General features: G+C 62.8%; 34 protein-coding genes (1 of these 34 only partly in view). 9 read left to right on the top strand and 25 right to left on the bottom strand.

The window, feature by feature from the left end; genetic code table 11:
- On the top strand, nucleotides 1–608 hold the final stretch of the coding sequence (locus KZX66_RS20480) for an undecaprenyl-phosphate glucose phosphotransferase (RefSeq protein WP_248082746.1). Its footprint begins 784 nt before the window's first position; 608 of the gene's 1,392 nt are visible here — the last part of the coding sequence; the start codon falls outside the window, past its left edge; its stop codon occupies nucleotides 606–608.
- Nucleotides 609–669: 61 nt separating this feature from the next.
- Here the strand turns inward: KZX66_RS20480 and KZX66_RS20485 are convergent, their stop codons facing one another.
- The 18 genes from KZX66_RS20485 to KZX66_RS20570 all read right to left on the bottom strand — a co-directional run bounded on the left by KZX66_RS20485 (nucleotide 670) and on the right by KZX66_RS20570 (nucleotide 19,881).
- Complete coding sequence (locus tag KZX66_RS20485) at nucleotides 670–2,745, bottom strand: YjbH domain-containing protein (protein ID WP_248082748.1); 2,076 nt, start codon at nucleotides 2,743–2,745, stop codon at nucleotides 670–672.
- Complete coding sequence (locus KZX66_RS20490) at nucleotides 2,742–3,509, bottom strand: capsule biosynthesis GfcC family protein (RefSeq protein WP_248082750.1); 768 nt, start codon at nucleotides 3,507–3,509, stop codon at nucleotides 2,742–2,744. Before KZX66_RS20490 ends, KZX66_RS20485 begins: the two co-directional genes overlap by 4 nt.
- A complete protein-coding gene (locus tag KZX66_RS20495) occupies nucleotides 3,506–4,159 on the bottom strand; it encodes a YjbF family lipoprotein (protein ID WP_348983828.1) in 654 nt (217 codons plus the stop codon). The genes KZX66_RS20490 and KZX66_RS20495 overlap by 4 nt, the downstream gene beginning before the upstream one ends.
- A 12-nt stretch (nucleotides 4,160–4,171) precedes the next feature.
- The gene (locus KZX66_RS20500) at nucleotides 4,172–5,284 is read right to left on the bottom strand and encodes a polysaccharide biosynthesis/export family protein (protein ID WP_248082752.1); all 1,113 of its coding nucleotides are present in this window, start codon (nucleotides 5,282–5,284) and stop codon (nucleotides 4,172–4,174) included.
- A gap of 86 nt (nucleotides 5,285–5,370) precedes the next feature.
- Nucleotides 5,371–5,610 carry a hypothetical protein gene (locus KZX66_RS20505; RefSeq protein WP_248082754.1) on the bottom strand — a complete coding sequence of 80 codons (240 nt, stop codon included), beginning with the start codon at nucleotides 5,608–5,610 and terminating at the stop codon, nucleotides 5,371–5,373.
- Nucleotides 5,611–5,790: 180 nt separating this feature from the next.
- The gene (locus KZX66_RS20510) at nucleotides 5,791–7,200 is read right to left on the bottom strand and encodes a mannose-1-phosphate guanylyltransferase/mannose-6-phosphate isomerase (RefSeq protein WP_248082756.1); all 1,410 of its coding nucleotides are present in this window, start codon (nucleotides 7,198–7,200) and stop codon (nucleotides 5,791–5,793) included.
- Between the two features lie 23 nt (nucleotides 7,201–7,223).
- A complete protein-coding gene (locus KZX66_RS20515) occupies nucleotides 7,224–7,682 on the bottom strand; it encodes a GDP-mannose mannosyl hydrolase (RefSeq protein ID WP_248082758.1) in 459 nt (152 codons plus the stop codon).
- 5 nt (nucleotides 7,683–7,687) lie between these two features.
- Nucleotides 7,688–8,896, bottom strand: a complete 1,209-nt coding sequence (locus KZX66_RS20520; RefSeq protein WP_248082767.1) for a glycosyltransferase WbuB — start codon at nucleotides 8,894–8,896, stop codon at nucleotides 7,688–7,690.
- A complete protein-coding gene (locus KZX66_RS20525; protein ID WP_248082769.1) occupies nucleotides 8,896–9,873 on the bottom strand; it encodes a GDP-L-fucose synthase in 978 nt (325 codons plus the stop codon). The genes KZX66_RS20520 and KZX66_RS20525 overlap by 1 nt, the downstream gene beginning before the upstream one ends.
- Before the next feature lie 2 nt (nucleotides 9,874–9,875).
- Complete coding sequence (gene gmd / locus KZX66_RS20530) at nucleotides 9,876–10,997, bottom strand: GDP-mannose 4,6-dehydratase (RefSeq protein WP_248082771.1); 1,122 nt, start codon at nucleotides 10,995–10,997, stop codon at nucleotides 9,876–9,878.
- A gap of 69 nt (nucleotides 10,998–11,066) precedes the next feature.
- Nucleotides 11,067–12,002 carry a glycosyltransferase family 2 protein gene (locus KZX66_RS20535; protein WP_248082773.1) on the bottom strand — a complete coding sequence of 312 codons (936 nt, stop codon included), beginning with the start codon at nucleotides 12,000–12,002 and terminating at the stop codon, nucleotides 11,067–11,069.
- A 1-nt stretch (nucleotide 12,003) separates the two neighbouring features.
- Nucleotides 12,004–12,963 carry a nitroreductase family protein gene (locus tag KZX66_RS20540; RefSeq protein ID WP_248082775.1) on the bottom strand — a complete coding sequence of 320 codons (960 nt, stop codon included), beginning with the start codon at nucleotides 12,961–12,963 and terminating at the stop codon, nucleotides 12,004–12,006.
- A gap of 14 nt (nucleotides 12,964–12,977) precedes the next feature.
- The gene (locus KZX66_RS20545) at nucleotides 12,978–13,529 is read right to left on the bottom strand and encodes a putative colanic acid biosynthesis acetyltransferase (protein ID WP_248082777.1); all 552 of its coding nucleotides are present in this window, start codon (nucleotides 13,527–13,529) and stop codon (nucleotides 12,978–12,980) included.
- Nucleotides 13,526–14,689 carry a polysaccharide pyruvyl transferase family protein gene (locus tag KZX66_RS20550; RefSeq protein WP_248082779.1) on the bottom strand — a complete coding sequence of 388 codons (1,164 nt, stop codon included), beginning with the start codon at nucleotides 14,687–14,689 and terminating at the stop codon, nucleotides 13,526–13,528. The genes KZX66_RS20545 and KZX66_RS20550 overlap by 4 nt, the downstream gene beginning before the upstream one ends.
- Nucleotides 14,686–15,864, bottom strand: coding sequence for an O-antigen ligase family protein (locus tag KZX66_RS20555; RefSeq protein WP_248082781.1), 1,179 nt, complete (start codon nucleotides 15,862–15,864; stop codon nucleotides 14,686–14,688). Before KZX66_RS20555 ends, KZX66_RS20550 begins: the two co-directional genes overlap by 4 nt.
- Nucleotides 15,861–17,156, bottom strand: coding sequence for a hypothetical protein (locus KZX66_RS20560; protein ID WP_248082783.1), 1,296 nt, complete (start codon nucleotides 17,154–17,156; stop codon nucleotides 15,861–15,863). Before KZX66_RS20560 ends, KZX66_RS20555 begins: the two co-directional genes overlap by 4 nt.
- A 23-nt stretch (nucleotides 17,157–17,179) precedes the next feature.
- The gene (locus KZX66_RS20565) at nucleotides 17,180–19,399 is read right to left on the bottom strand and encodes a polysaccharide biosynthesis tyrosine autokinase (RefSeq protein WP_248082785.1); all 2,220 of its coding nucleotides are present in this window, start codon (nucleotides 19,397–19,399) and stop codon (nucleotides 17,180–17,182) included.
- Nucleotides 19,400–19,440: 41 nt separating this feature from the next.
- Nucleotides 19,441–19,881: a low molecular weight protein-tyrosine-phosphatase gene (locus tag KZX66_RS20570; RefSeq protein WP_248082787.1), complete on the bottom strand. Its 441-nt coding sequence runs from the start codon at nucleotides 19,879–19,881 to the stop codon at nucleotides 19,441–19,443.
- 230 nt (nucleotides 19,882–20,111) lie between these two features.
- On the opposite strand from KZX66_RS20570, the gene KZX66_RS20575 reads away from it, so the two are divergent.
- The gene (locus tag KZX66_RS20575; RefSeq protein ID WP_248082794.1) at nucleotides 20,112–20,420 is read left to right on the top strand and encodes a phosphomannomutase; all 309 of its coding nucleotides are present in this window, start codon (nucleotides 20,112–20,114) and stop codon (nucleotides 20,418–20,420) included.
- Nucleotides 20,421–20,425: 5 nt separating this feature from the next.
- On the opposite strand, the gene KZX66_RS20580 is transcribed toward KZX66_RS20575, so the two are convergent.
- The 6 genes from KZX66_RS20580 to KZX66_RS20605 all read right to left on the bottom strand — a co-directional run bounded on the left by KZX66_RS20580 (nucleotide 20,426) and on the right by KZX66_RS20605 (nucleotide 25,818).
- Entirely contained in the window at nucleotides 20,426–21,127 is a 702-nt protein-coding gene (locus KZX66_RS20580) for a hypothetical protein (RefSeq protein ID WP_248082796.1), read from the bottom strand.
- Between the two features lie 47 nt (nucleotides 21,128–21,174).
- Entirely contained in the window at nucleotides 21,175–22,056 is an 882-nt protein-coding gene (locus KZX66_RS20585) for a LysR family transcriptional regulator (protein WP_248082798.1), read from the bottom strand.
- A 121-nt stretch (nucleotides 22,057–22,177) separates the two neighbouring features.
- A complete protein-coding gene (gene ycaC / locus KZX66_RS20590) occupies nucleotides 22,178–22,795 on the bottom strand; it encodes an isochorismate family cysteine hydrolase YcaC (protein WP_248082800.1) in 618 nt (205 codons plus the stop codon).
- Between the two features lie 21 nt (nucleotides 22,796–22,816).
- Nucleotides 22,817–24,655 (bottom strand): amidohydrolase, encoded by a 1,839-nt coding sequence (locus KZX66_RS20595; protein WP_248082801.1) that lies wholly within the window; start codon nucleotides 24,653–24,655, stop codon nucleotides 22,817–22,819.
- On the bottom strand, nucleotides 24,652–25,242 hold the full coding sequence (locus KZX66_RS20600; protein ID WP_248082802.1) for an antibiotic biosynthesis monooxygenase: 591 nt from the start codon (nucleotides 25,240–25,242) through the stop codon (nucleotides 24,652–24,654). Before KZX66_RS20600 ends, KZX66_RS20595 begins: the two co-directional genes overlap by 4 nt.
- Before the next feature lie 105 nt (nucleotides 25,243–25,347).
- Complete coding sequence (locus KZX66_RS20605; RefSeq protein ID WP_248082803.1) at nucleotides 25,348–25,818, bottom strand: Lrp/AsnC family transcriptional regulator; 471 nt, start codon at nucleotides 25,816–25,818, stop codon at nucleotides 25,348–25,350.
- A gap of 123 nt (nucleotides 25,819–25,941) precedes the next feature.
- Here KZX66_RS20605 and KZX66_RS20610 point away from each other — a divergent pair, with 123 nt between their 5' ends.
- Entirely contained in the window at nucleotides 25,942–27,186 is a 1,245-nt protein-coding gene (locus KZX66_RS20610) for a methionine gamma-lyase (protein ID WP_248082804.1), read from the top strand.
- A gap of 34 nt (nucleotides 27,187–27,220) precedes the next feature.
- Here KZX66_RS20610 and KZX66_RS20615 read toward each other — a convergent pair whose 3' ends face one another.
- Entirely contained in the window at nucleotides 27,221–28,843 is a 1,623-nt protein-coding gene (locus KZX66_RS20615; protein WP_248082805.1) for a PvdJ/PvdD/PvdP-like protein, read from the bottom strand.
- 142 nt (nucleotides 28,844–28,985) lie between these two features.
- Between KZX66_RS20615 and pvdM the strand changes: the two genes are divergently transcribed.
- From pvdM to KZX66_RS20645, 6 genes are all read left to right on the top strand, one after another.
- A complete protein-coding gene (gene pvdM, locus KZX66_RS20620) occupies nucleotides 28,986–30,335 on the top strand; it encodes a dipeptidase (RefSeq protein ID WP_248082813.1) in 1,350 nt (449 codons plus the stop codon).
- A gap of 18 nt (nucleotides 30,336–30,353) precedes the next feature.
- On the top strand, nucleotides 30,354–31,622 hold the full coding sequence (locus tag KZX66_RS20625; protein WP_248082815.1) for an aminotransferase class V-fold PLP-dependent enzyme: 1,269 nt from the start codon (nucleotides 30,354–30,356) through the stop codon (nucleotides 31,620–31,622).
- 32 nt (nucleotides 31,623–31,654) lie between these two features.
- On the top strand, nucleotides 31,655–32,533 hold the full coding sequence (locus KZX66_RS20630) for a formylglycine-generating enzyme family protein (protein ID WP_248082817.1): 879 nt from the start codon (nucleotides 31,655–31,657) through the stop codon (nucleotides 32,531–32,533).
- 178 nt (nucleotides 32,534–32,711) lie between these two features.
- Complete coding sequence (locus tag KZX66_RS20635; protein WP_248082819.1) at nucleotides 32,712–34,367, top strand: cyclic peptide export ABC transporter; 1,656 nt, start codon at nucleotides 32,712–32,714, stop codon at nucleotides 34,365–34,367.
- Nucleotides 34,368–34,413: 46 nt separating this feature from the next.
- Nucleotides 34,414–37,800 carry an amino acid adenylation domain-containing protein gene (locus tag KZX66_RS20640; RefSeq protein ID WP_248082828.1) on the top strand — a complete coding sequence of 1,129 codons (3,387 nt, stop codon included), beginning with the start codon at nucleotides 34,414–34,416 and terminating at the stop codon, nucleotides 37,798–37,800.
- Nucleotides 37,801–37,811: 11 nt separating this feature from the next.
- Nucleotides 37,812–46,517 (top strand): non-ribosomal peptide synthetase, encoded by an 8,706-nt coding sequence (locus KZX66_RS20645; RefSeq protein WP_248082830.1) that lies wholly within the window; start codon nucleotides 37,812–37,814, stop codon nucleotides 46,515–46,517.
- Nucleotides 46,518–46,867 lie beyond the last annotated feature (350 nt).

Here is a 46,867-nt window from a genome sequence, read left to right on the forward strand (position 1 = left end):
AAAGCCCGCTGACCAGCCGCCCCACCGCCGCCTTGAGCAAGGCGTTGCTGGACAAAAGCCTGGCATTGCTGGCGATCATCGTGTTGAGCCCGTTGTTGCTGTTGTGCGCCGTGCTGATCAAGCTGACGTCTCCCGGCCCGGTGATCTTCAAGCAGGACCGCCACGGCTGGAACGGCGAGGTGATCAAGGTCTGGAAATTCCGCTCGATGCGCGTGCATGACGACCATGAGGTGCGCCAGGCCAGCCGCAATGATTCACGCATCACCCCGGTGGGCCGGTTTCTGCGACGCACCTCCATCGATGAGTTGCCCCAGTTGTTCAATGTGTTGCAAGGGCACATGGCCCTTGTGGGCCCGCGGCCTCACGCCATTGCACACAACGACTACTACACGGGGAAAATCCGCGCCTACATGGCCCGCCACCGGATCAAACCCGGCATCACCGGCCTGGCCCAGGTCAATGGCTGCCGGGGCGAGACCGAGACACTGGAGAAGATGCAGCAGCGCGTCGACATTGACCTGCGTTACATCAACACCTGGTCGCTGTGGCTGGACATCAAGATCCTGCTGAAGACGCCGTTCACGCTGCTTTCCAAAGATATCTACTGAGCCCATCTCCACGCAGACCCAATGTGGGAGCCGGCTGCCCTGCCCCACATTGGCCATCGTGTTACTGCGTGATCTTGTCGAAGTTCTTGTAGAACAGATCACTGTCACGCCCGTCGGTCATCGCATGCAGTGAATAGGCGCGATTCAACCGCGCACCCCCGTCGCGGGTCAGCGGCGCCCAGACCAGGTTGGCGCGGCGCATCGTCGACAGGCTCATCAACTCATCGAACGGAATGGACAGGTACAAGCCTTTGTCGAAGCTGCCTTCGCCATACTGTTCAGCAGATGCGCTGGTGCGGGTGATCCAGGCTCCCACGCGCACGCCGTTGCTGAATTCGCGCGACAGGTCCAGGGTCGCGCCCCAGTCCCTGGCCAGGTAGCGGCCGACACTCAAGGCGCCCTGCAGGTTGAACGGCAAGTCGGTATAGCCGGTGATATGCCCGGTGACGGTGCGGTAATCGCGCAAGCTGAAATCCTGCTCGAAACCACGCTGGCGTACGTAGTTCAGGTCGGCACCCAATGCCCAGCGCTGGCCCATCGGGCGGTACAGCACTTCACTGCCGACACCGGCGTACATCGACTCAAGCAACCCACCGTAAACCATGCCGTACAGGTCCTGGTCCAGCTGTACCGCGTGGTTGAGCTGGAAGGTCGGCAGGGTCACATCGGAGGCAGTCATGTACTGGCGCAGGTCAGTGCGCACGCGCGGCAGGCCGCTCGGCGCGTCGTAGGTAAAACCGTCGTAGTTATTGAGCAGGTTGATGCTGAGCAGGCCGCTCCACCAAGTGTTGCGGGTGAAGCGGTATTCGGCGTCAAGGTCGGCGGAAATCTGGTACAGCAAACCATCCGGGCCGCCGACGTTCTGCTTGTAGCCCAGGCCCACGCCATAGCTGAAGGGCTTGGGTGGCGCGCTATAAAGCAGCGTTTGCGAGCGATCGCTGGCGCGGTTGACCTCGACCTGGCGGTGCAGGTCCTGCAGGTCTTCACGGTGGTTCACCACCTCACGGAACGTCTGGCGCGGCACGCTGGTTTCTTCGATCGGCATGGCGTAGCGCTCGCTGACCAAGGTGAACCAATCGATCTGATCGTTCACGCTGCCGTCGAGGATCCGACTGGCGCGCCCCACTGCCTTGGCACCGTAGAAGTAGCGCTGCTGTTCGCCATACACCAGCAGCTCGGGCCCGCGCCGGGCAATGCGCTGCACGTTGTAGCCGGCGTTGTCGTGCAATTGCTTGGACACGGCGGCCCAGTCCACCTGGTCCAGCGGTGTCTGCGGCGCCTCTGCCGGCAGTTTGGGCACCGGCGGGTCGTAGCTCTTTACCGGGGCTTTGCGGCTGACGAAATTGGTATGCAGGGTGATGCCGAACATCGCGGTGTTACCACGCTCCCAGGCCGCGCTCACGTCCACCGAATCCGCGATTTTGTAGACCAGGCCCAGGTTGATCGGCGAATCCTGGCGCTGATTGTTAGCGCGCGGTTCGTGCCGGTAGTCATTGCCCTCGTATTCCAGCTTGAGGCTCAACGGCGCCCACGGCGTCTGGTAGGCGATGCCGCCGAACAGCGCTGGCCTGCCGCGAAAATAGCCATTGGAAAAGTCCCCGGAACCCTCGGCGGTGGGGCGCTCATTGAAGCGGTTATCCACGGCCCCCAGCGGGTTGCCGAGGTCGCCACGGCTGCCGAGGTAACCCCAGGCAATACCGGCGCTGAAATCCACATCGCCATAACGCTTGTTGGCCACCAGGTACTCGCTGGAAAACAGCCCGGTGCCGCCCAGGTCCATAAACCCCAGCGCCACGACGGGCAGCCAGTGGCTTTCCGGATACAGGCGGACTTTGGCGTCGACGGCCTTGTCCTTGTAGCTCTGGCCACCGCTGAACGACTCGGCGCCATAGGGGCGGTTGGTGATCGCGGTGTAGCGAAAGGTGCCCTCGAGCCAGTCCAGCGGTTGTGCGGAAAAACTGTAACGGCTGTAAGGCTCGGTGCGGTTGGCATTCACGCTGAATTCACCGGCCGGCGCCATGCGGGCAGTGGGGGTTTGCAGCAGCCCCACGCCGCCAAAATCACTCTGGGTATAACGCGGTTCGCCATGCGCGACGCCACAGGGCACCAGCAGCACAGCCGCAAGACATAATTTCAAGGCGTGACCTCGGCCTGGGGTTGGGTGGCCAGAAACTCGGCCAGTTGCTGATTCAGTTCCGGGGTGGGTGGGTCCAGATCGTCGTTGCGGATCGGCACCAGCAAGGTGCTGCCAGGCGCGGGCGGCGCGCCGTCTTCGCGGTTCCACGCGGCGATGCCCAGGCGCGTGACGGCGCCGTCGGGCTGGATCAGCCACAGGTAATCGACATCCGCCTGGGCCGATGGCGGGCAGGCGTCGAGGTAAGCACGTGCCGGCTGCAGCGGCGTGAATGGCAGGCTGCACGGTGCGGCCACCGCGCCCAGCACCTGTACGCGCGCGGGCCTGGGCGGGTAGACCAGGCGGTCGCCGTCATCGACCAACGGGTTGGGCGCGAACCCCACCTCCACCGCCACCGGGTCGAGCATCGCCACCTGACGGCCGGTGACCGGCAAGACCAGCACCTGCTGATAAAGCCTGGCCGCCGCTCGTGCACGCGCCTCGCGCCCCGCCGCCAAAGCAGCCTGGTGCAGCGCGTCCAGGTCAAATAACACACCGGCCTTGAGCCGGGTCTGCTGCATCAGCAACCCTTGGCGCAGCCAGGCCGCGCCCAGCCAATAGCCTTGGGCGTCCGGTTGCGCGGCGGTGATAACGTCAAGCAGGCGCGCTCCGCTGTGCAACGGGACCGGCCCTGGGTTGCGCACTTCGCCACTGACCGTCATCGCGGCCTGGCACACACTGGCGCAGCCGCAAAACAGCAGCAGCGCGCCGACTCGTCGAACACTCATGGCGCGTCCTTGCGGGTCGGTTGCAGTTGGGTGATGGTCAGCGTCAGGCGGGGCGTCAGGTGTTGCTCGCTTTGCACGATAAACCCGTCGTTGGGGTCGACCCAGTAACGGTTACGCGCCCGAAAGTCGCCCACTTCGATGTCTTCGTCGACCCGCAGCAAGGCATAGGCTTTGTCGAGAATCTCGACGGTCTCGATGCCCTTGCGCGTTATGCGGCTGGTGACGTCGATGCCCAGCTGATAACCGCCCACCAGGTCGATCTGGCGGGTGCTGCGATAACCCTGCGGCAGCCGGTGCAAGCCTTGCTGAAACGGCGACTGGCCTTGCCAACGGGTGCCATCAAGGTCAGCGCCCAAGCCCACCGTGCGCACCACCAGACCGTTGCGCAACAACAGCACCTGCTTGCCGGAGGCCACCCAGAATTGCAGGTCGCCACGTTGGCGAATCAGCGCCATCACCCCTTCGCTGGACACGGTGGTGACTTTGATCTGGGGGAACGGCACCGCGTCCACCTGGGCCCTGGTCAACGCCAGCGGCGCCGGTCCGACCACGGCCGCTTTGAAGGTGTCCAGGGAGGCCTGCATCAATGGGTTACAGCCGGCCAGCAGGCACGCGACGCCCACGCCGGCGGCGATCTTAAGAGTGTTCACGCAGGTTCCACCCTATCGGCTGCTGGCTTCGCTCAGGTTGTTCTGGGTGGACGCACCGATGCCAATGATCGACGCAGAGGGCATCAACTGGCTGATCACACGGTTCCAGCGCGTGATATTGGCGGGTCCGACAAACACCACATCCTGAGGCTGTACATCAAACCGTGTGGCCAGGGCCATGGCCGACGGCGAGGTGGCTTGCAGCTGGAACACTTTGGCCGGTTCCACCGCGATGTTCTGCGCACCGCGAATCACGTAAATGGCGTCGGCGTTGGAGGTGTTCTGGTTCACGCCGCCGACCGAGCCCAGTACATCGGACAGGTTCATGCTGCGCGTCTTGAAGCTCAGGGCGCGGGGCTGCATGACTTCCCCCATCACATAGATGCGCTTGCGGTCGTTGTAGGCCAGGTACAACTGGTCACCGTCCTTGAGGTACACCTCGTTCAAACGCGATGCGTCCAGGTTGAGGGTGTCCAGATCAAGGGTGTAGCGCTTGCCGTCACGGGTGAGCGTCAGGTTCGACAGGTCGGCATTGATTGGGTCGATACCGGCCACACCCAAGGCCTCGCTGACGTTCATGGCGATGGTGGTGATCGGTACGGGACCGGCCTTGACCACCGCGCCGCTGATCACCACTTTCTGGCTGGCAAAGCGCAACACACTGACATCCACCTGAGGGTTGTCGATGTACTGGCGCAGCTTGTCGGTGATCTCGCTGCGCAGCGCTTCAATGGAGCGGCCCTTGGCGACCAATTCGCCCACATAGGGGTAAAACAGATTGCCCTCGGGGCTGACCAAACGGCCGTTGGCATCGATCTGTTGTTGTGGCCCCGACGGCGCGGTCAGCTCAGGGTGATCCCATACAGTGATATACAACGCGTCATTGGGACCGATCAGATAAGGCCCCGGCTTATAATTCAACAAGGGCGCCGCAATGGAATAAGGCACTTGCGTCGCAGCGTCCATGGCCAATAACTTGGGAGTGATCGGAATTAACTCCACACGACTGTCTTGCGCCCCACCCTCCTCGGTCAAGGCCGCCGTGTTCATATATTGGCCCGGCGCAAACATACAACCTTGCACTAAGGCGGCGACCACCACGGCCATAGAAAACATACGCTTCATCGTGTGAGCACACTCGCAATAGACGACAAGAAAAAAAGACCACTTGGGCGGGGTTGCCAGGTGGTCTGAAAGCGGAAGATTTACGGCTAGTTGCTGGTACTCGTGGTCCCGGTTGTGCCGGTGGTACCTGTGGTATTGCCGCCATTGGAGCTGCCGCCGCTGCTCGACGCCGCGGCAGCGCCGGCGATGAGGGCACTGGCGACCAGCAGGGTTTCGCCTACCGTCACAGACCCGACCACCGCAGTGCCCAGCCCCAGCGGTAACTCGGCCGCGTGCGCAGACGTACTCAAGACACTGAATACAATAATAGCCAGTGGTGTTCTCATCTCAGACTCCTTATTGCCAATGAGTGGGCAAACCGATAGTGCCATCCCACTAAACAACGCACCAGACGGATAACAATTAACCTGCTTAGTTGAAAATAACGTTTTGCCGACAAAGCCCCCGGCCGGCCATGCGTTGCTCCCATAACCGTTATTTAAAACGTTATTAATTGTCGGGAAACTTCAGGCCCGACCATACTTATCCTCGAAGCGCACGATATCGTCTTCGCCCAGATAAGAGCCCGACTGCACTTCGATTAACTCCAACGCAATCACTCCCGGATTTTCCAGGGCGTGCACCTGGCCGATGGGGATATAGGTCGACTGGTTTTCCGCCACCAGGTAGGTCTGTTCGCCATTGGTGACTTTGGCGGTGCCGCTGACCACGATCCAGTGCTCGGCGCGGTGGTGATGCATCTGCACCGAGAGTTTGGCCCCCGGCTTCACCGTGATGCGCTTGACCTGGTAACGCAGGCCGTTGTCCACCGAGTCATACATGCCCCAGGGCCGGTACACCTCACGGTGGTTGAGGTGCTCATGCCGCCCCGCCTGTTTGAGCTGATCGACAATGCCCTTGACCTGCTGCACCTGATCCTTGTGGGCCACCAGCACCGCGTCTTTGGTTTCGACAATGATCAGGTCGTGTACCCCCACTGTGGCCACCAGGCGGCTGTCGGCATGCACGTAGGTATCGCGGGTGTCCAGGGCCAGGCCATCGCCGCGGATGACATTGCCGCTGGCGTCTTTCTCGCTGGCCTCCCACAGCGCCGACCAGGAGCCGATATCACTCCAACCGGCGTCCAGCGGCACCATCACCGCATCGGTGGTTTTTTCCATCACGGCATAGTCGATGGAGTCGTCCGGGCAGGCGGCAAAGGTGGCGGCGTGCACGCGGATAAACGGCTGATCACTGCTGCCACCCTCCAGCGCCACGCGACAGGCTTCAAGAATCGTCGGTTGAAAGCGCTCCAGCTCGGCCAGGTAACGGCTGGCGCGGAACATGAACATGCCGCTGTTCCAGTAATAGGCGCCGCTGGCCACATACGCGGCAGCCGTTGCCGCATCGGGCTTCTCCACAAATCGCTTGACCCGGTAACCGCCCTCGCCCACCGCCAACCCTTGTTCGATATAACCGTAACCGGTGTGGGCACTGGTGGGGGTGATGCCAAAGGTCACCAGCTTGCCCTGCCGGGCGTGGGGCAAGGCGACTTCCAGGCTGGCATGAAATGCCGGGATGTCCTCGATCAGGTGGTCCGCCGCCAGCACCAGCAGGATCGGGTCCTGATGGTCGGCCACCGCCTTGCACGCCGCCAGCGCGATGGCCGGCGCGGTGTTGCGTCCTGTCGGTTCGAGCAGGATGCTCGCCTGTTCCATGCCCAGTTGGCGCAATTGCTCGGCCACCAGGAAGCGGTGTTGCTCGTTGCAGATCAATAACGGCAACGCGACATTTGCACCGCTCAGCCGGGTGATGGTCTGCTGCAGCATCGACAGGTGCGCATCGGTCAGGCGCAGGAACTGCTTGGGGTTCAGTTGCCGCGACAGCGGCCACAGGCGCGATCCCGAACCGCCTGCCATGATCACGGGTAATAACATGAGAGCATCCTTGGAAGAGCGATTCAGAAATAGGCGCGGGTGTTTTCATGCACCCGCGGGCTGATGCGCAGTTCATCCTGGGGCCACCAGCGATACTGCTGATGTTGTTCGGTCGGCGGTTGCAGCGGCAGGTCGTCGGCCAGCTCCAGGCAATAGCCAAGCACCACGTAGTGGGTGTCCGGCCCGGCCCCGGCGTTGGCAAACACGCTGTCGTCGTAGAAGTGCTCATACACCCCCAGCAGCCGCGCCTGGTCGCGTTCGAAGGCACGCCCCAATTCGTCGCGGGTGATACGTCGGAAGGCCGCGTCGAGGCTTTCGTTTTTCTGGATGCGCCCGCCGGGCACAAACCAGAAACCATACGCCGGTCGGTTGACCCGCAAGCCGAGCAACGTCTCGCCACGGCCGTTGCGCACCACCAGGTCGATCGCCACCAGGGGCGTCGACGCCACGACGGTCTTGAAAGTCGGTAAATCAAGCCACATAGCGGTCAAACCTGTGCCATGAAACGTTGCAGAATGCGCTCCTTGTCAAGGAACTCCCTGGCGTAGTTCAACGCCACCTCGTTGCGCGCGGGCAACGCCAGTACCCGCTCGATCCCGGCGTTGAGTGCCGTGACGGACTCCGGTTCAACCAACACCGCAATCCCCGGATGCTCGCTGCACAGGCGGCCGAGCGTGGTGTCGGGGTCGGCGGTGATAATGGCGTGGCCGCCCACCGCCAGGATGTTGGTCAGCTTGGAAGGCAACACCGAATCCGCCACCCCGCGTTTCTGGATCACCAAGTGCCCATCCACCGAGGCCAGCAGTGCCGGCAAATCTTCATAGGCCTGCAACGGCGCAAACAACACATTGCGCAGGCCGTCGCGGTTTACCCGTTCGAGCAAACGCGCCTTGCCGGTGCCCTGGCCAACGATCAAAAACACCAATTCCAGGCGATGGAGGTGGGCCTTGGCGGCATCGAGAATCAGCTCCAGGCCCTGCTTCTCGCCGATGTTGCCCGCGTACAACAACACCCGCGTGCCGGGCGCCACCCCCAGGCGCTGCAACAGCGCAAGGTTGCGCGGCACCTGGCGAAAGCGCGCGGTCTCCGACCAATTGGGGAAGAACAGCAAGCGCTTGCTGTGCACGCCTTTGTCACGTGCTTTGTCGAGCATGCCGCTGGAGATCGTCGAGACCCGGTCAAAGCGGCGCAACAGCCAACGTTCGAGCGCCAACGCCAGACGCCGCAGCCGCGAACCAGCGCCGATGCCCAGACCGAACATAGCGTCCACTTCATAGTCCTGGATATGCAGCACCGACCGCGCCCCACACAACCTGGCCAGCAACAGCGCCTGCGGCGCACAAAACAGCGTGGGCACCACCAGGATCACAAGATCCGGCTTCCAGCGCATTTGCCCGAGCACCGCCAGCAATGAGCTGGCAGCAAAGCTTGAGAGGTGCAGCACCCGGGTCAGCGCCGAGGGTTGGCGCGGCACATACAGCGGGCAACGGATCACCGTCACGCCGTCATCCTGTTCGGTGCGATAGCGCCACGCTGAATACCCCTCGCCCACCTGCCAGTGCGGGTAATACGGCGGCGCCGTTACCACCCGCACCGCATGCCCCTGGCGCGCCAGCCAGCGCGCCTGCTCACCGCTGTACTTGCCGATGCCGGTCAGCTCCGGGCTGTAATTGATGCCGTAGAGAAGGATCTTCATCACTGGCCCCGAGGCTGTTCGAGGGCCGCGAGGTAGGCGTTATAGGCATCGCGCAAGCCTTCTTCCAGGGGCACGTAGGCTTCCCAGCCCAGGGCATTGATGCGGCTCACATCAAGCAATTTACGCGGTGCGCCGTCGGGCTTGTCGCCATCAAAGCGCAAGCGCCCCTTGAAGCCCGTAACCCGCACCAACGCCTGGGCCAGCTCGGCAATGGTGCAATCCACACCGGTGCCGACGTTCAGGTGCGAGCACATCGGCTGGGTCTGTTCGCGGTAGCGCTGCGGACTCAGTTCCATCACGTGGACGCTGGCGGCCGCCATGTCGTCCACGTGCAGGAATTCACGCCGAGGCTTGCCGCTGCCCCAGATCACCACCTCGTCATCGCCCCGCCGCGTGGCCTCATGAAAGCGGCGCAGTAACGCTGCGATCACATGGCTGTTCTGCGGGTGATAGTTATCGCCGGGGCCGTACAGGTTGGTGGGCATGACGCTGCGATAATCGCGGCCGTGCTGGCGGTTGTAGCTTTCGCACAACTTGATCCCGGCGATCTTGGCCACGGCGTAGGGTTCGTTGGTGGGCTCCAACGCTCCATCGAGCAACACCGCTTCGATCATCGGTTGCGGTGCATGCACCGGGTAGATGCACGACGAGCCCAGGAACAACAGCTTTTCCACGCCGTGGCTGTGGGCCGCATGGATCACGTTGGCCTGGATCATCAGGTTCTGGTAAATGAAATCCGCCGGGTAGGTGGCATTGGCGTGAATACCGCCGACCTTGGCGGCGGCCAGGTACACCTGGTCGATACGGTGCCTGGCGAAGTACGCCTGCACCGCCGCGGGATCCAGCAGGTCCAGCTCATCGCGCCCCGCCGTGAGGACCTGCGTATAGCCCAGGGCCCACAAACGCCGCACGATGGCCGAACCGACCATGCCGCGATGGCCGGCAACAAATATCTGCGCATCTAAATCACGGGCCATGCTCAGTTCTCCACGGCAATGGGGGCATCGTGGCCATGCAGGCGCAACAAGGCATGACGCTGAGCGATCTTCAAGTCTTCGCGGACCATCTCCGCACACATCTGCTGGGCGCTGATTTCGGGCACCCAACCGAGCACGCGCTTGGCCTTGGACGGGTCGCCCAACAGCGTCTCCACCTCCGCCGGGCGGAAATACCGAGGATCTACGCGCACAATCACGTCGCCCACCAGAATGCCCGGCGCCAGGTCGCCGTCGATGTGCTCGACCACCGCCACCTCCTCCACGCCTTCACCGACAAAGCGCAAACGCACACCCAGTTCCGCCGCCGACCAACGAATGAACTCGCGCACCGAATACTGCACGCCGGTGGCGATCACGAAGTCCTCTGGGGTGTCCTGTTGCAGCATCATCCACTGCATGCGCACGTAGTCCTTGGCATGGCCCCAGTCGCGCAGTGCGTCCATGTTGCCCATGTACAGGCATTGCTCCAGGCCCATGGCGATGTTGCTCAGGGCGCGGGTGATCTTGCGGGTCACAAAGGTTTCACCGCGACGCGGTGATTCGTGGTTGAACAGGATGCCGTTGCACGCGTACATCCCATAGGCTTCACGGAAGTTCACGGTGATCCAATAGGCGTACAGCTTGGCCACCGCGTAGGGCGAGCGCGGATAGAACGGCGTGGTTTCCTTCTGCGGGGTTTCCTGCACCAGCCCATACAACTCGGACGTGGACGCCTGGTAGAAGCGCGTCTTCTTTTCCAGGCCCAGCAGGCGAATGGCCTCAAGGATGCGCAAGGCACCCAGGGCATCCACATCGGCGGTGTATTCCGGCGAATCAAAACTCACGGCAACGTGGGATTGGGCGCCGAGGTTGTAGATTTCGTCGGGTTGGATCTGCTGGATGATGCGCGTCAGGTTCGACGAATCCGCCAGGTCGCCGTAGTGCAGGATCAGGTGTTTATGCGGGGCCTGGGGGTCCTGGTAAATGTGGTCGATGCGTTGGGTATTGAACGACGACGAACGTCGCTTGAGGCCGTGTACGGTGTAGCCTTTTTCCAGCAATAGCTCCGCCAGATAAGAGCCATCCTGACCGGTGATACCGGTGATCAGCGCAACTTTGTTCATGTCAGTCTCCCAATTTTCAGGCGAGCGAAAGCCGACACCCACACTGGGGTGTTTGTTGAAAACGCTCGGTTACTTCGTGGTGGGCAGGTTCAAGTTATGTCCGGTCAACTTTGAAAGTTCCCGGACAATGGCTTCCTTATCGTTTAAATGCGCAATGGCGGTTTCCAGCTCCAGCACCTTGGCGCCCACCAGAAAGCGGTACCAATAGCCCTGCAACAGGTGGTACACCAGACCGCTGCGGCCATCGAGAAACCCCAGCTGGACGATGTAGCGCCACAAAAAATACGCGGTGGAACTCAGGGTGAACGGCACGCGGTTATACAGGCGGTTCTTCACCAGACGCTTGGCCCTGGCCTGGAACGAACTCTGCCCGGCGTGCAAGTCGTCGCGTATCGCAAACAACCCCAAGCGCGCGTTCAATATTTCAATGGCTTCACGGGTGGCATAGCCGTTGTGCTTGTGGGTGAAAAAGGTCAAGTCATGCAGGTTGTGGTCGGCAAACCCGCCTTCCAGCGTGATGGTGCGCCCCTCGGCCACCGAGATGTGCTCGTCCATCCAGCGGTCCTCGATACGGCCCTGTCCGGTGCGCCACAGCCGCAGCATTTTTAACGGGTAGCGGCCGCCATGACGCACCCAGCGCCCCATGAAAATATGCTTGCGCTTGAAGTTGATACCGGTGATATCCCTGGCCAGGGTGGGCAGCCGGGTATTGATGGCGGCGGCCAGGTCGGCCTCGATGATTTCATCGGCGTCCAGGCGCATGGTCCAGTTGCCGGTGATCGGCAAATGATCCAACGCCCATTGGAACTGCTTGGCCTGGTTAACGAACGCGTGCTGCACCACCCAGGCGCCGTGGCGCCGGGCGATGTCGCAGGTGTCGTCGCTGGAGAACGAATCGACTACCAGCACCTCGTCGCTGAAGGCTCGCGCCGACTCGATAGCACGGGCGATGTGCAGGCTTTCGTTGTAGGTGAGGATGATCACGGTGATGGTTTCGCGTTTCATCTCAAACACCATGCAATTGCAGGACTTCGGCGGTCAGCCTGCGCGGTGAACGCGCCGCGCGAAAGTGGCTTTCCAGGGGCACCCCCGCGGCAATCATCATGATCAGCCGCTCGCTGGCCGGGATAGCGCCGAGGCTGCGGATTTTCTTTTCCACCGTATTGAGGATCGCCAGGTTCAGTGGGCACGCACCCAGACCATTGGCATGGCAGGCCAGCAACAGGCCCATGGAAAACAAGGCGCCGTCCACGTAAAGCTGGTTGCGCTGCCCGGCGCCGCCCCACGCAGTGACTTCCGAGGTCACCACAAACAGGTTGTCCACCGACTGCGCAAAGCCCCGCGAACCGCCTTGCAGCTCAAGCAACTGCGCGATCACGGCGCGGTCCTGATACACATGCACCCGCGACGATTGGCGGTTGCACTGGGACGGTGACGACTGCGCCAGTTCCACCAGCGAGGTGAGCACGTCGCGGTCGATCGTGCCGGCCTGGAACATGCGGCAACTGGAGCGCGATTGCAGGAACGCCTTGGCGTCCAGCCCGCCGTTGCCCAACCATGGCGCGGCACGCTTGATACCGCCGGTGCCCGCCGTCCCGTCGCGCTTGAGGTGCTCCACGTAGGCATCCAGGTAGAACACAAAGTCATCGCTCACGCCCAGGGTGCGGTGCAGGTCGAGGTAGCCCTGGAACGCGCCGAGGGCCATCTCCAGCGGCAACGCCGAATAGCTGCGGTCGTACTCGTTGAGCATGTGGATGATGCCGTTGATCTTGTCCTTGCCGAACAGCGGTTTGGGTTCTTTGAGGGACAGGCCTTTTTCCACGGTGTGGGTTTCGATGAGGATCTTGTAGAACAGCTTCTTGTTGCGGCTTTCCAACGGCGAATAGCCGTTATGGCGAATAAACGTGAGCATGTCGCGAAAAAACTCGCTGACGAACAACATCAACTTCCATGCCTTATCCATCATGCGTTTCACCTTTTTCATAGTGCGATGTCTCTCGGTTTGAGGGGGCGGCACGGCGCACCGACGCAAATCATCCAGGCCGGTAGGTCGGCCGTGACCACCGACCGCGCGCCCACCACACAGCCTTCTTCCAGCACACAGCCTGGGTGAATGAACGCTTCGGCGGCGACCCATACGTGGTCCTTGATCACGATCTCTCGCGTCACCAGTGGCCGCAGCAGGCTGCGAGTGTCATGGGTGCCGGTGCAAAGGAAACTGCGTTGGCTGATGGTAACTTTGGAGCCCAGGGTGATCCGCGCCATGGCGTATACATCGACCCCTTCGGCGATGGCGGTGTAATCCCCGATCTCCAGGTTCCACGGCGCCCAGATGCTGCACGTGGGCGCAATCCGGCAGCCCACGCCGACCTTGGCGCCAAAGCAGCGCAGCAGCAGACGCCGCCAGCCATGCAGCGTCCAGCGCGGTGTGGGGCGAAACAGCAGGCGGTAGACGAGGCCCCACACCAGACGCCGGGCCTTGTCGCTGCGGGGCAAGGTATCGACGTACTTGAGTTGCGCAAACTCGCTCATGGCTCGATCGCCGCCAGTTGTTCCAACAGGTAGCGTTCGCCCACCTGTTGCAAGGCCTGGCGCCGGGCGCGCACGGCGACCCAATCGATAGGCACCGCGATCAGGCGTTGCACCTGGCCTGCGTCGTCCGCCGGCAGGAAGCGTTGAGACAACTGCAGTTTCTCCAGCAAGTTGCGCACCCGCGCATTCAGCGACGCCTTGGTGCCCGGCAGGCCCACGGCGATAAATGGCTTCTCGAAAATGATTGCAAATACCGTGGCATGGAAGGAATTGGTCACCACGTAGGCGCTTTCCTTGAGTAACTTGAGCCAGTCCTGGGGGCCCACCTGCACGGTCTCACCGATCTGCCGCCAGCGCCGGTGCGCGTTGTACGGCGAGACAATCGGCCCGGCCACATGGCTGGACAACGCCTGCGCCACTTCTCGCACGCCCACACCGGTACGCAGCGCATAGCAGAACACATGACCGCTGCGGGTCTGGGTGGCGGTGGCCAGCAGCGCCGAATAATCGCGGTGCAACAGCGTCGGGTCGGGCACACACTCGGCGGCCAACCCGGCGACCTGCTGCACGATGGCCACCCCGCTCTCCTCGCGCACGCTGATCGCCGACAGTTGCTTGAGCAGGCCCTCTGCTTTGGCGTGGTATTCGGGCTCCAGGTATTCCTTGCCGAAACTGGCCGCGTAGGAGATACGGCGAGTCGCTTTATCACAGTCAAACGCCAGAAAGTACGCGGGGTCCAGGCCGGTCTGGCCCGAGGGGTTCCAGATCTGGTCGCTGCCCGCCACCAGCAGTTGCTGGCCGGCAACCGCGCGGTTGAGTTGCTCGACGGTAGCGTAGCGCGGCGTCTGGATATTCAGAAAGCGCGCCTTGAACGCCTGGAACTGTCGCGACTGCGCATTGGGCCCAAGCACCTGGGTTTTCAGCGCTAGGGCCTTGAGGTACAGCGCCTTGAGGTTGGCCTTGAACTGGCGCGGATTAAACACCTGACGCAGCTCGCTACCATCCTCCACATAGGTTGGGTGGTAGTTGATCAGGCTCACCTGCAAACCCTGCTGCTGCAGCCAACGCTGCAACGCATAGGCTTGCAGCACGGCACCGAAGTTCTCGCTGAAATGGTACGTCAGTATCCCGGCTCTGACGGGGTGTGAAGATGCGTTCATGAACCAGCCTGCCTCAATAAGAAATGGGGAGTGGGTAAGGTCTGGCGAACCGGCGCTGCCTGATTAAGCAGGCCGATGATCATTGACCACACCAGCAAATAACTGCCATCGAAGGTGGTGAAGAATTGGTAACTGGTCTTGAACGAAAAAATCAGCAGAATCGCCACCACCGCCAGCGACACGGGGGTGCGCGGCAAAGCGCTGAACAGCAGGCCAAACAGCACTACACCGACCACCCCCAGTTTGGCGGTCACGCCCCAGTAACCGTTCTCGATGTCGAACTTGGAATTCTCGAACCAGCGCTCGTCATTGGTCGGCACGCCGGGGGTCAATTGCTTGGCCAAGCCATTGCCGAGGAACACCGTGGCCGGGCTGTCGAGGAACGACTCCCTGGCATGGGCGATCTCGAAGGCACGGGTCACGTCTTCGCCCTTTTCCTCGAACAGGTAGGTGGCAAAGCGCGAAACCGCCAGGGGGCTGGCATAGAACGTCAGCGTGCCGAGCGCGCCGATGGCAACCACCAGCACCGCCAGGGATTTGAGTTTGCGCTGGGTGATCGCCGACAACAGGATCATCACCGCCATGGCCGCCAGAATAGTCTTGGAACCAGCCGCCAGCAGCGTGACCGCGAGAATCAGCATCAAACCGATCCTGCGTTGGCAGCAGGCATAGAAAAACAACAGGACCGCCGAACTGGTGGGGAACAGCATGATGCGTCCCACCTCGTCGCTGGACTTGGAGGCGGCGTTGGTCAAGTCGATGCCCACCCCGTACAAGCTGACCTGCAACAACTGGCCGAGGGCAAAGAGGTAAATGATCCGCTCGATGATCTGCCGATAGCGCAGGCTATGGGCGCGGGCGATTTTCGCCACATTGGCCTGCACATAGGCGTAGCCGGCCAACAGCAGCACAAAATAGAAAAACGGAATACCGGAGCGTAGAAATTGATACAGGGATATTTTCGCACCGCTGCTCACCAGCACCTGCAATACGCTGGAGGCCACCACCAACGCCAGCAAGGGTAACGCGCGCGTAACCCCACGGCCCGCGTACACCACGAACGGCAGCAACAGCAGCAGGGCCAATGGCTGCGACAGGTTGTTGCTCAGCGCCAATGGCAAGGCAAAAAAGCTCAGTGGCAAGTAAAGAGTCAGCCGCGCTTGGGACAGCATCATGGGTGCACCTCAGTGCCGCGCATCAGCCGCAGGTAAACCAGCACCACCAACTCCGGCAACGCCAGTAACAATGAGGCGCCCAGCACCGGATCAATGCGCTCCTTGCCCGCCAGCCACAGCAGCAACGCGGCCAGGCTGCTCAAGGCATAGATCACCGAGGTGCGGGTGTGGCGGTTGGTGGAAATCAGCACAGCCGCGAGGATGAACCACGCCACGTTGAGGATGGTGTGAGCACCGATCAGCGCCAGCGACACGCGGTCGACCTGCACCAGGCCGTGGCTCCACAGCGTAATTATCTGCGGTCCGGCCGCGATACCTGCGGCATACACCAGCACGCACAGGCCCAGCACCTTCGAGCTGGCGCGCTGGGTAAAGCGTCGCGCCTCGTCGAACTGCCCACGCCCGGCCAGCCGCGAAATCTCCGGCGTGAGTGCGTTGCTGCAGGTGATACCCAACTGAATGATCAGGCGCATCAGGGTACGCGCCATGGTGTAGCCCACCACCACCGCAGGGCCAGCGATCTGGTTGAGCACTTGCAGCCCGCCCTGCAGAGTGATGGCCTGTGCCAGGGGGATCGCCGCACTGCCCACCGCCGGTTTCCAGATGCCGCGAAACTCCGCCCATGACGCCGACGCCAAACCCAGCAACGGCCAGGGCGAAATGCGCCGAACAAACACAGTGACCAGCAGCAGAAACAGCATTTGACTGTAGAACATGCCCTGGGCCAATTGCAGTTCGGAGCCGCCAAGCAGCAGCACGCCGATGGACAGCACAATGTCCAGGGTTCTGCGGTTGGCCATTATAAAAACGCCGCCGACGGTCCTGTCGATGGTGCGAAACCATGCCTCGATCGGCCCGCCCAGCAGGCGTGTACACAGGTAGCCGGACATAAACAGCACGACCAGGCTGGCGTGTTCCGGCGCCAGGGTCTTGAGCCCCAGCAGCGCCACCCAGTCGAGCCACTGGCCGAGGGTCAGGGCAAACAGTACGACCAATGCGACCACCGCCAGGGTGAACGCCAATGCGGTCTGCACACTGCGCCGCGCACCGGGCACATCACCCTGGCTGGCGCGCAGCGTGGCGTTGGTGGCTGACGCCTGGGCCACCCCCAGGTCAAGCAGGCTGAGCATCGACGGAATCCCGGTCAGCACCAGCCAATCGGCATAGCGCCCGGTGCCCCAGGCGTGCAGGAAAAACGGCACCAGCACCAGTTGCGCCGCCAGCGTCACCAATTGGGTGTAGCCGTAGCTGAGCACGTTGAGGCGAAAACGCCGCGACAAGGAACGGGGCATCTCAAGCACCTTGTTCACCCTCATCAAGCCTTGTCGGACTGGTAGGCGTAGCTGTAATAGCCGTAGTCGCCATAGCCGTAGCTGGCGGAACGGCGCTTTTCCACGCCATTGAAGATTGCGCCCTTGAGTTCGATACCGTTCTGATGGAAGCGGCGCAGGGTCAGCTCGATTTCCTTCGCCGAGTTCACCCCGAACCGCGTCACCAACAGACTGGTCCCGGCCTGGCGCCCGATAATCGCGGCGTCGGTCACCGCCAGCAATGGCGGCGTGTCGATGATTACCAAGTCGTAATGCTCGCTGACCTGCGCCAGCAATGCGGCAAAATTGGGGTGCATCAGCAGTTCCGACGGGTTGGGCGGAATCTGCCCGCGACCGATAAAATCGAAACGCTCCACAGTGGTCGGGTGAATCGCCTCGTGCACATCACAGCGCTTGACCAGCAGGTCCGACAACCCCACCTCCACCGCTTGGCCAAGCATTTTGTGCAAGTAGCCTTTGCGCATGTCGGCATCGATCAACAGCACCCGCTGGCCCGACTGCGCAACGATGGCGGCAAGGTTGGCCGAAACAAAGGTCTTGCCCACTTCGGGGCTGGGGCCGGTGATCATCAAACGGTTGTTTTTGGCCTCGAGCATGGCGAAGTGCAAGCTGGTGCGCAGGCTGCGCATGGCCTCCATCACCAAGTCATGGGGGTGGTTGACCGCCAGCAACCTCGCAGCGCCAGAGCGGTGTTTGAGGGCATTGGCCTCCTCCGCCTTTTGCAGCAGGCTGAAGGGAATCGACGCGTATACCGGCAGCCCGAGTTTCTCGATATCGTCCGGGCTTTCCATGCCCCGATTGAGCAGGCTGCGCACCAGCACCAGGCCCACCGAAAGCATGCCGCCCAGCAGCATCGCCAGCAGCACCACAATCGCTTTGCGCGGCGCCACCGGTTTGCTGAGATTGGCGTCGGCGCTGTCGATCAGGCGCACGTTGCCCACAGTGCCCGCGCGCATCACGTCCAGCTCCTGGGAGCGGTTGAGTAACTGCGTATAGATCTCGGTGCCCACCTGCACGTCGCGGGTCAGGCTGAGCAATTCCTGTTGAGTACTGGGCAAACCTTCGACCCGCCGGGTCATTTGCGCCTGCTTGGCGTTGAGCTCAGCGAGCTTGGCGAGCAGGGCGCGGTACGCCGGGTGCTGGGGGGTGAACTTACGGTCCATCTCGGCCTGTTGCAGCTTGAGTTCGGAGATGCCTGTGTCCAGGGCCACCACCTGGTCGAGCACTGCTTTGGCCTCCAGGCTGATGTCAATGGATTTGCTGCGGGTCTGAAAGCGGTTCAAGGCGTTTTCGGCCTTCTCCAGGTCGCGGCGCACCTGGGGCAACTGGTCATTAAGGAACGACAGGCTCTGCGCCGCCTCGGCCGAAGTGCGGTCGACGTTCTGCTTCACGTAGAGGTTGGAAATCTCATTGAGCGTGCGAATGGCCAGAGCCGGGCGCGTGCTCTCCAGAGACAGGCTGATGATTCCGGACTCCTTGCCGCGCTCAATCACGGTCAGCAGGTCCTGATAATCAGCCACCGCATCCAGGCGCGGCTTGCGCACAATCTTGAAATGCGCACCGGGGTTGGCCCGCAGTTCTTTGATCAGCACCTCCACGCCGGCGCCAGAAAACACCTCGCCGACACTACCCGCGGCGATCTCCCGGCCGTCCTCATCAAACAAGCGGTAGGTCTGTGCCTCACCGGCCACCAGCATCAGGTCTGTTCCGAGCAGCGCGGCCGGCAGGTTCAATGTACTCAGTGCCAGACGCTCGCCCCCCGCCGACCAGCGGCTGAAGCCGAACAACGGCGGCGCGATACCGCCATCGTGTTCCGGCACATAACGCCGCGCCAGGAAGCCACCGATCAGCGGAAAGCGCTGGGGGGTGATAGTTAGATCCAGTGCCAGTGTGTCAACGGTCTTGCCGATAATCGTGCGCGACTTGATCAACTCGATCTCGGTCACCGCCGGCGACTCCTTGCCGAGCAGGCTGCTGACGTCGGAGAAGCCGAGCATGTCGTTCTTCTTCGGCTCCACCTGGATCAACGCGTTCGCCTGATACACCGGTGCCGCCAGGATCGCGTAAGCCGCGCCAATCACCATACAGGTGCCTGTAACCCCGGCGATCAGCCATTTGTGATCGATCAGGGTACCGAGCATGCCGAGCACGTCGATCTCGTCACGGTGGGGACTGTCCGGAGCAGCGTTCTGGGGTGAATACATAAATCGCGTCTTCGTCCTTGCAATCGTTTAAAGAGGGAACTTCAGCGCGCCAGACGCTGGGCCCAGGCCTGCACCGCCTGTTCGATCAACGCATAGGTCTGCACAAAGGCCGGCTTGCCCTGGCGATAGGGGTCGGTGATTTCGCGGTCGTGCTGCCACTTACCCAGCAGGAACACCTTGCCCCGTGCCTCGGGGGCGAGGTCGAGCACGCCGTCGATATGCCGCTGCTCCATCACCAGGATCAGGTCGGCTTCGCTCACTGCCTCGGCGCTGAGTTGCCGTGCCCTGTGCCCCTGGGGCACATGCCCGTGCTCGTGCAGCACCTGCCCGGCCGTGGATTCCAGCGGCTGATCACGCAAGGCCGCCAAACCCGCCGAACGCACAGCGATCCCGGAGGACGCCAGCGCGGCACGCAATAACTGTTCTGCCATAGGGCTGCGGCAGATATTGCCAATGCACACAATCAATATGTTTTTGAACAAGGCAACCTCCCACGCACCGCACACTTATTCTTCGGCAAAAGGGATGACCTTATTTAAATACCAACAACTAACGACGGGACAATTATGCTCACAGCCCTTAAACATCGACCATCTATCGCGCAAGACAAAAAATAACAACCCGTGCAGTACCCGACTAAAAATAACATTCGAGTACTTTTCCCCCTTCGCATAATAAAGTGCCGCCTGAGTGCAATAACAAGGGAACGGCCATGAACACGTCAAAGTTATTGGTAGAGCGTATTGGCCTCTTTCCTTCTTCGGGAAATATTCATGTCGAGGTGAGCAACTCGAGCCGTGTCGTGGAGCACATGCAGGTGCTGTACGCCGACAATTCCCTGGACAGCAATGAGAGCGGCGCCGGCCTGTCGATGGTCTTTGCCGACTGGCGTTTCAAGCTGCAGGTCAGTGATGCGCTGTCGGTGTGCCTGTGCGTGGAGAGCCGTGGCGACAGCCAGTTCATGCAGGTCAAGACCGCCGAGTTGCTGGCCAATATTGGTCGAACGCAGGGGCGGTCATGAGCGTGTCAGGGGGTTGCGGCGCTGCCATGGGAGGTTTCCAGGCGCCAGGCAGGTGCCTGATGGGCCGTCTCGGCGCCTGAAAGGCCCACGGCAACGCGGTTGAGCAACAGCTCGGCGTTGTATTTGGGCACCAGCGCACAGACCAGCAAAAATACCAGCCCAGCGCCCATGAACGCGGGAGACACCTTGATGTTCGCCGCGTCGATGCGCCACAGAAAGGCAAGCGCTGCCACCGTCCCCAGTGCGGCACCGGCCAGGGCTTCATTCAGCGGATGTATATAAGGCGCGACACAATAAGCGCTGAACCCGACGCTGATCAGCGACCCCACTGACGCCGCCGGCCAGCGCCACGCTAAATTGAACTGGCGCACTGCCAGACTGCTGGCCACCGTCACCATTAAACAGGTGTTCATGGCATGCCCGCTTATGACCGCAATATCTGCGTATTGAAACGACACACCCCAGCCTTTGAACAGCAACTTGCTGGCCGCCACTATCGAATACGTAACCCCGATCGTGATAACCCAGGCTCGAAGTGCCCACGGCGTGGAATACCATAACCAGACAGCAATCATCACGGCGGCCGGAATCATCACGGTAATACCGCCATATTGCGCAAGTTCTGCCCGCATGAATGCCCAACCTTCGAGGTGCTGTTTTCGGCGCTCATCAGACCTCAGCCCCGCGCAGAAAACAACGTTATCCAAGGTCAGCTTTGACAGCCACGACGCTGGAAAGGCAACCGTCAGGCCAGTCAGCAGCCGCTAGCCAGGCGTTCGCGCAAAAACTCCACCAAGGCCTGCACCGGCCGTGAACTTTGCCGATGCTGGGGGTACACCGCCGACAGGGTCAGCGCCTCTGGCGCGAAATCATCGAGCAGCGTGACCAGGCGACCGTCCTTCAGCGCGTCGCCCACGATGAAGGTCGGCAGGTAGGTGACCCCCAGGCCGGCAATGGCGGTGTCGCGCAGCAGCTCGCCGTTGTTGACGCGCATACGGCCGCTGACGTTCAACGCTTGCAACTTGCCCTTGAAACGCCATTGCACCTGGCGCCCATGCCCGTAAGGCAGGCAGTCGTGTTCGGCGAGGTCTTCGGGTTTGAGCGGCGTGCCTCGCGCGGCCAGGTAGTCGGGGCTGGCGCAATACACACGTTCGACGCTGGCGATGCGTCGGGCAATGAGGGTGGAGTCTTCCAGAGTGCCGATGCGCAGCACCAGGTCGTAGCCCTCGCCGATCAGATCCACCGGACGGTCGCTGAGGTCGACTTCCACCGACACCTGGGGATGGCGCTGCAGGAACAGCGGCAACAGGCACCCCAGGTGCGCCATGGCGAACGACAACGGCGCGCTGAGGCGGATGGTGCCGCGCGGTTCGCTGTTTTGGCCGGCGATGCCCTGTTCCACTTGCTCGACTTCACCGAGCAGGCGCAAGGCGGACTCGTAATAACTCTGCCCCAGGGGGGTGACGTCCAGGCGCCGCGTGGAGCGGTTGAGCAGGCGCACGCCGAGGCGGTCTTCCAGTTGGATCAGGCGGCGGCTGACGAATTGCTTGGACAGGCCCAGTTGCTCGGCGGCGGCGGTGAAGCTGCCGGACTCCATGACCTGGCAGAACAGGCGCATGTCTTCGAAGGGGTTCATTGTCGCTTCTCGGTGGACGATAGCGTGTTTTATAACCGGACGGTCGCAACACCACAAATCTAAAATGTGGGAAGGAGCTTGCCCCCCTCCCACACAGGGTTACCTGCAGGTTGAGAGCAGGTTATTTGGCGGTGAACGCCGAGTAGCTGTTCATCAGGTTGCGGTAGTTGGGAATGCGCGGCGACAGCAGGTTGGCCAGGCCTTCCATATCATTGCGCCAGTCGACCTGCAGCTCGCAGGCCACCGAGAACCAGTTCACCAGTTGCGCGCCGGCGGCGGTCATGCGTGCCCAGGCGGCCTGTTGCACGGTTTCGTTGAAGGTGCCCGAGGCGTCGGTGACCACGAACACTTCAAAGCCTTCGCTGAGGGCGCACAGGGTCGGGAACGCGACGCACACGTCCGTCACCACACCGGCAATGATGATCTGCTTGCGGCCGGTCGCCTTGACGGCCTTGACGAAGTCTTCGTTGTCCCACGCGTTGATCTGGCCTGGGCGCGGGATGTACGGCGCGTCCGGGAACAGCTCTTTGAGCTCGGGTACCAGTGGGCCGTTAGGGCCGCTTTCAAAGCTGGTGGTGAGGATGGTCGGCAGGTTGAAGAACTTGGCCACGTCGGCCAGAGCCAGCACGTTGTTCTTGAACTCGTTAGGCGAGAAATCCTGCACCAGAGAGATCAGGCCAGTCTGGTGATCGACCAACAGGACGACCGCATCGTCTTTGTTCAAGCGTTTGTACGTCATGGGTTAACTCCTTTGGGGGTTTTAAAAGGCAAAGCACGAGCAGCCGAACGCGCCCCAGAAACCCTGGAAGTCGCTGACCGGCACGCTGCAAAGGCGCGCTTTCTCATGGCTATGGGAATGCACGCCACAGGGGCCGCTGCAGTGGTGAACCTGAGCCTGCATCGGCGAGCTCGGACGCCAGTGGCCCGGCACCTTGACCACCGGTGACCAGTCCGGCAAAACCGGCACCCGCGGTGGCGCGTAATCGTCGAAGTCGCCGGCGCCGTACACCACCTTGCCGCCGACCACGGTCAGCACCGACTCGATCCACTTGATGGCCTCTTCATCGACGCTGAAAAAATCCGCCGACAGCGCGGCGAGGTCAGCCAATTGGCCGACCTTGATCTGGCCCTTCTTGCCCTGCTCCGACGAGAACCACGCGCTGCCGTGGGTGAACAACTCCAGCGCGGTGAGGCGCGGCAACCCTTCGGCAAGCAGCTCCAGACCGCCGACGGTGCGGCCGCTGACCATCCAGTACAACGAGGTCCACGGGTTGTAGCTCGACACCCGCGTGGCGTCGGTGCCCGCCCCCACCGGCACGCCTTCGGCGAGCATGCGCTTGATCGGTGGCGTGGCTTCGGCGGCCTTGGCGCCGTAACGCTCGACAAAGTACTCGCCCTGGAACGCCATGCGATCCTGGATCGCGATACCGCCGCCCAGGGCACGCACGCGCTCGATGTTGTGCGGCGTGATCGTCTCGGCGTGGTCGAAGAACCACGGCAGGCCGTTGAACGGAATGTCGCGGTTGACCTTTTCGAACACGTCGAGCATGCGCGAAATGGATTCGTTGTACGTGGCGTGCAGGCGGAACGGCCAGCGCTGCTCCACCAGGTGGCGCACCACCGGTTCCAGCTCCTGCTCCATGGTCAACGGCAGGTCCGGACGCGGCTCCAGGAAGTCTTCGAAATCCGCCGCCGAGAACACCAGCATCTCGCCGGCGCCGTTGTGACGCAGGTAGTCATCGCCCTGATGCAGGGTGACGCTGCCGGTCCAGTTTTTGAAGTCGCTGAGTTCTTCCTTGGGCTTTTGGGTGAACAGGTTGTAGGCGATACGCACCGTCAACTGTTCGTCCCTGGCCAGTTGCTCGATCACCGCGTAGTCATCGGGGTAATTCTGGAAACCACCGCCGGCGTCGATGGCGCTGGTCAGGCCCAGGCGATTGAGTTCGCGCATGAACTGACGGGTCGAGTTGACCTGGTACTCCAACGGCAGTTTCGGGCCCTTGGCCAGGGTCGAATACAGAATCATCGCGTTGGGCCGCGCCACCAGCATGCCGGTGGGGTTGCCGTGACTGTCGCGCACAATCTCGCCGCCCGGCGGATTCGGCGTGTCCTTGGTGTAACCGGCCACGCGCAGGGCGGCCCGGTTGAGCAAGGCGCGGTCATACAGGTGCAGCACGAACACCGGCGTGTCCGGGGCGGCCTGATTGAGTTCCTCCAGGGTCGGCATGCGCTTTTCGGCGAACTGGAATTCGTTCCAGCCGCCGACCACGCGTACCCATTGCGGCGTGGGCGTGCGGTCGGCCTGGTCCTTGAGCATGCGCAGCGCATCGGCCAGAGATGGCACGCCTTCCCAGCGCAGTTCAAGGTTGTAGTTCAGCCCGCCACGGATCAGGTGCAGGTGCGAGTCGTTGAGGCCGGGGATCACCGTGCGCCCCTTCAGGTCGATGACCTGAGTGCCACTGCCCTTCAGGGCCATGGCTTGTGCGTCGGTGCCGACCGCAACGAAACGGCCCTGGTGGATGGCCACAGCGGTGGCGCGCGGGTTTTCACGGTCCACGGTGTGGAATTGGCCATTGAACAGAATCAGATCAGCGTTCATAGGGTTTCCTTTACAGAGGCTTCAAGCCAGGGAGCGAACAGGCGGGTGGCGGCCGGCATCAGCAGGTAAACCACCAACAGGACGATGGTCAGGGTGACCAGAAAGGTCGCGACCACGTAGTTGGACAGGAAGGGATGCAAGCGCAGGACCGGGCCCCACACGATGGGCACCAACAGGGTCAGCGGCAGGATGACGAACAAGGTCACCACCGCTTGCTTCCAGCGCGGTGGCTTGGCGCTGGTCTCCAGCGCCGGGCTGAACCAGAACTCGTTGACCGCGCCGATTTCGGTGTTGTCGCCATCGGACAGCATGGGTGCCGCTTCTGCGATCAGGCTTTTACGCTCGGGGGAATCGAGCCAGGTTTCCAAGTCGTCGGTGGAGCGGTAGCGCAGCACGCAAGTGAACAGCGCCAGGGAGTTCTGTTGACTGCGCACCACGTCCACACCCAGATGACCGGGGCGCTCGCCGGCGATGCGTACGATGCGCCGCAGCCAGGCTTCGTAATCGGCTTCCAGGCCTGGTTTGATCAGGTGTTTGACCACCAGGGTAACGACTTCGTCAGGCCCTGTTTTTGCTGCTGGGTCCATGGGGTGCCCCCTCTGCCTTGATGTGTCAGCGATGAGGGGAGTGTGGCGGGGATGGCACCGGGAAAATTGGATGTACGTGCTGTCTGGCTAAGCGCCGTGACACCCTCAAGCAGGCAGCGCAAGCACCCGCAACGGCCTCATCGATTTATAGGAAAAACTCGAATAAATCTCTTTGACACAAGGCAACGTCTGCAACACCTCCCGCGCAAACTCGCCAAACGATTCCAGGTCTTTGGCCACCACTTCCAGCAAAAAATCGTAGCGCCCCGACACGTTGTGGCAGGCCACGATTTCCGGAATTTCCAACAAGCGCTGCTCAAACGCGCGGGCGATGTCCTGGGTGTGGCTCTCCATCATGATGCTGACAAACGCCGTGACCCCATAGCCAAGCGCCTTGGGCGACAGGATCGCCTGGTAGCCGCTGATCACGCCGCTCTCCTCCAGGTGGCGCACCCGGCGCCAGCACGGTGAAGTGGTCAGGGAGACTCGCTCGGCCAGTTCGGCCACGGTTAAACGGGCGTTGCTTTGCAGGGCGTTCAGTAACGCCTTGTCGGTACGATCCAGGATGATGGGCATGGTTTGCCTCTGTTCATTGTTATTCGGGTGTTTTCATCCCAGGACGTGGGATTTAGCGGCAACATTTGCACGAATCAGCCACGGTTATGAGCATAGCATTGTAGGAAATAAGGAGCGCCCGACATGAACACTAAACACCCTGCGTTCGGCTTTTCCACCCGTGCCATTCACCACGGTTACGACCCCCAGGACCACCACGGTGCGCTGGTGCCGCCAATCTATCTCTCGGCCACCTTTGCCTTCCCCACCGCCGAATATGGCGCCGCGTGTTTTGCCGGCGACGCCGACGGGCATTTTTATACGCGCATTTCCAACCCGACCCTGGCGCTGCTGGAAACCCGTATGGCCAGCCTGGAAAACGGTGAGGCGGCCGTGGCCTTCAGCTCCGGCATGGGTGCGATTGCCGCGACGCTCTGGACCCTGCTGCGCCCAGGCGATGAAGTGATCGTCAGCCGGACGCTCTACGGCTGTACCTTCGCCTTGCTGCACCATGGCATCGGCGAGTTCGGCGTCAAGGTGCGCCACGTTGATCTCAGCGACCTCGCCGCCGTGCAGGCCGCGCTCAGCCCCGCCACGCGCATGATCTACTGCGAAACCCCGGCCAACCCCACCCTGCAACTGGTGGATATCGCCGCCGTGGCCGCCCTCGCCCACCAACAGCCGAATGTGACGGTGGTGGTCGACAACACCTATTGCACGCCCTATCTGCAACGCCCCTTGGAACTCGGCGCCGATGTGGTGGTGCACTCGGCCACCAAATACCTCAGCGGTCATGGCGATATCACCGCCGGCGTCGCGGTCAGCAACGCAGCGCTGGCGCGGCGCATTCGTTTGCAAGGCCTCAAGGACCTGACCGGCGCGGTGATGTCGCCCCAGGATGCTGCGCTGCTGATGCGCGGCCTCAAGACCCTGGCCCTGCGCATGGACCGCCATTGCAGCAATGCCCAGGCGGTGGCTGAAGCCTTGCAAGCGCACCCGGCCGTCGCGTGGGTGACCTACCCTGGCCTGCGCAGTTTCCCCCAGTACGAACTGGCGGCCCGCCAGATGAGCCAGGCCGGCGGCATGCTCGCCTTCGAGCTCAAGGGCGGGGTCGACGCCGGGCGACGCTTCATGAATGCCCTTAAGCTGTTCACCCGCGCGGTCAGCCTGGGCGACGCCGAGTCACTGGCCCAGCACCCCGCGAGTATGACCCACTCCACTTACACCCCGGAAGAACGCGCACACCACGGCATCAGCGAAGGGTTGGTGCGGCTGTCGGTCGGCCTTGAAGACGTGGCCGACCTGCTGGCGGATGTGCAGCAGGCGCTGGCCACATGCACCCAGGCTCAGCCGAAAGTGAGGGTGAGGACGGCGCATGCGCTGAGGTGATGCGAAGGCCGCGCGAGCGGCGGCCTGACCGTGATCAGGCCTTCTTCACCTTCAAATGCCGCGCATACCAGGGCCGCTTCGGCACGCGCCTGAACAAGCCTTGCAGCGCGTCGTCATCGGCGCCAAAGGTGATGCGCAAGGCGAGTTTCATGGTCTCCGGGTCCATTTCCATGGATTTCCCCATCTGCAGCCCCGGCGTGGTGCTGCAGCCGTGGGTGTCCGGACCCAGCCACGGGTCACCGATTTCCACCCAGCGCCCCGGCGCGAACCAGGCCACACCGTTGATTTCCCGCCGCGTCACTTCGCCGGGGTGGAAGCGTTCGTGGGCGCGGAACCAGTCTTCGATGCGGTCGTCGATCCAGCCGTGGAAGTGCCAGAACACCGGGTTGACGTGGGACGAAAACGGGTCGCCAAGGAAGTCGTTCTCGGCGGCATACCAACGCGCGGCGAAGTCGGCCGGATCACGCGCCATGGGCACCGGCGCGCCGTTGGAAGGGTCGCGCGGCACCGAGGCCCAGCGCATGTGCAGCCAGTCGTGCAGCCCCAGTTCCATCTGCGACCCCAACTGGCCCAAGGTGAACTGGGCCAGGTAGCGCGGGTCGCGGTATTGGGATTCCCACACCTGGAAATTGCTGTGGTAGGTCTCGGCCGCCTTGATATCGCTGACCCACTGGGTGTACTCGCTGTCGTCCGGGGCAGACCAGGTGGGGGGCAAGGCAAAGCCGTCGTGGTTGTCGAAGTAGCGCACAAAACCCAGGCGGTCGCGCTCCAGTGCCGGTTGCGGCGTGGGGAACGCCGGCCATGACGGCAAGTCCTGCATCGCACGGGCGGCGCCGAGCATGTGGCGGTGCATAAAAAAGAAGTCGATACCCGAGCCGTTACGGTCCTTGCGCTTACCGCGCGCGTCACGCTCCTGCCCGCGCGGCCCGGGTTGCCAGCCGATACCACGCAGAGCGTCGCGTTTTTCCTCGGACAGCTTGTGCCACTGGTCACGGGTGGCGTGCCACAGCTGGTGAAACAAGCGGTGCTCCGGGGCGATCAGCCAGGCCAGCAGGGTCGGGTTGAGGCCAATGCGCTGGCGTGCTTCGGGAAACAGCTGTTTGTGGGCGATAAAACGGTTATCGCGCTCAGTCATCGCCAGGGGCCGATCCAGGTCGACGATCTGTCCGCTGAGGGTGCCGCTGCCGGCGTTGCCAAAGTCGGCCCAGACCTCATCAAGGGTCATCTTGAACTCATAGGCAGGCACGCCATCAACCGAATCGCGATCGATCAGCCGCCAATACAGCAAAGCCCCCTCGCCCGTCAGCAGGTCACCGAGCACGCGGTAGCGCGGCTCACCCTCGGCACGCAGGTTGGCGGCGGTGTCCAGGTAGCCCCGCAGGCCACGGCCTCGGGGGGCAATATCGAGCATCAGCTCCAGGCCTTGCACCGGCAGGCCCTTGAGGCCGGCGTCGCGACCTTCCAGGCGCAGGCTCCAGACACCACGCAGGGTGTTGGCCAGGTGCTGACCGGCAGTGTCGGCCAGCTCCACCGTGGCTTCGCCGGGGGTGATCGGAAACTCTTCACGCGTCAACTCGCGATGGGCATAGAAAGCAGCCGGCACCGCAGCGCCGGTCAGCGCCAGGCCTGCGATGAACCCACGTCGAGAGATGGTCATTGTCTACCTTAGGAAACGGTTTTATCAGAGCTAGAACGTTTGCAGGCCGGGGAAATTTAGCGGGCTGGCGCCAGGGTCTAAATTTCGCCGCCCATCACTCGTTCTTCCCTGATAGCGAAGGCCTCAACTGACTGAGATGGCAATGACAAAACCACGTTCGAAAAAGGCGCTGTACATCGGCCTGCCGCTGGCACTGGCCATCGCTGCCGGGGCTGGTTTCCTGGCCTGGGATTATCTGTTCAAAGGCAATGCCGGCTACCCGCTGGCGGTGATCAAACAGGCCAACGAACTGCAGGACCGCTTGCTGTCGTTCGACAGCCATATCACCGTGCCCCTGGACTTCGGCACCGCCGGCAAGGAAGCCGACAAGGACGGCAGCGATCAATTCGACCTGGCCAAAGCAGCGCGTGGCCGATTGTCGGGTGCCGCGCTGACGATTTTCGGCTGGCCCGAAATCTGGAGCGGGCCCAACGCGCCGCACAGACCCACCGAAGGCTTTGTCGAGGAAGCGCGCCACGAGCAGGAAGTGCGCTACAAGATCATCTCCGGCATGGTGCGCGATTTCCCCAATCAAGTGGGCATCGCCTATACACCGGATGACTTTCGGCGCCTGCACGGCGAAGGCAAGTTTGCGATTTTTATCAGCATGCTCAATGCCTACCCACTGGGCGACGACCTGAACCAGTTGGACCTGTGGGCCGCGCGCGGCATGCGCATGTTCGGCTTCAGCTACATCGGCAATAACACCTGGTCCGACTCGTCGCGCCCGCTGCCGTTTTTCAATGACTCCCCGGATGCCCTCGACGGGCTGTCAGCGATCGGCAAGCAAGCCGTGCACCGCCTCAATGACCTCGGGGTGATCATCGATGTCTCACAGATGTCGACGAAGGCATTGGAGCAGGTTGCACAATTGAGCCGCACACCAATGGTCGCCTCGCATTCGGCGCCGCGCGCAGCGGTGGATATCCCGCGCAACCTCAGCGACAAGGAACTGCAACTGATCAAAAACAGTGGCGGCGTGGTGCAGGTGGTGGCCTTCCCGGCGTATCTACGGCCCTTGAGCCAGCCGACCCAGAACAAGCTCAACGCCCTGCGCGCGCGCTTCGACCTGCCACCCCTGCCGAACCTGGCGATGGCGTTGATGCCGGGCGATGCGATCATCGCGGCTTGGCCCGAGCAAAAGTTCGGCCAGTACGCCGGCGAGCTGTACGGCATCCTTGATAAAGAACCCAAGGCCACCCTCAAGGACCTGGGTGACGCCATCGACTACACCGTGCGCAAGATCGGCATCGACCACGTCGGCATCGCCTCGGACTTCAATGACGGCGGCGGCATCGACGGCTGGAACAACGTCGGTGAAATACGCAACGTCACCGCCGAACTGATCCAGCGCGGCTATTCCGAGGCAGACATCGCCAAACTGTGGGGAGGCAACTTCCTGCGGGTATGGGAGCAGGTCCAACAATCCGCCAAGCCCTTGGCCAACCGCTAATCACCGGTGAAGCAAGCCATGACCGACCGCCGTACATTTCTCAAGCAGGCCGGGGTATTTGCCGCGAGCCTGCCCCTGGGCGCTGCCGCCTTTGCCCAGGCGCCGACTGCGCCATCGCAGGCGCCATGGACACGCTTCAAATCGCTGTTCAACCAAGACCCCGACTACCTGCATTTTTCCAACTTCCTGGTCACGTCCCACCCCAAACCGGTGCGTGAAGCCATCGAGCGCTATCGGCTGCAAATCGACCGCAACCCTGGGCTGGCGATGGACTGGGACCTGGAGGAAACCTGGAAACGCGAAGGCCAGGTGCGCGAATGGGCCGGGCGCTACCTCAAGGCCCAACCCGCGCAGATCGCCCTCACCGGCAGCACCTCCGAAGGCCTGGCGATGATCTACGGCGGGATCCAGGTGCGCCCGGACCAGGAAATTCTGACTACCATCCACGAGCACTACGCCACCCAATACAGCCTGGATTTTCGCGTGCGCAAAGAAGGCACCCAGGTGCGCAAGATAACGCTGTTCGAGGATGCCAACCGGGTCTCCGTCGACGAAGTGCTCGGCAACATCCAACGCAATATCCGCCCCAACACCCGCGTACTGGGCATGACCTGGGTGCAGTCCGGCAGCGGCGTCAAGCTGCCGATAGGCGAGATCGGCAGATTGGTGGATGAGCACAACCGTCAGCGTGACGACAAAGACCGCATCCTCTATGTGGTCGATGGCGTGCACGGCTTCGGCGTGGAAAACCTCGACTTCCCGGACATGCACTGCGACTACTTTATCGCCGGCACCCACAAGTGGATGTTCGGCCCGCGCGGCACCGGCATCGTCTGCGCGCGCTCGGCGCAGAACAATGACGTGACGCCCCTGGTGCCGACCTTCTCCGAAGACACCAACTTCGCCACCACCATGACGCCGGGCGGCTACCACGCCTTCGAGCACCGCTGGGCGGCGGATGAAGCCTTCAAACTGCACCTGCAGTTGGGCAAGGCGCAGGTGCAGGCGCGCATTCATCAGCTCAACAGCGAGCTGAAACAGCAGCTGCTGGACCACCCCAAGGTCGAGATGGTGACCCCCGCGAGCCCTGACCTGTCGGCCGGTTTTACCTTCTTCCGGATCAAGGGCCAGGACTGCGACCGGTTCGCCGCAGCCATGATGAAAAACCGCGTGGTGATCGACGCGGTCGACCGTGACGCCGGCCCGGTGATCCGTACCGCCCCCGGCCTGCTCAACAACAGCGGCGAAATCCAACGCTTTATGACCTTGCTCAGCAAACAGGTCTGACGCGCCCTTTTTCCTTTGATCGAGAGACCTGCATGAACACTGTCACTCACCTGAAACTCCTGACAGCCCTGCTTCTGACCCTCCTGTGCGGCGCGCTGTTGCCCGGCCTGGCCCACGCGGCGGCGCCCGAGCCCGGCAAGGTGTTCAAGGACTGCAAGGACTGTCCGGAAATGGTCGTGCTGCCCGCCGGCACCTTCACCATGGGCACGCCGGAGGATGAAGTCGGCCGCGAGCCCGACGAGGGCCCGATGCACCCGGTGACCTTCGCCAAACCGTTCGCCATGAGCCGCTTTCACATAACGGCCGGCGAGTGGGACAGCTACCTGCGCCAGAGCGGCGTGAAGATCGCCGATGGCGATGAGCGCCCCGGCCGCGAGTGTATCGCCAGCAAGCCGCGCTACCCTCAAGCCCCCCGCCAGCCGGCGGTGTGCATGAGCATCGAGGATGCCGAAAAGTACGTCGCCTGGCTGTCGAAAAAGACCGGCCAGAAGTACCACCTGGTCAGTGAGGCCCAGCGCGAATACGCGGCCCGCGCCGGTTCGACCGGCCCGTTCCCCTTCCCGTTCGATGAGGGCAGCCAGTACAGCATCGCCAAACATGCCAACACCTACGGCCCGACCGATGGCTACAGCTACAGCTCACCCGCCGGCAGCTACCCGCCCAACGCCTTCGGCATGTACGACATGCACGGCAACGTCTATGAGTTCGTCGCCGACTGCGAGCACAAGAACTATGTCGGCGCACCCGCCGATGGCAGCGCCTGGATTGCCGACGGCGACTGCAAAGCCCGGCAGATTCGCGGCAACGACTGGGGCGAGGCGCCGGTGTTCTCGCGTTCAGGCAACCGCAACACCATCTGGGTAGAAACCCGCGGCGACTGGATCGGCTTTCGCGTCGTACGCGACCTCTGACCCCACCCACCCTCGACGGCCGCGCCGTCGGGGGTCTGTCTGGCCCCTCCCCTCCCGGCTCCCGTCCTTCCCCGCGCATCGCACACTCACCGCTAAATTCAGGGGCTGCCCTTTCGTTCCATAAAGGTTCGATACCACGGACCCACCGCAAAACCCCAAACGCCGAGGAACGTTTTACATGACTGCCAAACCACGCAGCGCCTTTCGAGAAGTGCTCAGTTTGCTCAAGCCTTATTGGGTGACGCTGAGCATCTCCATTGCCCTCGGCATTCTGGGCGGTTTGTGCGTGACCGCGCTGCTGGCCACGATCAACACCACCCTGCACACCGAGGGTGGACTCAACTCCAGCATGGTGCTGGCATTCGCCGGTTTCTGCGTACTGGGCCTGGTCAGCTCGATCGTGTCCGATATCGGTACCAACTATGTCGGCCAACACGTGATCGCCCGCCTGCGCAAGGACCTGGGCGCCAAGGTGCTGTGCGCGCCGGTTGAACAGATCGAACGCTATCGGGCCCACCGTTTGATTCCGGTATTGACCCACGACGTCAACACCATCAGCGACTTCGCCTTCGACTTCGCGCCGCTGGCGATCTCGTTCACCGTGACCCTCGGCTGCCTGGGTTACCTGGCGATGCTGTCATGGGAAATGTTCCTGCTGACCACCCTCGCGATCATCATCGGCAGCGCCGTGCAGTACCTGGCGCGGCAAATGGGGATCAAGGGGTTCTTCGCGGCCCGCGAAGCCGAAGACGAACTGCAGAAGCACTACAGCGCACTGAACGCCGGCGCCAAAGAGCTGCGCATTCATCGTCCGCGACGCTTTCGCATGTTCAGCCACCGCATCGAAGGCACAGCGAACAAGATCCGAGACACCCATATCCGCTCGATCAATATTTTCGTGGTCGCCAAGACCTTGGGCTCGATGCTGTTCTTCGTGGTGATCGGCCTGGCGCTGGCCCTGCAATCGTTCTGGCCAAGCGTCGATCAGAAAGTCATGAGTGGCTTCGTGCTGGTGCTGCTGTACATGAAAGGGCCGCTGGAACACCTGATCGGCACCTTGCCGATCGTCAGTCGCGCGCAGATCGCTTTCCGACGCATTGCCGAGCTGTCGGAGCAGTTTTCCTCACCGGAACCGCATCTGCTGATCGTTGACCAGCCCCATGTGAAACAAAGCGTGCACAGCCTTGAACTGCGCGATGTCAGCTACGCCTTCCCGGCTGTCGAGGGTTTCGAACCGTTCAAGCTCGGCCCGCTGAACTTGACGATCGAGCAAGGCGAAATCCTGTTTATCGTCGGGGAAAACGGCTGCGGCAAGACCACCATGATCAAACTGCTGCTGGGCCTCTACACGCCCCAGCATGGGCAGATCATGCTCAACGGCAAGGCCGTCGATGCCCACAGCCGTGACGATTATCGCCAACTGTTCACCACCATCTTTTCCGACTACTACCTGTTCGACGAACTGGTGCAGGGCGAGCACGGCAAACAGCTGCCGGCCGATGTCGACCAGTACCTGGAGCGCCTGGAAATCGCGCACAAGGTCAGCGTACGCGACGGCGCCTTTACCACCACAGACCTGTCGACCGGCCAGCGCAAGCGCCTGGCATTGCTCAATGCCTGGCTGGAAGAGCGCCCGGTGCTGGTGTTCGACGAATGGGCGGCCGATCAGGACCCGACCTTCCGCCGGATTTTCTACACCGAGCTGCTGCCCGACCTCAAGCGCCTGGGCAAGACCATCATCGTCATCAGCCATGACGACCGTTACTTCGATGTCGCCGACCAATTGGTCCGCCTGGAACGCGGCAAAGTGATCCAGGCCAACAGCCTGGCCTGAGCCCTGCGCACCGCCATCGACCCTGACTTAACGCCCGAGACCTGCAATGACTGCCACTGACGATATTCAAGACGACGAACTGCTGGCCCTTCTGCTGGGCGACGAGGCCACCGCGCCGCGCATCAGCCCACGCGACTCGACACGCCCGGCGCCGTTGTCCTATGCGCAGCAACGCCTATGGATCGAGCAGCAATACGACGCCGGCAGCAGCGCCTATAACCTGCCTCGCGCGTTTCGGCTCAAGGGGCAACTGCACGCCGAGGCCCTGGAAAGCGCCCTCGCGCAGGTGATCGAGCGCCACCAGATCCTGCGCAGCCGCTTTGTCGAGATCAATGGTCAGCCGTTCCAGGAAGTCGATCCGCAGGCCTGCTTCCGCCTGGATCGCCAGGACCTGCGCGCCTACCCGGCCGCCGAGCGCCAGGCCCTGCTCGATCAACGGATCCAGGCGCAGAACACGCAGCCCTTCGACCTGACCCGAGGGCCTCTGTTGCGCGCGCAGTTGCTGCAGTTGGACGAGCAGGAACACGCGCTGCTGATCACCATGCACCACATCGTTTCCGATGCGTGGTCCAACGCGATCCTGGTCCAGGACCTGTGCGAGGCGTACCGCATCAGCACCGGCACCCGCGAGCACCACCCGTTGCCCGCGCTGGCAGTGCAATACGCCGATTATGCGCAGTGGCAGCGCGACACCCAGGCCAGCGGAAAAGGCCTGGAACACGGTATCGCCTACTGGCGCAGCTATTTGGACAATGACTTTGCGGTGCTCGAACTGCCCACCGACCGGCCACGCCTGAAGACCACCGGCCAACCCGCCGCCCACTGTCATATCCAACTGCCGGCTGCGCTGAAACAGCAGGTCGACGCGCTGTGCGCACGCGAAGGCATCACGCCGTTCGTGGTGTTCCTGGCGGCCTGGCAGATCCTGCTCAGCCGCTACAGCGGCCAGCAGGATTTCTGTGTCGGCGTGCCCAACGCGACGCGCCACCTGGAAGAGACCCAGGCGCTGGTGGGGTGTTTTGTCAGCACCCAGGTTTACCGCGCGCGCCTCGACGCACGCATGAGTGCGGTCGAGTTGCTGCGCCGCCTGCGCAAGGAGTCACAGGCGGCCTTGCAGCATGCCGATGTGCCCTTCGAACTGCTGCTGGATAACCTGTCGTTTGAGCGCAGTGCCGAACATGCGCCTATTTTCCAGACGCTGTTCAACTGGAGGGTCGAGGACAACACCGCGACATTATTCCAGTTGGGCGACCTTGAACTGGCGTTTATCGACAGCGACTTGCCCCAAGCCAAGTTCGACCTGTCGATCGATGCCGGCAGCGGCCCGGCGGGCTACTACGCCAGCCTTGAATACAACGCCGAGCTGTTCGACGCCAGCACCGTGCAACGCATGGCCGGGCATTGGCAGAACCTGATTAAAGCCATCAGCGCGCAGCCGGAACAGGCGCTGGGCGACCTGGCGTTGCTCGACCCGGTGGAGCGTCGGCTGATCCTGGAGGACTGGAACCCACCAGCACTGGCGATCAACAGTCTCCCCGTGCCTCAGCGCATCAGCGCACAGGCGGCCTTGACGCCGGACGCGATCGCGCTGCTGCTGGGCGATGCGCGCCTGAGCTACGCCGAGCTTGAGCAACAGGCCAATCGTCTGGCTCACCGCTTGATCGCCATGGGAGTTGGGCCGGATGTGCGCGTCGGCGTGGCTTTTGAGCGCTCGATGGAAATGGTCATCGGCTTACTGGCGATCCTCAAGGCCGGTGGCGCCTATGTGCCGCTGGACCCGGAGTATCCGCAAGACCGTCTGCGCCACATGATGCAGGACAGCGGGATTGCCCTGGTGCTCACCCAGGCGGCGATCGGCTCGGGCCTGAGCATTCCGGAGGGCATCGCGGTGATGAACCTCAACCTGAATGCCGCCGACCTTGCCAGCTACGCCGGCGACGCCCCGCTCACCCAGGTCAGCCCACTGAACCTGGCTTACGTCATCTACACCTCCGGCTCCACCGGCATGCCCAAGGGCGTGGACATCAGCCATGAGGCGCTCACCGGCCATACCGATGTCGCCATCGGCTACTTCCAATTGAGCGCACAGGATCGCGTGCTGCTGTTTTCGTCGCTGAACTTCGATGGGTTTATCGAGCAGCTGTTTCCCGCGTTGTGTGTCGGTGCGGGCGTGATCATTCGCGGCAATGAGGTCTGGGACAGCGAGAGCTTTTACCGCGAAGTCATCGACAATGGCATGACCGTGGCGGACCTGAGCACCGCGTACTGGTTCCTGATTGCCCAGGAATTCGCGCGCAAGGGCCCCCGCGATTACGGCCGGTTACGCCAGGTCAGCGCCACCGGCGAGGCGATGCCACCGGAAGGCGTCAAGTTGTGGGCCCAGGCCGGGCTCGGGCATGTGCGCCTGCTCAATACCTATGGCCCGACCGAAACCACCGTGACCGCCAGTTTCCTCGACTGCGCCGAGTACGTGTGCGGGGCGCGGCCACTGCCGGCACTGATGCCGATCGGCACGCCCTTGGGTGGCCGCACCCTGTACGTGCTGGATGGCAACCTGGAGCCGGTGCCGGCGGGGGTGGTCGGCGAACTGTACATTGGCGGCCCGTTGCTCGCTCGCGCCTATCACAACCGTGCGGCGCTGACCGCCGAGCGCTTCGTGGTGGATGCCCTGGGCCTGCAACCGGGCGGGCGCCTGTACCGCACGGGCGATCTGGTGCACTACCGTGCCGACGGGGTAATCGAGTACATCGGGCGCGCCGACCATCAGGTCAAGATCCGCGGTTTCCGTATCGAGCTCGGTGAGATCGAGGCACGCCTGCTGCACTGCGCCGAGGTCCGTGAGGCGCTGGTGGTGACCCTGGACGGCGCTAACGGCAAGCAACTGGCGGCGTATCTGGCGCCTGCCGACCCGACGCTGGCCGACGCCGACCTGGACACCCAGAAAGCCCGCCTGGCGGACGTACGGGCCCAGCTCAAAGCCAGCCTGCCGGACTACATGCAGCCGACGTTCTGGGTACTGCTGGCTCAGTTGCCGCTGACCCCCAACGGCAAGCTCGACCGTAACGCCCTGCCCGCGCCAGACCCTTCACTGGCCCACAGCGACTACGTACCACCGCAAACCGCACTGCAAACCCGTCTCGCGCTGATCTGGCAGGAGGTGTTGAAAGTCGAGCAGGTTGGCCTGCACGACAATTTCTTCGAGCTGGGTGGCCACTCCCTGCTGGCCACGCAAGTGGTGGTGCGGGTCCGTGAGCAGTTGGGTGTGGAGCTGCCGATCCGCGAGCTGTTTGGTGCCGAGCATCTGCTTGAGCTGGCCGAAAAAGTCGAGGCGTTGCAAACCGCTGCCAACCCCCTGCAGGACGAGCTGGCCAGGACCCTGGCGCTGCTCAAGAGCCTGTCCAGTGACGACATTGAAGATCTGATTTCCCAATAAGGAATTTTCGCGTGCAAGAGTTACTAGCGTCCGTCGGTTCGCTGTCTTCCAAAGAGCGCAAGGCGCTGGCGACACTGCTCAAGCGCCAGGGCATCAACCTGTACAACGTTGCCCCGATCTTCAAGCGACACAGCGAGGAGCCGGCGGTGTTGTCCTACGCCCAACAGCGCCTGTGGTTCTTCTGGCAACTGGACCCCGACAACACCGCGTTCAACATTCCGGCAGCTCTGCAATTGCAGGGCCCGTTGGATATCGACGCCTTGCGCCACAGCTTCGAGGCGCTGATCAGCCGCCATGAAAGCCTGCGCACCACGTTCACCCAGGACCAGGAGCAGGCCGTGCAGGTCATCCACCCTGCTGCGGCGTTCAACCTGCAGATGGAGCACGCCGAGGGCGTGGCGCTTGAGGACCAGCCGCTGCGGATCGAGGCGTTCGTCGAACGCGTGGCCAGCCAGCCGTTCGACCTGGAGCGCGGGCCATTGCTGCGGGTCAGCCTGTTGCAACTGGCCGAGGATAACCATGTGCTGGTTGTCGCCATGCACCATATCGTTTCGGATGGCTGGTCAGTGCCGATCATGATTGAGGAACTGATCGCCCTGTATCAGGCGCACAGGCAGGGTGCGGTGGCGCAGTTGCCGGCGCTGGCCGTGCAATATGCCGACTACGCCGCCTGGCAGCGCCAATGGATGGAGGCCGGCGAGCGGGAACGGCAACTGACGTACTGGCAGGCGCAACTGGGCGGCGAGCAGCCAGTGTTGCAACTCCCGGCCGACCGACCGCGCCCGGCGGTGCAGGACCAGGCCGGAGCCGATCATGAAATCCCCATTGATGCAGCCTTGGCCCACCGCCTCAAGCAACTGGCAATACGCGAAAACTGCACGCTGTTCATGGTGCTGCTGGCCTCGTTCCAAGCCTTGCTACATCGATACAGCGGCCAGGAACAGATTCGCGTCGGGGTGCCCGTGGCGAACCGAACGCGGGCCGAGGCCGAACGGCTGATCGGGTTTTTCGTCAACACCCAGGTGCTCCAGGCACAGCTGCACAGCCGGATGCCGTTCAATGAGTTGCTGGCGCAGGTCAAGGCCAATGCGTTGGGCGCCCAGGCCCATCAGGATTTGCCCTTCGAGCAATTGGTGGAGGCGCTGCAACCGGAGCGCAGCCTGAGCCACAGCCCGTTGTTTCAGGTGATGCTCAACCACCAATACGAAGAGGCCGGCGTGGCCCCGGCGATCGAAGGGTTGCAGGTCAAGAACCTGAGCTGGAAACGCCAGACCGCCCAGTACGAACTGACCCTCAATACCCTGGAGCAGCCCCAGGGCTTGAGTGCCACCCTGAGTTACGCCACGGCCCTGTTCGATGCAGGTACGGTCGAGCGTATCAGCGGTCACTGGCTCAACCTGCTGCAGGCGGTGTGCCGTGACCCGGCCCAATCCATCGGCGAGCTGCCGCTGCTCAGCGCCGACGAACAGCGCACCTTGCTTGAGGACTTCAACCGGAGCCATTACACCGGCGGCCATGGCGATTGTGTCCAGCAAAGCATTGAAGCCAGGGCGCAGCACACCCCCGATGCAACGGCGCTGCTGTTCGGCACGCAGTCCATGAGCTTCGCCGAACTCAACCGCCGGGCTAACCGCCTGGCGCACAAATTGGTGGAACTGGGCGTCAAGCCAGAACTGCTGGTGGGCATCGCCCTTGAACGCTCGATGGACATGGTGGTGGGCCTGCTGGCGATTCTCAAGGCCGGTGGCGCCTACGTGCCGATGGACCCGGAGTACCCGCGCGAGCGCCTGGCGTTCATGATCGAAGACAGCGCCATTACGCTGCTGCTGACCCAACAGCATCTGCTCGACGTGCTGCCGATTCCCGACACGGTCACCTGCCTGGTCATCGACCAGGACAGTGCTCGGCTGCAGGCCTACAGCGAAGACAACCTGCCATGCCGGCTCGAACCCGAGCACCTGGCCTACATGATCTACACCTCGGGTTCCACCGGCCGGCCAAAGGCGGTCTGTGTGGCCCACGGCCCGCTGAGCATGCACTGCCAGGCCATCGGCCAGTTATATGGCATGACGGCCCAGGATTGTGAACTGCACTTCATGTCGTTCGCCTTCGATGGCGCCCATGAACGCTGGCTGACCACACTGACACACGGCGGCCGCTTGCTGATCCGCGACAACAGCCTGTGGTCGGTGGAGCAGACCTACGCCGCGCTGCACCAGTATCAGGTGAGTGTCGTGGCCTTCCCACCGGTGTACCTGCAACAACTGGCCGAGTACGCGGAACACTTCCCCGAACCGCCGCCGGTGCGCATCTACTGCTTTGGCGGCGATGCGGTGCCCAACGCGAGCTTCGAGCTGGTCAAGCGCGTGCTGCGCCCGCAATTCATCATCAATGGCTACGGCCCCACCGAAACCGTCGTGACCCCGCTGATCTGGAAAGCCGGTCGCGAGGAGAGCTGCCAGGCCGCCTACGCTCCCATCGGCAAAATTGTCGGCGCGCGCACCGCCTATGTGCTCGACAGCGACCTCAACCCCGTGCCGTTGGGCAGTGCCGGCGAGCTGTACCTGGGCGGCGAAGGGCTCGCCCGTGGTTACTATCAGCGCCCGGACATCACCGCCGAACGCTTTGTGGCGGACCCGTTCAGTCACGGTGGGCGTCTGTACCGCTCAGGCGACCTGGTGCGTCTGCGCGCCGACGGCGTTACCGAGTACCTGGGGCGCGTCGACCATCAAGTGAAGATCCGCGGCTACCGCATTGAACTGGGCGAAATCGAGGCACGCCTGCAAGACCATCCGGCCGTGGGTGAAGCCGTGGTGCTGGCGATGGACGGCCCCACCGGCCGGCAACTGGTGGGTTATATCCTGCCGCTGGACCCACGCCTGAGCCACGCCGGCGACAACGAGCAGGAACTGCTGCGCACCGCGATCAAGGACCACCTCAAGACCAGCCTGCCGGACTACATGCTGCCCAGACACCTGGTGCTGCTGGACAGCCTGCCGCTGACACCCAATGGCAAACTCGACCGCAAGGCCCTGCCCGCCCCGGATTTGAGCGTCACCCAGCACACCTATGTGGCGCCGCAGACCGACACCCAACAGCGTTTGGCCGCTATCTGGCAAGACGTGCTCAAGGTCGAGCAAGTCGGCCTCACCGATAACTTTTTTGAACTGGGCGGCGACTCGATTGTGTCGATCCAGGTGGTCAGCCGTGCCCGTCAGGCAGGCATTCGCCTGACGCCCAAGGACGTGTTCCAGCACCAGACGATTCTCGGGCTGGCCGGCGTGGCGCAGGCCATCGACACGCAGGCGCAGGACCAAGGACCGGTGCAAGGCGCCTCGCCGCTGACGCCGGTGCAGCATGTGTTTTTTGCCGAGACGGTGCCCGAGCGCCAGCACTGGAATCAATCGATCCTGCTCATGCCATCCCAACCGGTCAACGCCGAGGCGTTGAGCCAGGCGCTGGAACAGTTGCTGCGCCACCACGATGCACTGCGCCTGGGCTTCACTGTGCAGGACGGCCAATGGCATGCCGCACACCGCCCGCTCGACAGCACCGGGCACGCGCTGCTCTGGCACCGCCAGGCCGCCGACAGCCAGGCGTTACTCGCAGCCTGCAACGCGGCGCAACGCAGCCTGAACCTGGAACAAGGCCCGCTGCTGCGTGCGCTGCTGGTGGACCTGCAAGACGGCACTCAGCGCCTGTTGCTCACCGCGCATCACCTGGTGGTCGATGGCGTGTCCTGGCGCATCCTGCTGGAAGACCTGCAAACCAGCTACAGCGCCTTGTTGCAAGGCCAGGCGCCTCGGCTGCCGGACAAGACCAGTGCCTTCAAGGCCTGGGCCGAGCAATTGCAAGCATATGCCCGCGGTACCGCGTTGCAGGAGCAGATGCAGTACTGGCAACGCCAATTGCAGGGCGTCAGTGATGATCTGCCAGGCGCCCGCCGCACCGCCAGCCTGGCCGGCAGCCAGGGGCAATTCGTCAGTACCTGCCTCGACCCACAGCTGACCCGACAGTTGTTGCAGGAAGCGCCGGCGACGTATCGCACCCAGGTCAACGACCTGCTGATGACCGCCCTGGCGCGGGTGATCTGCCGCTGGACCCACGCCCCGTCGGCCCTGATCCAATTGGAAGGGCATGGCCGCGAAGACTTGTTCGACGCACTGGACCTGACCCGCACCGTGGGCTGGTTCACCAGCGTGTTCCCGGTCAAGCTCACCCCAGGCCAGCACCTGCCGGACTCCATCAAGGCGATCAAGGAGCAACTGCGCGGCCTGCCGGACAAAGGCATTGGCTACGGGGCGCTGCGCTACCTCGGCGATGCGCAGACCCAACAAACCCTGGCGGCCCTGCCGAAGGCGCGCATCACGTTCAACTACCTGGGGCAGTTCGACCAGAGCTTCGATGAAGACGCCCTGTTCAGCCCCGCGCCCGAAGACAGCGGCGACAATCAGGACCCCAATGCGCCGCTGGATAACTGGCTGAGCATCAATGGCCAGGTCTACGGCGGTCAATTGCAGCTCAATTGGACCTTCAGCCGCGACATGTTCGACGCCTCGTGCATCCAGCAACTGGCCGATGATTACCGTGACGAACTGCACGCCCTGATCCGCCATTGCCTGAGTCCCGAGGCGGGTGCGGTCACGCCGTCGGACTTCCCTCTGGCGAACATCTCCCAAGTGCAATTGGACACCTTGGCGGTGGACGCCCGCAGATTGGATGACCTGTACCCGCTGTCGCCCATGCAGCAAGGCATGCTGTTTCATTCGGTGTATGAACAGCGTGGCGATACCTACGTCAACCAATTGGCCGTCGACATTGAGGGTTTGGACGCGGCGCGCTTCATACGCGCCTGGCAAACGGTCATCGAACGTCACGACATTCTGCGCAGCGGCTTCCTCTGGGAAGACGGGCTGGTTCAACCGTTGCAGTGTGTGCACAAGCACCTGAGCGTGCCGGTGCGCGAGCTGGATTGGCGCAATCAGCCCCTCAAGCACGGCGCGCTGGAGGACCTGGCCCGGGCAGACCGTGAGCAAGGCTTCGACCTGCAGCAGGCCCCGCTGCTGCGCCTGATCCTGGTGCGCCTGGATGAACACGCGTACCACCTGATCTACACCAGCCACCACATCCTGATGGACGGCTGGAGCAACTCCCAACTGATGGGCGAAGTGTTGCAGGCCTACGCCCACCAGCCCCTCGCGCCATTGACCGGACGCTTCAAGGATTACATCCGTTGGCTGCAACACCAGGACCGCGCAGCAGGCCAGGCGTTCTGGACCCGGCAGTTGCAGGACCTGACGGAGCCAACCCGACTGGCCAGTGCCTTTGGCGGCAAGGCCCTTGGGGAGTCTGAGGCACACGCCCACGGCGTGCACCTGCACCGGTTGGACCGCGACAGAACGGCGGCCCTGGAAGCATTCGCCCGGGACCAGAAGGTCACGCTCAACAGCGTGGTGCAAGCCGCGTGGCTGCTCCTGCTGGCCCGCTACAGCGGCCAGGACACCGTGGCGTTCGGCGCCACCGTGGCTGGCCGCCCGGCGGATCTGCCCGGTGTGGAAAGCCAGCTGGGGCTGTTTATCAATACCCTGCCCATCGTGGCCACGCCGCAACCCCAGCAGAGCGTGAGCCAGTGGCTGGCACAGATCCAGGCGCAGAACCTGAACCTGCGCGAGCACGAACACATGCCGCTGCATGAGATTCAGCCGCTTTCGCCGCTGGGCGCCCAGGCACTGTTCGACAACATTCTGGTGTTCGAGAATTTCCCCGTGGCGCAGGCATTGCAGCAAGCCGCCCCCGCTGGACTGGTGTTTGGCGAGGTCAAGGACTTCGAGCAGACCAACTACCCGCTGACCCTGGCCGTCTCCCTCGGCGATACGCTGTCGCTGAGCTTCGAATATGCGCTCGCTGAGTTCGCCCCGGTGACCGTTCAGCACATCGCCGAGCATTTGGACACGCTATTGCTGCGCATGCAGACGCACCCGGAGCAGGCGCTCGGACACCTGCAGGTGCTCAGCGATGCGCACCAGCGCGACCTGATCAGCCATGCCCAGGGCGGTGCGATCCACGTCAGCGCCCAGCTGTGCGCTCACCAATTGATCGAGGCTCAAGCGGCAACGACACCCGACGCCGTGGCGATTGTGCTCGACGACGCGCAACTGACCTATGGCGCCCTCAACGCCAGAGCCAACAGGCTCGCCGGCAAGTTACGCGCCTGCGGCGCCGGACCGGACCAGTTGGTGGGCCTGGCGGTGGAGCGCTCGCTGGACATGGCCGTCGGCCTGCTGGCGATTCTCAAATCGGGCGCCGGCTACGTGCCGCTGGATCCCTCCTACCCCCAGGATCGCCTCAGCTACATGCTTGCCGACAGCGGCCTGAAACTGCTGTTGATTGAAGATGCCTTACGGGACCGGTTGCCGGTGCCCGCCTCGGTACACACGCTGAACCTGAGCGACGGGCTCGAGGGCTTCAGCGTCGCCGACCTGCCCCATACCGTGACGGCGCAGAACCTCGCCTATGTGATCTATACGTCAGGTTCCACCGGTCAACCCAAGGGCGTGGCCATCAGCCATGGCGCGCTGAGCGAATTCTGTGAGATTGCCGGCGAGTATTCGCAATTAACAGCCGAGGACCGTGTGCTGCAGTTTGCAACCTTCAGCTTTGACGGCTTCGTCGAACAGTTCTACCCGCCGCTCTGCCGTGGCGCCCGCGTGGTGCTGCGCGGCACAAGCGTGTGGGACACCACAACGTTCTATGAACAGATCCTGCACCACGGCATCAGCGTTGCCGACCTTCCCTCCGCGTATTGGCACCTGTTCGCCATGGATTGCGCGGCAGCCGGCCCGCGCAGTTATGGGCGGTTGCGCCAGGTCCACGTTGGCGGCGAGGCCATGTCGGTTGAAGGCCTGCGCCATTGGCAGGCCGCGGGCCTGGGTTCGGTGCGCCTGCTCAATACCTATGGCCCGACGGAGGCAACCGTGGTGTCGAGCACCCTGGAGTGCTCGAACCTGAACCCTGCGAGTTTGTCCGAACACGGTATTCCCATCGGTCACGCCCTGCCCGGCCGCAGCCTGTACGTGATGGACAAAGACTTCTGCGCGGCCCCTCTGGGTGTCGTGGGTGAGCTGTACATTGGCGGTGCCATCGGCCAGGCCCGCGCGTATCACCAGCGCCCCGGCCTGAGCGCCGAACGCTTCGTGCCCAACCCGTTCGTGGGCGGCGGCGAACGCCTCTACCGCACCGGTGACCTGGCGCGCTACAACGCCGAGGGCAACGTGGAGTACGTGGGCCGCATTGACCATCAAGTGAAAATCCGCGGTTTCCGGATCGAGTTGGGTGAAGTGGAAACCTGCCTGCAGGGCTGTGAAGGGGTTCGCGAAGCAGTCGTCATGGCAATTGACGGGCAAACCGGCAAACAGCTGGTCGGCTATGTGGTGGCAACCGCCGCCGCACGCGCGATGGAACAAAGCGCTTTGCTCACGGTGCTGCGCAATCACGTCAAGGCGCAATTGCCGGCGTACATGGCACCTGGGCAATGGGTGATTCTGGACCGACTGCCGCTGACGCCCAACGGCAAACTCGACCGCAAGGCCCTGCCCGCGCCGCAGAACGTCAGCGTGACGGCGCCTGCTGCTGCGCCACGTACCGCGCTGGAACAGCAAATGGCGCAGATCTGGAAAACCGTGCTCAACGTTGAGTCGGTGGGCTTGCAGGATAACTTCTTCGAACTGGGTGGCCATTCGCTGCTGGTGTTGCAGGCGGTCAGCCTGATCAACCAGACCTGCGGCAGCCGACTCAGCCTGCATGATTTCATGGGCTACCCGAACCTTGAAACGCTGTGCCGGAACCTGCAAACGCCGTCCACCCAGCTGGCGGTGCGCCTCAACCCGCATCAAGGCCCGCAGCCGCCGTTGTTCTGTTTCCATCCGATCTTCGGCATGGTCCACAGCTACCAACCCCTGGCCATGGCGCTGCGCGAGCAATCGCCTGTCTATGGCGTGCTCTGCAAAGCCTTCCTCGACGGCGTCTGGCAGGACATCAGTTGGGCCGACATGATCGAGTTGTATGTGACCACTATCCGCAATGTCCAGCCCCAGGGCCCCTACTCCCTCGCCGGCTGGTCACTGGGCGGCAACCTGGCCATGGAAGTCGCCCACCGCCTGGAAGCCGCAGGCGATACGGTGGCCTTCCTGGGCTTGATCGACGCGCCGCCGCCGGCCTCGGTCGAGGTCTTCTGGCAGGCGGTGCAGGCCCGGCACGGCACGCCTGCAGCCCCGGCGCGCAATGCGCTGGAGCTGTTCAAGCGTTTATTCCCCGAACAGGCTGACGCGGCAGAGGTGCACTATCGACAACTGCCGGAGCTTGAGAAGCAGGCACGCTTTATAGACTGGGCAAAACAGCAGCTCAAGGACAGCCCGACTCAAATGGCAAGCCTGTTGCTTGGTGAGCGTGAACTGGCCTTGGGCGAAGTCGTGAGCCAGAAACTGGAAGCATTGGCGCAGGACTTCCGTTATCGCCCGTTGAACGTCGCCTTGCACTGCTGGTGGGCCGGACACGACAAGTCGCCGGCGCTGGTCGAGCTGCTCGAAGCAGAGCTCAAAGCCGCGTTGGGCGAAGAGTGCCTGGCCCTGTCGATGCGCCTGGCGTGCGACCACGAAGCGATTGTCAGCGAGCCCTCGCTGATCGATTCCCTGAGCCATTCGTTGCTCGGCACGCGCTGAGTTGCACACGATGCGGCGACACCGATTGGGGTGTCGCCGCTGCTTGTTCCAACGCGCTTCCCTCCCCCCTTTTATCCACGCAAAATTAATTCACCGGTCGCTGCACCCGCGCCGCCTGCTGCAGCCGAATTTCCCTGGGCCTTAGCAACTACGGCGCCTAGTACCGCCTGAGCCATGATGCGGACGGTGTCATTGCCCTTTTCCACAGCAGGTGCCAAAAGCGGCCCTTAAATCACTGTTCAAGCAGATAGACCGTGTAGTGGTCTAATGAAACCGGACACCCATCTAGGCGAGAATGCTCGCCAGAACGAGGTGTCAGATGACCAAACAACGCCGTACCTTTTCCCCTG

Source organism: Pseudomonas sp. EYE_354, assembly GCF_023148575.1.
Classification (GTDB): Bacteria; Pseudomonadota; Gammaproteobacteria; order Pseudomonadales; family Pseudomonadaceae; genus Aquipseudomonas.

Excerpts from the sequence above, each read along its gene's own strand:
- KZX66_RS20490 (WP_248082750.1), bottom strand. The coding sequence starts at position 3,509 with ATGAGTGTTCGACGAGTCGGCGCGCTGCTGCTGTTTTGCGGCTGCGCC.
- KZX66_RS20500 (WP_248082752.1), bottom strand. The coding sequence starts at position 5,284 with ATGAAGCGTATGTTTTCTATGGCCGTGGTGGTCGCCGCCTTAGTGCAA.
- KZX66_RS20505 (WP_248082754.1), bottom strand. The coding sequence starts at position 5,610 with ATGAGAACACCACTGGCTATTATTGTATTCAGTGTCTTGAGTACGTCT.
- KZX66_RS20510 (WP_248082756.1), bottom strand. The coding sequence starts at position 7,200 with ATGTTATTACCCGTGATCATGGCAGGCGGTTCGGGATCGCGCCTGTGG.
- KZX66_RS20515 (WP_248082758.1), bottom strand. The coding sequence starts at position 7,682 with ATGTGGCTTGATTTACCGACTTTCAAGACCGTCGTGGCGTCGACGCCC.
- KZX66_RS20520 (WP_248082767.1), bottom strand. The coding sequence starts at position 8,896 with ATGAAGATCCTTCTCTACGGCATCAATTACAGCCCGGAGCTGACCGGC.
- KZX66_RS20525 (WP_248082769.1), bottom strand. The coding sequence starts at position 9,873 with ATGGCCCGTGATTTAGATGCGCAGATATTTGTTGCCGGCCATCGCGGC.
- gmd (WP_248082771.1), bottom strand. The coding sequence starts at position 10,997 with ATGAACAAAGTTGCGCTGATCACCGGTATCACCGGTCAGGATGGCTCT.
- KZX66_RS20535 (WP_248082773.1), bottom strand. The coding sequence starts at position 12,002 with ATGAAACGCGAAACCATCACCGTGATCATCCTCACCTACAACGAAAGC.
- KZX66_RS20540 (WP_248082775.1), bottom strand. The coding sequence starts at position 12,963 with ATGATGGATAAGGCATGGAAGTTGATGTTGTTCGTCAGCGAGTTTTTT.
- KZX66_RS20545 (WP_248082777.1), bottom strand. The coding sequence starts at position 13,529 with ATGAGCGAGTTTGCGCAACTCAAGTACGTCGATACCTTGCCCCGCAGC.
- KZX66_RS20550 (WP_248082779.1), bottom strand. The coding sequence starts at position 14,689 with ATGAACGCATCTTCACACCCCGTCAGAGCCGGGATACTGACGTACCAT.
- KZX66_RS20555 (WP_248082781.1), bottom strand. The coding sequence starts at position 15,864 with ATGATGCTGTCCCAAGCGCGGCTGACTCTTTACTTGCCACTGAGCTTT.
- KZX66_RS20560 (WP_248082783.1), bottom strand. The coding sequence starts at position 17,156 with ATGCCCCGTTCCTTGTCGCGGCGTTTTCGCCTCAACGTGCTCAGCTAC.
- KZX66_RS20565 (WP_248082785.1), bottom strand. The coding sequence starts at position 19,399 with ATGTATTCACCCCAGAACGCTGCTCCGGACAGTCCCCACCGTGACGAG.
- KZX66_RS20575 (WP_248082794.1), top strand. The coding sequence starts at position 20,112 with ATGAACACGTCAAAGTTATTGGTAGAGCGTATTGGCCTCTTTCCTTCT.
- KZX66_RS20585 (WP_248082798.1), bottom strand. The coding sequence starts at position 22,056 with ATGAACCCCTTCGAAGACATGCGCCTGTTCTGCCAGGTCATGGAGTCC.
- ycaC (WP_248082800.1), bottom strand. The coding sequence starts at position 22,795 with ATGACGTACAAACGCTTGAACAAAGACGATGCGGTCGTCCTGTTGGTC.
- KZX66_RS20595 (WP_248082801.1), bottom strand. The coding sequence starts at position 24,655 with ATGAACGCTGATCTGATTCTGTTCAATGGCCAATTCCACACCGTGGAC.
- KZX66_RS20600 (WP_248082802.1), bottom strand. The coding sequence starts at position 25,242 with ATGGACCCAGCAGCAAAAACAGGGCCTGACGAAGTCGTTACCCTGGTG.
- KZX66_RS20605 (WP_248082803.1), bottom strand. The coding sequence starts at position 25,818 with ATGCCCATCATCCTGGATCGTACCGACAAGGCGTTACTGAACGCCCTG.
- KZX66_RS20610 (WP_248082804.1), top strand. The coding sequence starts at position 25,942 with ATGAACACTAAACACCCTGCGTTCGGCTTTTCCACCCGTGCCATTCAC.
- KZX66_RS20615 (WP_248082805.1), bottom strand. The coding sequence starts at position 28,843 with ATGACCATCTCTCGACGTGGGTTCATCGCAGGCCTGGCGCTGACCGGC.
- pvdM (WP_248082813.1), top strand. The coding sequence starts at position 28,986 with ATGACAAAACCACGTTCGAAAAAGGCGCTGTACATCGGCCTGCCGCTG.
- KZX66_RS20625 (WP_248082815.1), top strand. The coding sequence starts at position 30,354 with ATGACCGACCGCCGTACATTTCTCAAGCAGGCCGGGGTATTTGCCGCG.
- KZX66_RS20630 (WP_248082817.1), top strand. The coding sequence starts at position 31,655 with ATGAACACTGTCACTCACCTGAAACTCCTGACAGCCCTGCTTCTGACC.
- KZX66_RS20635 (WP_248082819.1), top strand. The coding sequence starts at position 32,712 with ATGACTGCCAAACCACGCAGCGCCTTTCGAGAAGTGCTCAGTTTGCTC.
- KZX66_RS20640 (WP_248082828.1), top strand. The coding sequence starts at position 34,414 with ATGACTGCCACTGACGATATTCAAGACGACGAACTGCTGGCCCTTCTG.